Annotated in this window: 43 protein-coding genes, 2 tRNA genes and 1 pseudogene (2 of these 46 only partly in view); 30 read left to right on the forward strand and 16 right to left on the reverse strand. The window is 64.6% G+C overall.

All coding sequences use genetic code 11. The features are described 5' to 3' along the window. From AC3WUM_RS03640 to AC3WUM_RS03715, 16 genes are all read left to right on the forward strand, one after another. On the forward strand, positions 1–161 hold the final stretch of the coding sequence (locus AC3WUM_RS03640) for an oxidoreductase (RefSeq protein WP_492408761.1). Its footprint begins 673 nt before the window's first position; only the last 161 of its 834 coding nucleotides appear in the window; the start codon falls outside the window, past its left edge; it ends in the stop codon at positions 159–161. Positions 162–452: 291 nt separating this feature from the next. Further along, a complete protein-coding gene (locus tag AC3WUM_RS03645; RefSeq protein WP_492408762.1) occupies positions 453–1,616 on the forward strand; it encodes a helix-turn-helix transcriptional regulator in 1,164 nt (387 codons plus the stop codon). 367 nt (positions 1,617–1,983) lie between these two features. Continuing rightward, positions 1,984–4,428: an efflux RND transporter permease subunit gene (locus AC3WUM_RS03650; protein WP_492408763.1), complete on the forward strand. Its 2,445-nt coding sequence runs from the start codon at positions 1,984–1,986 to the stop codon at positions 4,426–4,428. A 55-nt stretch (positions 4,429–4,483) separates the two neighbouring features. After that, positions 4,484–5,866: a DUF1329 domain-containing protein gene (locus tag AC3WUM_RS03655; protein WP_007183963.1), complete on the forward strand. Its 1,383-nt coding sequence runs from the start codon at positions 4,484–4,486 to the stop codon at positions 5,864–5,866. Between the two features lie 159 nt (positions 5,867–6,025). Then, the gene (locus tag AC3WUM_RS03660; RefSeq protein WP_492408764.1) at positions 6,026–7,069 is read left to right on the forward strand and encodes a WD40/YVTN/BNR-like repeat-containing protein; all 1,044 of its coding nucleotides are present in this window, start codon (positions 6,026–6,028) and stop codon (positions 7,067–7,069) included. Between the two features lie 59 nt (positions 7,070–7,128). Beyond that, the gene (locus AC3WUM_RS03665; protein WP_492408765.1) at positions 7,129–9,249 is read left to right on the forward strand and encodes a DUF1302 family protein; all 2,121 of its coding nucleotides are present in this window, start codon (positions 7,129–7,131) and stop codon (positions 9,247–9,249) included. Between the two features lie 117 nt (positions 9,250–9,366). After that, positions 9,367–10,743 carry a DUF1329 domain-containing protein gene (locus tag AC3WUM_RS03670; RefSeq protein ID WP_492408766.1) on the forward strand — a complete coding sequence of 459 codons (1,377 nt, stop codon included), beginning with the start codon at positions 9,367–9,369 and terminating at the stop codon, positions 10,741–10,743. 32 nt (positions 10,744–10,775) lie between these two features. Further along, positions 10,776–11,438: a TonB C-terminal domain-containing protein gene (locus AC3WUM_RS03675; protein ID WP_492408767.1), complete on the forward strand. Its 663-nt coding sequence runs from the start codon at positions 10,776–10,778 to the stop codon at positions 11,436–11,438. Then, positions 11,435–12,319, forward strand: a complete 885-nt coding sequence (locus AC3WUM_RS03680) for a formylglycine-generating enzyme family protein (RefSeq protein ID WP_492408768.1) — start codon at positions 11,435–11,437, stop codon at positions 12,317–12,319. Before AC3WUM_RS03675 ends, AC3WUM_RS03680 begins: the two co-directional genes overlap by 4 nt. Positions 12,320–12,329: 10 nt before the next feature. Continuing rightward, a complete protein-coding gene (locus AC3WUM_RS03685) occupies positions 12,330–13,310 on the forward strand; it encodes a hypothetical protein (RefSeq protein WP_492408769.1) in 981 nt (326 codons plus the stop codon). Positions 13,311–13,547: 237 nt separating this feature from the next. Beyond that, positions 13,548–14,384 (forward strand): hypothetical protein, encoded by an 837-nt coding sequence (locus AC3WUM_RS03690; protein ID WP_492408770.1) that lies wholly within the window; start codon positions 13,548–13,550, stop codon positions 14,382–14,384. Further along, positions 14,381–16,402, forward strand: a complete 2,022-nt coding sequence (locus tag AC3WUM_RS03695; protein WP_492408771.1) for an acetoacetate--CoA ligase — start codon at positions 14,381–14,383, stop codon at positions 16,400–16,402. The genes AC3WUM_RS03690 and AC3WUM_RS03695 overlap by 4 nt, the downstream gene beginning before the upstream one ends. A 680-nt stretch (positions 16,403–17,082) precedes the next feature. Continuing rightward, a complete protein-coding gene (locus AC3WUM_RS03700; RefSeq protein ID WP_492408772.1) occupies positions 17,083–17,898 on the forward strand; it encodes an SDR family NAD(P)-dependent oxidoreductase in 816 nt (271 codons plus the stop codon). A 13-nt stretch (positions 17,899–17,911) separates the two neighbouring features. Then, positions 17,912–18,676, forward strand: a complete 765-nt coding sequence (locus tag AC3WUM_RS03705; protein ID WP_492408773.1) for a glucose 1-dehydrogenase — start codon at positions 17,912–17,914, stop codon at positions 18,674–18,676. Positions 18,677–18,704: 28 nt separating this feature from the next. Then, complete coding sequence (locus tag AC3WUM_RS03710; protein ID WP_492408774.1) at positions 18,705–19,838, forward strand: DUF5938 domain-containing protein; 1,134 nt, start codon at positions 18,705–18,707, stop codon at positions 19,836–19,838. 34 nt (positions 19,839–19,872) lie between these two features. Continuing rightward, positions 19,873–21,864 (forward strand): acetoacetate--CoA ligase, encoded by a 1,992-nt coding sequence (locus AC3WUM_RS03715; protein WP_492408951.1) that lies wholly within the window; start codon positions 19,873–19,875, stop codon positions 21,862–21,864. 31 nt (positions 21,865–21,895) lie between these two features. Here the strand turns inward: AC3WUM_RS03715 and AC3WUM_RS03720 are convergent, their stop codons facing one another. Together AC3WUM_RS03720 and AC3WUM_RS03725 are read right to left on the reverse strand one after the other, a co-directional pair. After that, a complete protein-coding gene (locus tag AC3WUM_RS03720; RefSeq protein WP_492408775.1) occupies positions 21,896–23,065 on the reverse strand; it encodes a serine hydrolase domain-containing protein in 1,170 nt (389 codons plus the stop codon). A 54-nt stretch (positions 23,066–23,119) separates the two neighbouring features. Beyond that, the gene (locus tag AC3WUM_RS03725) at positions 23,120–24,739 is read right to left on the reverse strand and encodes a flavin-containing monooxygenase (protein ID WP_492408776.1); all 1,620 of its coding nucleotides are present in this window, start codon (positions 24,737–24,739) and stop codon (positions 23,120–23,122) included. Positions 24,740–24,859: 120 nt separating this feature from the next. Between AC3WUM_RS03725 and AC3WUM_RS03730 the strand changes: the two genes are divergently transcribed. Then, positions 24,860–25,873, forward strand: coding sequence for an AraC family transcriptional regulator (locus AC3WUM_RS03730; protein ID WP_492408777.1), 1,014 nt, complete (start codon positions 24,860–24,862; stop codon positions 25,871–25,873). 22 nt (positions 25,874–25,895) lie between these two features. Here the strand turns inward: AC3WUM_RS03730 and AC3WUM_RS03735 are convergent, their stop codons facing one another. Further along, complete coding sequence (locus tag AC3WUM_RS03735) at positions 25,896–28,631, reverse strand: winged helix-turn-helix domain-containing protein (RefSeq protein WP_492408778.1); 2,736 nt, start codon at positions 28,629–28,631, stop codon at positions 25,896–25,898. A gap of 317 nt (positions 28,632–28,948) precedes the next feature. Here AC3WUM_RS03735 and AC3WUM_RS03740 point away from each other — a divergent pair, with 317 nt between their 5' ends. The 4 genes and pseudogenes from AC3WUM_RS03740 (at position 28,949) to AC3WUM_RS03755 (ending at position 33,198) form a co-directional block, all read left to right on the forward strand. After that, entirely contained in the window at positions 28,949–30,079 is a 1,131-nt protein-coding gene (locus tag AC3WUM_RS03740) for an alanine racemase (protein ID WP_492408779.1), read from the forward strand. 38 nt (positions 30,080–30,117) lie between these two features. Beyond that, entirely contained in the window at positions 30,118–30,501 is a 384-nt protein-coding gene (locus tag AC3WUM_RS03745; RefSeq protein WP_492408780.1) for a RidA family protein, read from the forward strand. Between the two features lie 59 nt (positions 30,502–30,560). Further along, positions 30,561–30,767: pseudogene (locus tag AC3WUM_RS03750) on the forward strand (DUF1348 family protein); the annotation flags it as partial. 25 nt (positions 30,768–30,792) lie between these two features. After that, on the forward strand, positions 30,793–33,198 hold the full coding sequence (locus tag AC3WUM_RS03755; RefSeq protein WP_492408781.1) for a protein kinase domain-containing protein: 2,406 nt from the start codon (positions 30,793–30,795) through the stop codon (positions 33,196–33,198). Here the strand turns inward: AC3WUM_RS03755 and AC3WUM_RS03760 are convergent. Further along, on the reverse strand, positions 33,195–33,746 hold the full coding sequence (locus tag AC3WUM_RS03760; protein ID WP_492408782.1) for an ECF-type sigma factor: 552 nt from the start codon (positions 33,744–33,746) through the stop codon (positions 33,195–33,197). The two genes, AC3WUM_RS03755 and AC3WUM_RS03760, sit on opposite strands and share 4 nt — an antisense overlap. Before the next feature lie 82 nt (positions 33,747–33,828). On the opposite strand from AC3WUM_RS03760, the gene AC3WUM_RS03765 reads away from it, so the two are divergent. Then, positions 33,829–34,692, forward strand: a complete 864-nt coding sequence (locus AC3WUM_RS03765) for a hypothetical protein (protein WP_492408783.1) — start codon at positions 33,829–33,831, stop codon at positions 34,690–34,692. 15 nt (positions 34,693–34,707) lie between these two features. Beyond that, positions 34,708–38,049 (forward strand): choice-of-anchor U domain-containing protein, encoded by a 3,342-nt coding sequence (locus AC3WUM_RS03770; RefSeq protein WP_492408784.1) that lies wholly within the window; start codon positions 34,708–34,710, stop codon positions 38,047–38,049. Between the two features lie 225 nt (positions 38,050–38,274). Here the strand turns inward: AC3WUM_RS03770 and AC3WUM_RS03775 are convergent, their stop codons facing one another. Beyond that, positions 38,275–39,414 carry a mechanosensitive ion channel family protein gene (locus AC3WUM_RS03775; protein ID WP_492408785.1) on the reverse strand — a complete coding sequence of 380 codons (1,140 nt, stop codon included), beginning with the start codon at positions 39,412–39,414 and terminating at the stop codon, positions 38,275–38,277. Positions 39,415–39,626: 212 nt separating this feature from the next. Between AC3WUM_RS03775 and AC3WUM_RS03780 the strand changes: the two genes are divergently transcribed. The 3 genes from AC3WUM_RS03780 to AC3WUM_RS03790 all read left to right on the forward strand — a co-directional run bounded on the left by AC3WUM_RS03780 (position 39,627) and on the right by AC3WUM_RS03790 (position 42,984). Further along, complete coding sequence (locus AC3WUM_RS03780; protein ID WP_492408787.1) at positions 39,627–40,919, forward strand: chloride channel protein; 1,293 nt, start codon at positions 39,627–39,629, stop codon at positions 40,917–40,919. Positions 40,920–41,020: 101 nt separating this feature from the next. After that, positions 41,021–41,986 (forward strand): potassium channel family protein, encoded by a 966-nt coding sequence (locus tag AC3WUM_RS03785; RefSeq protein WP_492408788.1) that lies wholly within the window; start codon positions 41,021–41,023, stop codon positions 41,984–41,986. Positions 41,987–42,291: 305 nt separating this feature from the next. Next, the gene (locus AC3WUM_RS03790; RefSeq protein WP_492408789.1) at positions 42,292–42,984 is read left to right on the forward strand and encodes a DUF2441 domain-containing protein; all 693 of its coding nucleotides are present in this window, start codon (positions 42,292–42,294) and stop codon (positions 42,982–42,984) included. A gap of 104 nt (positions 42,985–43,088) precedes the next feature. On the opposite strand, the gene AC3WUM_RS03795 is transcribed toward AC3WUM_RS03790, so the two are convergent. The 10 genes from AC3WUM_RS03795 to AC3WUM_RS03840 form a co-directional block, all read right to left on the reverse strand. Then, positions 43,089–43,165 (reverse strand) — tRNA-Arg (locus AC3WUM_RS03795). A 34-nt stretch (positions 43,166–43,199) separates the two neighbouring features. Then, positions 43,200–43,292 (reverse strand) — tRNA-Ser (locus AC3WUM_RS03800). 127 nt (positions 43,293–43,419) lie between these two features. Beyond that, on the reverse strand, positions 43,420–43,614 hold the full coding sequence (gene csrA, locus AC3WUM_RS03805; RefSeq protein WP_492408790.1) for a carbon storage regulator CsrA: 195 nt from the start codon (positions 43,612–43,614) through the stop codon (positions 43,420–43,422). Positions 43,615–43,713: 99 nt separating this feature from the next. Continuing rightward, positions 43,714–44,952, reverse strand: coding sequence for an aspartate kinase (locus tag AC3WUM_RS03810; protein WP_492408791.1), 1,239 nt, complete (start codon positions 44,950–44,952; stop codon positions 43,714–43,716). 97 nt (positions 44,953–45,049) lie between these two features. After that, positions 45,050–47,695 (reverse strand): alanine--tRNA ligase, encoded by a 2,646-nt coding sequence (alaS, locus tag AC3WUM_RS03815; protein WP_492408792.1) that lies wholly within the window; start codon positions 47,693–47,695, stop codon positions 45,050–45,052. Positions 47,696–47,806: 111 nt separating this feature from the next. Next, positions 47,807–49,069, reverse strand: coding sequence for a TCR/Tet family MFS transporter (locus tag AC3WUM_RS03820; RefSeq protein WP_492408793.1), 1,263 nt, complete (start codon positions 49,067–49,069; stop codon positions 47,807–47,809). A 72-nt stretch (positions 49,070–49,141) separates the two neighbouring features. Beyond that, the gene (locus AC3WUM_RS03825) at positions 49,142–49,597 is read right to left on the reverse strand and encodes a regulatory protein RecX (RefSeq protein WP_492408794.1); all 456 of its coding nucleotides are present in this window, start codon (positions 49,595–49,597) and stop codon (positions 49,142–49,144) included. Positions 49,598–49,604: 7 nt separating this feature from the next. After that, positions 49,605–50,621 (reverse strand): recombinase RecA, encoded by a 1,017-nt coding sequence (recA, locus tag AC3WUM_RS03830; RefSeq protein ID WP_492408795.1) that lies wholly within the window; start codon positions 50,619–50,621, stop codon positions 49,605–49,607. A 111-nt stretch (positions 50,622–50,732) separates the two neighbouring features. Next, a complete protein-coding gene (locus AC3WUM_RS03835) occupies positions 50,733–51,323 on the reverse strand; it encodes a 2'-5' RNA ligase family protein (RefSeq protein ID WP_492408796.1) in 591 nt (196 codons plus the stop codon). Beyond that, entirely contained in the window at positions 51,320–51,823 is a 504-nt protein-coding gene (locus tag AC3WUM_RS03840; protein ID WP_492408798.1) for a CinA family protein, read from the reverse strand. Before AC3WUM_RS03840 ends, AC3WUM_RS03835 begins: the two co-directional genes overlap by 4 nt. Before the next feature lie 289 nt (positions 51,824–52,112). On the opposite strand from AC3WUM_RS03840, the gene AC3WUM_RS03845 reads away from it, so the two are divergent. The 4 genes from AC3WUM_RS03845 to AC3WUM_RS03860 are packed head-to-tail and all read left to right on the forward strand — an operon-like array spanning position 52,113 to position 55,608. Next, complete coding sequence (locus AC3WUM_RS03845; RefSeq protein ID WP_492408799.1) at positions 52,113–52,691, forward strand: hypothetical protein; 579 nt, start codon at positions 52,113–52,115, stop codon at positions 52,689–52,691. Between the two features lie 7 nt (positions 52,692–52,698). Next, on the forward strand, positions 52,699–53,547 hold the full coding sequence (locus AC3WUM_RS03850; protein WP_492408801.1) for a sensor histidine kinase: 849 nt from the start codon (positions 52,699–52,701) through the stop codon (positions 53,545–53,547). 6 nt (positions 53,548–53,553) lie between these two features. Beyond that, the gene (locus AC3WUM_RS03855) at positions 53,554–54,195 is read left to right on the forward strand and encodes a response regulator transcription factor (RefSeq protein WP_007183748.1); all 642 of its coding nucleotides are present in this window, start codon (positions 53,554–53,556) and stop codon (positions 54,193–54,195) included. 24 nt (positions 54,196–54,219) lie between these two features. Beyond that, complete coding sequence (locus AC3WUM_RS03860; protein WP_492408803.1) at positions 54,220–55,608, forward strand: high affinity choline transporter 1; 1,389 nt, start codon at positions 54,220–54,222, stop codon at positions 55,606–55,608. Positions 55,609–55,612: 4 nt separating this feature from the next. Here AC3WUM_RS03860 and AC3WUM_RS03865 read toward each other — a convergent pair whose 3' ends face one another. Then, positions 55,613–57,671, reverse strand: the 3' portion of a protein-coding gene (locus tag AC3WUM_RS03865; protein ID WP_492408804.1) for a protein-disulfide reductase DsbD family protein. The gene runs 26 nt beyond the window's last position; 2,059 of the gene's 2,085 nt are visible here — the last part of the coding sequence; the start codon falls outside the window, past its right edge; its stop codon occupies positions 55,613–55,615.

The following is a 57,671-nucleotide window of genomic DNA, read 5'->3' on the forward strand; positions in this document are numbered from 1 at the left end:
CTGCTCAGGCGCTGTTGACTTTGGTCGAGGCAAAAAATCCGCCGACACGGCTATTCCTCGGCGAGGATGCACTTGGGCTGGTGGGCCAGAAGTTGGAGAGCCTGAAGAGTGAGCTGGTGGCTTGGGAATCTGTCTCACGCTCTACGAACTTCGAAGCTTAGTCCGGGCATTGTCCGCGATGGTGGCGGGCATCGCAGCGGCAACTGCACGCATGACATTCACTTGCATGCACTTTCAATGTGAGGAGCGATGGCAACTCCGAGCTATCGCCGCGCCAACGAGCTGCGAACAATGCAACTGCATGTTGAACACAAGAAGGTAAAAGAGCCCTACGAATGATTTTGCGTGGAGGTTGAAGGCGCTTTTCCTATACTGACATCGCGGTTTCGCCCGGGCCTGCAAGCTCTGATGGCGACAGCCGTTATCCAGTGCTCGGGGGAGGACGGTACGGCATGGCGACGGGGGATTTCGAGGCGCGGTTTTCTTCGCTGCTTGATCTGATCGCGGAGGCTCCGCTGGCGCCGGGTGGATGGGAGCCGGTGCTCGAAGGCGTGGCCGATTTCGTCGGCGGGCAGGCGGCCGACCTGACCTTCTTCGATCTGAACCCGGTGCAGATCGCCCGCACCGAAACCTCGCGCGTCGATCAATCGATCTACGGTCGTTACCTGGCCGACTACGCGCACAGCTTTCCGAACGTACATCCGCGCGCCGTGATGCTCGAACGCGGCCGCGAGAGCCAGATCCTGACCGACAGCGACTTCTACGAAGACGCCGAAATGGATCGCATGCCGTTCTATTCGGAGTTGCTGCCGCTGCTGGGTTTCCGTCATGCGATGGTCGCGTTCCCGAAAAAGGATCCGGACGCCAGAAGCTGGTTCTGTGTCGCCGTGCAATACCGCAAGCAGGATGAAGTCCCTGCCGAGCACCAGCGCCGGAACTTCTCGATGCTGTTGCCGCACCTGCGCCGGGCCTGCGTCGTCGAGGAAAAGCTGCGCAAGACACGGCGCGAAAACGCGGCGCTGGTCGACGCGCTCGACCACATGGGCGAATCGGTAGCCCTGCTCGATGCGAGCGGGCGCGTGGTCAAGGCCAATCGTTCGGCCCAGGCCATACTCGAAAAGGGCCAGGGGCTTTCGCTCGGCTACCTGGACCGGCTGATCCTGCCGACCAGCGAAACCCGGTCCGCGCTCGAGCGTGCCCTGCGCGGCTGCGCCTCGGCTTCGCTGCTGCTGGCCGCGGAAGACACCGGGCCGGCACCTCCGATCCTGGTGCCGCGGCGCAGCGGCCATCCGCTCGTGCTGACGATCCAGGCGTTGCCGGCCTCGGCGATGGGCGCTTACGGGGCGGTGGCGCTGCTGTTCATCGGCGACACCGCGCAATCCGCAGCCGCGAGCATGGGCGATCTGCGGGCGGTCTACGGGCTCTCCGCTGCCGAGGCCGGATTGATGCAGGCGCTGGCCGGCGGCGAGCGGCTCAAGGAATACGCGCAGCGCCACGAAGTCACCTACGAAACCGCGCGGTCGCGATTGCGCGAGGTCTTCCGCAAGACCGGAGCCCGGCGCCAGGCCGAGCTCGTTCGCCTGGTCGAAAGATTGCCGCGGGCCAGGCCGGCCTGAGCCTGCCGCAAGGGCGGGCCCACCCGAGGCGGCGCCATAACTACCCGTACGGGTGGCGTCCGGGCACCGGGCGCAAACGTGTAATCCATCCACACAACATGAAGATCGTCTCGTGTCCCGGCCTTCGCGCCTGAACCGGAGTGCGATCCAGGCGCCCTCGGCGGAGGGCAGGTGGAGGAGAGCAGTGAGCAGAATCGATCTCAGGGATTCCTGCGCCCGTCGTTCTCGCGGACGCGCCACCTTGCCAGCCGCGAGCCCACCCGAGGGCCTTTCCGTGAGCGCCGCGGTCGCGCCTTAGCGCGCCTCGAACCGACTCAGAACCCGGACAGCGGCGCAGGCCGCGACCGACTGCAAATAGAGGAGCGCCATGTACTCCCTGCGTCAAAGACTCGCGATGTGGATCATCGGCCACCAGAAGATCAGCTGGGCGGTGTTCATTGTGATCACTGCGTTCTTCGCGGTGGGATTGAGGAATGTCGAGCTCAAGACGATCTTCTCGGACCTGCTGCCGAAGGACGATCCGTTCGTGCAGGTGTTCAAGGATCACCCGAACTTCGGCAATCCGCTGACCGTGACCCTGATGGTCAAGCGCAAGGACGGCGACATCTTCAATGCCGAGACCCTGAACAAGGTCTGGCAGATGACGCGCGACATCGACCTGGCGCCGGGGGTCGACCACGACCAGATCCTGTCGATCGCGACCGAGAAGGCGCGCTACGCCGAAGCCACGCCGTACGGCATCGACATGCGGCCGCTGATGGGTGATTCGGTGCCCAAGACGCAGGACGAGATCGATGCGTTCCGCAACAACCTCGACAAATCGCCGAACGCGCGCACCTTCCTGGTCTCGCAGGATCAGAGCAGCACGCTGATCAACGCCACCTTCATCGAATCGCGGCTCGATTACGGCGAAGCGTTCCAGTACGTGCAGAACCTGGTCAACCAGAACCGCGACGCCGACCACGACATCTACCTGGCCGGACAACCCGCGCTGACGGGCTGGGTGTACGAATACGAAAGCCAGATGATCGGCATCTTCGCGGTGACGCTGACCCTGCTGGTCGTCGCATTGACGCTGTACATGCGCAACGTGGTCGGCGTGGTGACGCCGATCGTGACGAGCCTGGTGGCGGCGGTGTGGGGTTTCGGATTCGTCGGCTGGCTGAAGTCCCCCATCGAACCGCTGCTGATGATCGTGCCGCTGCTGCTGGTGGCACGCAGCTTTTCCCACTGCGTGCAGTTCACCGAGCGCTACTACGAAATCTACGCGCACGTGCGCGACAAGCAGAAGGCGGCCGAGATCACCATGGGCGTGATGATGGCGCCGTCGGTGCTCGGCATCTTCACCGACATCGTCGGCATCTTCCTGATCGCGCTGGCGCCGATTCCGGCGATGGAGCGCTTCGCGCTGTTCTGCGGCTTCTGGGCGATCTGGCTGATCCCGACCGGCGTGGTGCTGATCTCGCTGCTGCTGGCGGCGCTGCCGGCGCCGAAGAACGTCGAGAAGCTGGTGGGTGCCGAAGCGGCACAGACGCCGTTCAACCGCGGCTTCAAGAAGCTGCTCGAATCGATCGCCAGCGTCACCTACGGCAAGCGCGGCAAGGTGACGGCCGTGATCGTGGCGGTCTGCGGGGCGGCGGCGATCATCACGGGCCTGCAGATCAAGATCGGCAACCCGGTGGAGGGCAGCAACCTGCTCTGGGACGATTCGGAATTCAACGAAGCGGTGCGCCAGATCAACGGCAATTTCCCGGGCGTGAACACGCTCGAGATCGTGCTCGAAGCCAAGGACCAGCGAAATCCCGATCGTGTCGGCCGCCAGGCCGAGACGATCATGACGATGCTGCAACTGCAGAACATCATGGAGAACGGCGGCGAGCCGCCGCGCGCGACGCTGTCGTTCGCGGATTACCTGATGGAAGGCAACCGCCTGTTCTCGGGCGGCAATCCGAAGTGGCTGCCGCTCGACCCGACCAACGAAATGGTCGGTGCCGCCTCGATCGCGGTGATGCTCGGCTCGAGCCCGAAGGCGTTCTCGCACGTCATCAACTTCGACATCCAGAACGGCACCGTCTCGCTCTGGTACAAGGACAACAAGCAGGAGACGGTCGACTCGGCGCTCGCCGCCGCCAAGAGCGCGGTCGAGCAGGTCGGCGTCGACCACGATGCGTTCACGGTGCGCCTGGGCACCGGCACGATCGCCTTGCAGCAGGCGATGAACGACGTGGTCGAGCGCTACCACTGGGTCATCATCGGCCTGCTGAACTTCACGATCCTGCTGGGCTGCAGCTACGCCTATAAATCGGTGGTCGCGGGCCTGATCCTGCTGGTGCCGGTGAACCTGTCGAACTTCGTGCTGCTGTCCTCGATGCACCTGATGGGCATCGGTCTGGACATCAACTCGCTGATGGTGGCGTCGATCGGCGTCGGTGTCGGCATCGACTACGGCATTTATCTGCTGAGCCGCATCTGCGAGGAATACCACGCGCAGGGTCGCGACATCGGTCGCGCGAACGCGGCGGCACTGAGCACGACGGGCAAGGCGATCATGTTCACGGCGTCGATCATGCTGCTCGGGATCACGCCCTGGTACTTCCTGTCGGACCTGAAGTTTCTGGCCGACATGGGCCTGCTGCTCGACCTGCTGATGCTGATCAACATGGTGCTGGCGCTGGTGGTGCTGCCGCTGCTGGTCTGGTTGATCAATCCGCGCTTCCTGCGGCGCGAAGACCTGCTGGTCGGCGAAGGCGTCGATCTGTCGCAGTACACCGCGGCGCGTGAGCACGAGGAGCGGCTCGCACACGCGCTGTAGCAGCCCCCCGCAACACACACACGATCGAAAAACGTTGCACTAGAGGAGACGAGAGATGCACATCCGCAAATTCGATTTCAACTACAGCCGCCGCATGTTCCTGGAAAAGACCATGATGGGCGCGGCCACGGCGGGCGTTCTGGCGCCGATGTGGCCGGAGCTCGCGCACTCGGCCGATGTGTCGAAGGCCTATCCGGACGAGCTGCTGTCGATCGAGATGTACACCAAGGGCAAGATCAAGCCCGGTGACGTGCTGACGGCCGACAACGTCGACGCGGTGAAGGATCTGCTCGATCCGGTCACCTACAAGCAGGTCAAGACGATGAGCCGGCGCATCAACATCGTCGAATCGACTCGCGATGTCACCAAGCTCTATCCGGCCTCCTATCTTGAAACCACGCTGAAGAACAAAGGCAAGGCCAAGTTCGGACCGGACGGCAACGTCTACAACGCCGACGGCAAGCCGTGGATCGGCGGCAGCCCGTTCCCGGATGCCAAGGAAGCCAACGAATTCACCGCGAACCTCACGCTGAGCTGGGGCCGCCACGACTATTCGCAGTACGCGGTGCGCGACTGGGACATCGGTCCCGACGGTGAAGTCTCCTACCAGTACGACTTCGTCTGGGCCGAGCTCAATGCGACCGCGCGCGTCGACGGCACGACCTGGAACAACCGTGCCGACCTGCTGCGCCTGCAGTCGGTCTGGTTCACCTCGCCGAACGACGTGAAGGGCAGCTCGTTCCTGAACACCTGGTACTATGACCAGCGCAAGTTCCCGGACCTGATCGGCTATCTGCCTGCGTTCAAGCGCGTGCGCCAGTTCCCGACCAACCAGCGCTTCGAGCCGCTGGTGCCGGGCATCACGCTGTTCCTGTCGGACGCTTGGGCGGCCGGCGACCCGATGCAGACCTGGGGCAACTACAAGATCGTCGGTCGTGGCCCAATGCTCGGTGCCATCGGCAACAAGAACTTCATGGGCGGCTCGCATCCGAACTACGAGCGTCCGGTGCATGGCGGCCCGAAGGGCAAGAGCTTCCACGATACCTACATGGAGCTGATCCCCGAGTGCGTGATCATCGAAGCCGAGCCGACGGGTTATCCGCGTGCGCCGGTGGGCAAGAAGCGCACCTGCATCGACGTGCGCAACGGCATGTACGTGTCTTACGTGACCTATGACCGTCGCGGCGAAATCTGGAAGTCGTTCGAGCCGGCTTACGCGCAGTACAGCAACGACAAGCTGACGATCAAGGATGTGGACGGCAAGCCGGCGTGGTCGTGGGTGGCGGTGATCTGCCACGACGTGCAGTCGAACCGTTTGTCGCGCTTCGTGCAGGCCAAGGAAGTGACCGGCGGCTACAAGTCGACGTACAGCGAAGGCGGCATCGACGTCTACAACAAGTACCTGACGCCGCAGGCCATCGGCCGACTCGGCGCGTAAGCATCGATGTGGCTTGTGCCTTCTCCCTGCGGGAGAAGGTGCCCGAAGGGCGGATGAGGGATTCGCCGGCATAGCGAAGCTTGCTATCGCGGCGAGTCCCTCATCCCGGCCCTCTCCCGGAGGGAGAGGGAGATGAAAGGCAGTGAGGAGAGAGAACCCGTGAGCGTCATCGAACGCGGCGTGCGCGCCGCTCGTCGTGCCCCTATTGTTATCGCGATAGCTGCGGTCGGGCTGATGTCTGCGGTGGCTTATGCGAATACGCCGGCGGCTACGCCGCCGACGGGTGCTGCGCCGGTTGCGAACACACCGGCACCGGCAAGCTCATCGAACAACCCGGTCGTGCTGCAAGGCACGGCGCATCAGGCGCTGTTCAGCGTCGCCTTCGACGGTGATCGTGGCGTCGCGGTCGGCGCGATGGGCGAACTGCTCGAATCGAGCGATGGCGGCAAGAGCTGGAACGCGACGGCCAAGGGCATCACGCCGCTGTCGCTGCTCGGCGTCGGCCTGCAGGGGGCGCATCGCATCGCGGTGGGCCAGCAGGGCCTGATCCTGCGCAGCGAAGGCGATGCGGCCTGGAGCAAAGTTGAAAGCGGCAGCCAGCAGCGCCTGCTCGCGGTCAGCGTCAACCAAGCGGGGCTGGCGGCCAGCGTCGGCTCGTTCGGCGCGATCCTGGTTTCGGAGAACGGCGGTGCGAGCTGGCAGCCGGTCGTAGTCGATTGGACGCGCTATCTCGAAGAGCCGGTCGACCCGCATCTCTACGACGTCGCGGTCAGCGACGGCGGCGTCATCACCATCGCGGGCGAATACGGGCTGATTTTGCGCTCGGCCGATCATGGCAAGACCTGGGTGTCGGTGCATCGCGGCGAAGCCTCGATCTTCGATATCGCGATGCGGCCCGACGGCGTCGGTTACGCGGTCGGACAGAACGGCCTGGTGATGACCTCGTCGGATGGCGGCAACACCTGGCGCGATCTGCCGACGGGCTCCGAAGCCGTGCTGCTGGGTGTGTGGTCCGCGCCGGATGGCCGCGTGATCGTCGCCGGCATGCGCGAAACCCTGGAGAGCAGCGATGGAGGTGCGAGCTGGAAGCGTCGCACCGATGGCGATTTCGCCACCGCCTGGTACTCCGCGATCGCGGCGCCGGCGAGCGGAGGCCTGGTGCTGGTGGGACATACCGGACGCATCGTGAAGCTTGCGGGCTGAAGCAACGAACGATGGAACGAAGCGGCAAAGACGATAAAAACATGAGGAGGGGAGCTGACATGGTTGAACAGAGCAGCGTCAAGAAGAAGCAGACTCAGGGACGTGGTCTTCATCGCTGGATCGCAAGCGCAGCGGGTCTCGTGCTGCTGGCGGCGAGCGTGCCCGCGTGGTCGCAGGCGGTCGAGGAAATGCCGTCGGCGGCGGACAGCGCGGGTGTCGGTGCGGCGGTCGAAGAAATGCCCAGCGCGGCCGACAGCGTCGGCGTGAGCAACAACAACAGCAGCGGCTCGGGCGATGCGCCATCCCCCGAAATCGAAGGCGGCGGCTGGTTCAGCGGCGTCGGCTTCTCGTTCAGCGGCTTCTCGCGCATCGAAACCGCGATCCGCATGACCGGTGAAGAGAACCCGTTCAACCAGCGCGGCAACCTGTTCAACGGTGTGCCGACGGCGCGCTGCGGCGGCGTACCGCCGACACCGGTCTGCATCTCGCCCGACGTGTCGACGCGCAACGGCCAGAAGGCCAACAACCAGTTCAACCTGCAGCAGTTCCGCACGCACCTCGATTTCCAGGCCACCTTCAACGAAAACTGGTCCGCCCGCGCACTCGTGCGCGGCATCTACGAACTCGGTGAGTACGACAACTTCAGCCGCGATGCAGTCGGCAGCAACGCCGACGGCTACCTGTACGGCAAGCCGAACTTCTTCGAGTACGACAACTACCGCAAGGGCGGCTGCCAGAACCGGCTCGAAGTCTGCGGCCGCAACTACATGGTCGACCTGCCGAACTTCACGGTCGACTACCAGAACGGACCGCTGCTGATCCGCGCCGGCAACCAGCAGATCGCCTGGGGCCAGGCGCTGTTCTTCCGCGTGCTCGACGTACCCAACGGCCTCGACCTGCGTCGCCACCTGTTCCTCGACTACACGCCAGAGGAATACGCCGACGAACGCATTTCCTCGCCGGCCATCCGCGCCTCGTACCAGATCAACAACGAGTGGGAAGCGGACAGCTACGTGCAGATGTTCCAGCCGACGATCTACTCGAACCCGAACACGCCATACAACGTGATCACCTCGCAGTTCACGGTCCATGACCGCTTCAACCAGGTCGACGACAAGCTCAACTACGGCCTGCGCCTGCGCGGCAGCGTCGCCAACGTGGGCCTGCAGTTCGTCTACGCCAACCGCCTGAATCCGGACGGCGTGTTCCGCTGGACCGAATCGGGCGTCAATCGCGGCCTGCCGGGCGCGCTGCCGAACGTCGTTCCGGGGCTCACCGACACGGTGTCGCAGCTGCTGGGCCTGGCGCTCGACCCGATCGGTGGCGGCATTCCGCTCACCGGCGCGATCCTGGCGCGCACGCCGTTCGAAGTCGATCCGACCGGCGTGGTGTCGGCGAGCGAATGGTTCACCTACGCCGGCATGGCGCGGCTGTCGGCCGTCGAAGGCCTGAACGCCTCGATCACCGATTTCCCGGCGACGGCCTTGCTGCTGGCCAACCCGGTCGACTCCAACGAAGCGGCGATGCGCGAACTGGACCTGTTCTTCCAGCTCTCGGGCGGCCTGCGCGGCCACATCGAGCGGCAGTACAAGCGCGAGAACAACATCGGCTTCGGCACCAGCTACGTGATCGAAGCCGATCCGGGCACGCTGCTCGACCAGCTGATCATCAACTTCGAAGCGATGTACACGCCGGACCGCACGTTCACGGCCCCGTCGCTGGGCGCCGGCTACGACGAGCGCGAGGAGTGGGTGACGGCCCTGGTGATGGAGAAGTACCACCGCTTCTCGCAGAGCTTCCCGGCGACCTACCTGGTGTTCCAGTGGGAGCACCGGACCGAGAGCGACCTGTACGGCCGCCTGCTCGACGGCATGAACGGCGATTCGCGCAACACGGCGGGTGGCATCAATGGCAAGTGGAATGGCTGGGATGGCCTGGTGTTCGCGTTCCAGCAGCCGTTTCCGAACCTGGTGTACCGCGTCGACGCGGCGGTGCTGTACGACACGCGCGGCGGCCTGCTGGCGCAGCTGGGCCTGCGCTGGAAACCGAGCGGCCCGCTGTCGGCCGAGGTGTACTACACCTACCTCAACGGCGGCCTGTCGGGTAACGACAACGACAACATCATCTCGACGATCGACTACGCCGACGAACTCGGCATCCGCCTGGGCTATCAGTTCTGATGGGGAGCTGATGCACGTTCCAGTAAAGAATCTCTCGTTGTAGCTTGGCTCCTGCCGGCACGGCTCCTCCAGCTTGCCGGCAGCTTTTTTTGAGCCCACTTTTTCAGGAGTCACGAGATGCACCCGATACGCTTCGATCGCGGCTATAGCCGTCGTCATTTCATCGAACAGATGGGACGCGGTGTGCTCGCAACCGGAGTGCTCGCGCCGCTGGGCGACGTGCTCGCGGCGACGGGCTCGATCGAGAAGGCATACCCGGACGAGCTGCTGTCGATCGAGGGCTATACGAAAGGAAAGCTCAAGGCCGGCGACTTCATCACGGCGGACAACGTCGAACTCGTCAAGGAACTGCTGACGCCGATCGTCTATACGCAGGTCGCCAAGATGGGCCGCAAGCTCAAGCTCGCCGCGACCACCACCGACATCATGCGGCTGAGTCCTTGGGAATATCTCGAGGCGACGTTCTCGAACAAGGGCAAGGCGCGCTTCGACGACCGCGGCAACGTCGTCACCGAACAGGGCAAGCCGTGGATCGGCGGCAATCCGTTTCCCGATCCCAAATCGGCGATCGAACTGTTCGCCGGACTCACGCTGAGCTGGGGCCGCCACGACGCCTCGTTCTACACCACGCGCGAATACGACATCTCCGAGCGCGGCGAGCTGCAGTACGAGTACGAATCGGGCTGGGCCGAGATGTCGCCGGTGGCGCGCACGGTGCTCGATCCCAAGCCGTACTGGCCCGAGCAGATCGACAAGCTGCGCTTTCAGTGCGCCTTCTTCACCGCGCCGAACTCGGTGCGCGGCACCTCGTTCCTGAACATCTGGGCCTACGACCAGCATACGTTCCCCGAGCTTTACGGCTACGTGCCGGAGTTCAAGCGCGTGCGCCAGTTTCCGACCGATCAACGCTTCGAGCCGCTGGTGCCGGGCTCGGCGTTCTATCTGTCCGACGCCTGGGCCGCGGGCGATCCGCTCTACACCTGGGGCGATTACCAGATCGTCAGCCGCGGGCCGATGCTCGGCGCGGTGTCGGGCGGCTGGAACGCGGAGCATCCGAACTGGCAGCACACCACGCATGGAGGGCCCAAGGGCCTCACGTTCTGGGACACCACCGTCGAACTCGTGCCCGAGGCGATCGTCGTCGAAGCCAAGCCGGTCAAGTTTCCGCGCGCACCGGTCGGCAAGAAGCGCGTCTGGTTCGATGCGCGCACGCAACTGCCTCTGGCGATGGTCTCGTTCGACCGCCGCGGCGAGGCTTTCCGCTCGTTCGACGGGGCGTTCGCACTCTACGAATCGGGCAATCGGCGCGTGATGGACGGCAAGCATCCGCTCTGGAGCTGGGGACATGTGCACGCCTTCGATCTGCAGAGCGGCCGCATGACGCGGCTCGAACAGGTGCGCGCGATCGCGGGCGGCCATCAATCGAGCGCGAACGATCCGCAGATCTACGATCGCTACCTGACGCGGTCCGCGCTCATGCGACTGGGCAAGTAGTGACGTATGCCGACGCCACGATGGAAGCGCCCATGGACTCGCGCGACTTCGTGCTCGGAACGAAGCCTGCGACCGACAGCGCCTCGCGCTATGGCATCGCGATTTCGATCGCCCTGCATCTGGCGCTGCTGATCGTGTTCGCGTTCCTGCTGAGTTCCAGGCCGATCGAGATTCGCAAGCCGCCGACGCGCATGATTCGCGCCGAACTCATCGCGCCGGTCGCGCGTCAGGCGCAGCAGGCCAGCAGTGCGCCGGCGCCGGCTGCGCCCGCGGCTCCCAAGCTGGCGCAGAAGCCGAGTCCGACCCCCAAGCCGAAACCCAGGCCGGCGCCCCCGAAGGCGCAACCGCCTGCGCCCGCGCAGAAGGCGCAAAGCGATCCGTCGCCCGCGGCGCAGGCGGCGTCGCCGGTTCCGAAGGAGCAGCAGGGTGTCGAACCCGAGAACGCCGAGAACCAGCTGCTCGGGCGCCTGCGCACGAACTGGCTCGCGCCGCCGCGCACGGCCGCCCGTTTCAGCTGCCGGCTGCGCATCGATTACCGGCCCGGCGGCATGATCAGCAAGGTCACGGTGCAACAGGGTTGCGGCGAACCGGGCCTGGGCGATTCGATCGAACGCGCGGTATGGAAATCGCAGCCGCTGCCGCTGGCGTCCGACGCGCCGCCGAGCGGCAGCATCGAACTGGATTTCAGCCCGTGACGGCGCGCGCATGGTTGCGATGGGGGCTGGCGCTTTGCGCGCTGCTGCTCGCCGAAGCCGCATCGGCGCAGCACGAAGCCTGCGTGCCGACGCGAGTCGATCCGATGCCGCCCGGCGCACCCGTGGCGTTCCGCGATTGCCCCGATACGCCGGTGCTCGTGACGATTCCGGCCGGACGTTTTCGCATGGGCGATGTGCTCGGCAACGGATCGTCCTACGAAAAGCCCGTGCACGAAGTGAGCGTGCGGCGCTATGCGCTCGGACGCTACGAAATCACGCGCGCCGAATGGTCCGCATGCGTGCTCGCCAAAGGCTGCGACGAACTTTCCATGGGCCCGGGCGATCCGCAGCTGCCGGTGACCGATGTGAGCTGGGACCAGGCGCAGCGCTACGTCGCCTGGCTCACGCAGCGTACGCGCCAGCCGTATCGCTTGCCGAGCGAAGCCGAGTGGGAATACGCGGTGCGTGCGGGTAGCGAGACGCAATACAACTGGGGCAATGTCGTCGAGTTCGCCTGCCAGAATGCGAACGGCTTCGATCGCGCCGGCCGCAAGGCGCATCCGCAATGGGACTGGCAGATCGAATGCAACGACGGCTATGGCGAAGCCGCGCCGGTCGGTCGCTACGCGCCGAATGGCTGGGGCCTGTACGACATGCTCGGCAACGTCTGGGAATGGGTTGCCGATTGCTGGCACGCCGACTACACGGACGCTCCGTCCGATGGTCGCGCCTGGGTCGAAGACGGCTGCGCCAAGCGCGTCAATCGCGGCGGCGGCTGGGGCAATCATCCGCGTTCGCTGCGCGTTTCGAATCGCGATGGAGATCCGGCTGGCGCGCGCAGCGACGGACTCGGCTTTCGCGTCGCCCGCGATCTACCTTGAGAGCGAAGTCATGCGCAAACTCCTCACCGCCGTGATGCTGCTGCTGCCGATCGAGCTGCAGGCCGCGGAAGCGTTTCAACCAATCGAAAGACAGCTGCGCTACACGCTCGATGTCGATGCCCAGCAGCAATGGCGCAACGACAGGCAGTGGAGCAAATCCACGAGCCTCCAGCGCTACGAGATCGCGACACGACTGCGGTCCGACGGCCGGCTCTACACCGACAACCTGCTCGATCCGGACACCGAGCAGCGCACGCGCATCAAGAGCGAGTACTACATCTACCAGGGCCTGCTGAAGCTCAAGAGCGAATACGGCGGCCGGCTGCCGAGCCTCGCCGAACTCGGAAGCCAGGCGCCGACCAGGCCGCCGCAGGCGGACGGGCGTTGCATGGAAGCCCTGAGCTGCGGCGCCGAAACCGCAGAGCGCTACGCGGCGCTGACGGCGATGCAGCACAACACGGCCGAGGAGCTCGAAGCCTTCATCGCCTCGTACGACGAGCCCGGCGGACGCTACCGCTATTTCAGCGGTTATCCGGGCTGCCCGAACACGCTCAAGCTCACGCACACGGCGCATTTCGAAGGCGAGCAGGCTTTCGACCGCGAAAAGAAGAAGCTGCAGCCGTTCACGCTCGACTGGAAGGCCGACTCGCGCGGCAACGCCGTCGAGCAGCGTGCGCTTTGCGAGCACTACCTCGTGGTGGTCGACGAGCAGACCAAGGCGGTCTACGTCGAGAACCTGTTCATTCCGTCCGCGCACGGAAGCTCGGTGCTGACGGTGTCGGGCAAGTCCGAGCGCCGCGAGGCCGATCTGCCGGTGCCGAGCGAGGTGCTGGCCTGGACGCAGGAGCAGATCGGCCGTAGCCGCGATCGCGTCAGCAAGCAGGCCAGCCTGCGCATCACCCGGCCGCTCGACGGCAACGCGACCGTGCTCGGAGCCTTCGACGGTGTCGCCAAGGTGAAGCTCGATTGGGTGTTCGAGCCTGCGAATTAGCTTCGAAGGCCGGCTTCGAAAACTACCCGACAGGGTAGCGAAGCGCCGGTAAGCCGTCGCTAATCTGATCCCATACCAAGGGCGCGCCGAAGTCGCGTGCCGGTCATCCGTGCAGAGACGACAGAGGAGAGAAGTCATGGCAACAGCCACGGCGGATGCCGGCCTCGTGCCGCGTCCCCACCAGCTTCCGCGATTCGCAGCGGAAGCGGTGGATCTCGAAGCGCCGGAGACTGGTTGATGAACCGACTGCTCGATCGGCTCGATGCGCCGGCGCCGCTGCTGTGGATCGACGCCGACGATTACTGCGAACGCCTGCTCGCGAACGGGCAGGCACCGTGGACCGATGCGATCGCGTGGCTGGCCTGGCAGCGCAAGGGGCAGGGTCTGCTGCGCAGCGATGTCGTGGCCTTGCCGCTAGCCCGCATCGTCGACGGCTGGCTCGAAGCGCAGCCCGATGTGCGCTCGACCATGGGACTCAGGAATCGCCTGCTGCTGCCGTTGCGCACGCTGCTCGCGAACGAGGCCCTGCGTGCGCATCTGGTCGAGTTGATCGTCGGCCTGCGCGCGAGCCAGGGCAGCACGCCGGTGGTGCTCGTGCTGCCGTCTCCGCGCGCCTGGGTCGCGATTGCCTACCGGCAAGCGTTCGCGGACGAGCCCGAGCCCGAAGTCGGCGCCGACGATGCCGACTCCGCGGCCGTCTACGTCGCCGACTTCCTGCGCGCCTTCGGCGAAGCCGGGCTCGATGGCGTGCTGCTCGTCGAGGCGGCCGAGACCGTGCCGGGCAGCGACGATGATCTGTCCTGCTACAGCGCCGTGTTCAATCTGGCGGCGCATTACCGCTGGGCTTGCGGCATCGAGCTGCCGAAGTCCGGCGACTTCGATGCGTCCTCGCTCGACTTCGTCATCAGCAGCGAGGCGCAGAGTGGCGTCCGTCGCCACGGACACCGCATCGCCTGGCATTCGGAAACGGACAAGGTCGCGCATTTCAGCTTCATCACCGTGCCCGCGAATGGCGAGCCCGAGCAGGTGCTCGATCACCTGCGCCGCTTGCGCGAGAGAGGAAAAACAGAATGACCAAAACGATGGAAGCAGGCAGCGTGCGCGAAGGCGAGCTGCTGTGGACGCCGCGCCCCGGGTATGCGGCGGCTTCGAACATCGCGAAGTTCATCGATTGGCTGGGCCGCGAGAAGGGGGTCAAGCTCGCGGACTACAACGAGCTGCATCGCTGGTCGGTCAGCGACATCGAAGGCTTCTGGTCTTCGATCTGGACCTACTTCGACGTGCAATCGGAAACGCCGTACACGAGCGTGATCGATCGCAAGCTCATGCCAGGCGCACGCTGGTTCGACGGCAGCCGCGTGAACTACGCGGAGCATCTGCTTCGGCATGAAGGCGACGGCCGGAAGACGGCGTTCCACCACCTGTCGGAGACGCGCGAGCTCGCGCAGATGAGCTGGGGCGAACTGGGCGACAAGGTGCGCATCCTCGCGACGCAGCTGCGCGCGATGGGCATCCAGCCGGGCGATCGCATCGTCTCATACATGCCGAACGTACCCGAGACGGCGGTCGCCGCGATGGCGACGATCGCGATCGGCGCGGTGTGGTCGTCGGCGGCGCCGGAGTTCGGCGTCAAGACGGTGATCGAGCGGTTTTCGCAGATCGAGCCGAAGCTGTTGTTCGTCGCCGACGGCTATCGCTTCGGCGGCAAGGACTTCTCGCGCGAGCAGGAGACGCGCGAGATCGTGAGCCGTCTGCCGACGCTCGAGCACGTGGTCTGGCTGCCGTACTTGAACCCCGAAGCGAAATCCCCGGTGAAAGCCAAGCTCTGGAACGAGCTGCTCGATCATCCCGCGGTTCCGCGCGAGTCGTTCCGGTTCGAGCGCGTGCCTTGCGATCATCCGATCTGGGTGGTTTTCAGCTCGGGCACGACGGGCCTGCCGAAGGCGATCGTGCACAGCCACGTCGGTGTGCTGCTCGAGCACCTCAAGCTCATGCACTTCCACATCAATCTGAAGCCCGGATCGGTCATGTTCTTCTACACGACCACCGGCTGGATGATGTGGAACCTGCTGCTCGCCGCACTGCTGACGGGCTCGTCCGCGGTGCTCTACGACGGCAGCCCGATGCATCCAGGGCCCGATTTTCTCTGGCAGCTCGCGTCCAGGACGCGATGCACGAGCTTCGGTGCGAGCCCGACCTTCGTGCAGATGATGGAGAAGGCCGGACTACGGCCCGGGGAAAGCTACGATCTGTCCGCGCTCGAAGGCGTGCTCGTGAGCGGATCGCCGTCGACGCCCGAAACCTTCGCCTGGTTCTATCGCCACGTGAAGCCGGATCTGTGGGTGACCTCGCAATCGGGCGGTACCGAAATCTGCAGCGGCTTCGTCGGGGCAGCGCCGACACTGCCGGTGTATGCGGGTGAAATCCAGACGCGCATGCTCGGCATGGACGTGCGCGCGCTGTCCGACGACGGCAAGGAAGTGATCGATGAAGTCGGCGAGCTCTGCGTGAAGAGCCCGTTCCCGTCGATGCCGATCTACTTCCTCAAGGACGAAGGTGGCAAGCGCTATCAGGAGTCCTATTTCGAAGTGTTTCCGGGCATCTGGAGGCACGGTGATTTCATCAAGATCAACTCGCGTGGCGGCTGCTACATCTACGGGCGCTCGGATTCGACCTTGAATCGCTTCGGCGTGCGCATCGGCACCGCGGAAATCTATCGTTGCGTGGAGCAGCTGCCGGAGATCGCGGACAGCCTGGTCGTGTGCGTGGAATTGCCGGGCGGCAAGTTCTTCATGCCGATGTTCGTGAAGCTCAATCCGGGTTCGCAGCTCGACGGCAAGCTCGAATTGGAGATCGCGGGGCGCTTGCGCCGTGATTGCAGTCCGCGGCATGTGCCGGATCGTATCTATGCGGTGGAGGCGATTCCGTACACCCTGACGGGCAAGAAGATGGAGGTGCCGGTTCGCAAGCTGCTGGTCGGCATGCCGCTCGAGAAGGCGGCGAGTCGGGATGCGATGATGAATCCGGCGGCGATCGATTGGTATGTGAAGTTTGCGCAGGAGTCTGCTGATTATTCGTGGCGGGTTGCGTGATGGTTTCTGTTGGTTCAGCTCATCGCTGCGGGAGTTCGACCTCGCCGGTCGGGCCTTACTTTCTTTGCTCGTGCAAAGAAAGTAAGCAAAGAAAGCACGCCCCCAAGTCCGCGTCCGTTCGTCGCGTGGCGACGAACGGATCCCCGCTTGGAGCGCCGTGCTCGGGGTCGCGCCGACGCGACATCCTGTCGCGACGTCGCTCAGCCGGACGTCCTGTCCGGCTGACCCACTGCGCGCGCCGCTCCAACCGGCGCTCCCAGGGGTTTGAACAGCTACTGCGACATCTAACGGCTCACTTCGCCTCGCCGCAAAACAACGCAGAGCGAAGCGAGCGTTGTGCCGTTGCTTTGGCTTGTGACGTCGGGCCCCTTGTGGCGCACCGAGCAGCGCAGCGCGCGCAGGGGACGGCGGGCAGGAGCCCGCCGAGTTTCGTCGCGACAGGGATGTCGCGTCGAAACTCCTGCCCCGAGCACGTGAGCAGCGCAGGGCACCCGCATCGCGGGTGCGCCATCAGGGCGTGCTTTCTTTTGGTGACTTTTCTTTACACGAGTAAAGAAAAGTCACTCGGCCTACAGGCCGAAATAGAACTCGCAGTGACGAACCAAGGTTCATATCAAAGCCTGCCTTCAGCTGCGGCCTAGCGCGCAAAGCAAAACCAAAAACCACCCGAGGAGAACCCCATGCAATCCCCAGAAAAGATTTTCCGCCTCGACGGCAAGGTGGCCTTCATCAGCGGCGCCGCGCGCGGACTCGGTGCGCACGTCGCGCGCACGCTCGCGGCGGCCGGTGCCTCGGTGTTCCTGACCGACGTGCTCTCCGCCGAAGTCGAGCAGACCGCGAAGAGCATTCGCGATGCCGGCGGCAAGGCCGCGGCGGCGGTGCACGACGTGACGCAGGAAGCGCAGTGGGAAGCAGCGATGTCGCAGGTGGTGTCGCAGTTCGGCGGGCTCGATGTGCTCGTCAACAATGCGGGTGTCGAAGACATGGCCTTCTTCGCCGAAGGCAGCCTCGAAAGCTTCAAGCGCATTCAGGACATCAACGTCAACGGTACGTTCCTCGGCCTCAAGCATGCGATACGGGTGATGCGCCCGGGCGGCGCGAGCGGACGCGGCGGGGCCATCGTCAATCTGTCTTCGCTCGCCGCGATGATCGGCGTGACCGGGCTCGGGGCTTATTGCGCTTCGAAGGGCGCGGTGCGTTCGCTGACCAAGTCGGCCGCGATCGAATGCGCGCAGCTCGGTTACGGCATTCGCGTCAATTCGATACACCCGGGCGTGATCAAGACCGCGATGGGCAATCACCTGCTCGAAGGCTTCGTGCGGCTCGGCATGGTGCCCGATGTCGCCACTGCCGAAGGCGCGATGCTGCAGCTGCATCCGCTCGGCCTCGGCACGCCCGACGACGTTGCCAATGCGGTGCTGTATCTGGCCTCGCCGGCATCGCGCTGGACCACCGGCGCGGAGATCGTGCTCGATGGCGGCGCCAATGCGCAGTGACGGAGCGGACTCGATGAAACGCATGGAAGGCAAGGTGTGCGTGGTGACCGGCGGTGCGCGCGGCCTAGGTCTGGCGGCGGCCGAAGCGCTGATCGCCGAAGGCGCTCGCGTGGTGATCACCGATCTCGATCGGGCGGCCGGTGAACAGGCTGCGGCCAGGCTCGGCGACGACGCGGTCTTCATGTCGCAGAACGTCACCGATGCCACGCAATGGGAGCAGGTGCTCGATGCGACGATCGCGCGCTTCGGCTCGCTCGACGTGCTCGTCAACAACGCGGGCATCGCCGACATCGTCGACGTCGAGCAGGTCTCGCTGGCGACCTGGAAACGCACGCTCGACATCAATCTGAGCGGTGTGTTTCTGGGCACGCAGGCTGCGATTGCGCGCATGAAGAAGGAGCGCCGCGGTTCGATCGTCAATATCGCGTCGATCGAGGGCATTCTCGGCGAGGCCGTGCTTCCGGCCTACAACGCGGCCAAGGGCGGCGTGCGCATCTTCACGCGTTCGGCTGCGATCCACTGTGCGCGCAGCGGCACCGGCATTCGCGTCAATGCGGTCTGCCCGGGCTTCGCGGATACGCAGATGGTCAGCGGCGCACTCGCGACCTTGACGCCCGACGAGGCGCAGGCCTTCGCCGAGAAAACACTGGCGCGAATTCCGATGGGACGCTTCGCGCAGCCTGCGGAAATCGCGGCGGCCGTGCTGTTCCTCGCTTCCGATGAATCCAGTTACGTGACGGGTTCCGATCTCGTCGTCGACGGCGGCATGACCGCTTGATGTGCAACCCTTGTAGGAGAGAAAAGAAATGAGCAAGAAGCCCGTCGTCATCTACGGCGTCACCGGTTACACCGGCCGTCTCGTCGCCGAGTACCTGCGTGAATACCGCATGCCCTTCATCGCGGCGGGCCGCGACGCGAAGCGCATCAAGGAAGTGATCGAAAAGGTGCCCGGCATCGAGAATGCGGACTACGAAATCGCCGAAGTGGAACACACCACCGAGGCGCTGACCCAGCTGTTCAAGGGCAGCAAGGTCGTGCTCAACATGGTCGGCCCGTTCATGGAGTTCGGTCCCGAGGCGGTCGAGGCCAGTCTCGCGGCGGGCTGCCATTACACCGATACCAACGGCGAGCAGAACTGGATGATGCACGCCGAGGAAACCTGGGGCGCGAAGTTCGCCGAGAAGAACCTGCTGCTCGCCCCGGGCATCGCGCAGATGTACACGACGGGCGAGATCGCGGCGCAGCTCTGCCTGGAACATCCGGGTCTCGATACGCTCGACATCCTGGTGCTGTGGAAGGGCTTCCCGACCTACGCTTCGACGCAGACGATCTTCAGTATCCTGACCGCGAACTTCTACTACCTCGAAAGCAAGAAGTACGTGCAGTGGGCACCCACCGCGAAGTCCGAAGTGATGGTGCCGGGCCAGCACGAAACCGCGATGGCGCTGCCCTGGGGCGGCACCGCGCATCCGGTCTGGTTCAAGAACGATCCGCGCGTGAACAACTGCAAGGCTCAGGGCGGCGTGTTCGCGCGACCGGTGATGGAAGGCGTGGTGCAGATCACCGGCGTGATCGAAGAGAAGATCAAGAAGATGCCCAAGGCCGAGCAGAAGAAGGCGCTGTCCGACATGGCGGCGAGCCTGCAGGCCGGCATGCCGCCGCGCGAGAACCCGCGCGAGAACACTTCCGTCGATTCGGTGCACGCCAGTGGGCCGCTCGGTCGCGCGCACTGCGTGATCCACGGTACCTGCAACTACAAGCAGACCGGCCTGCTGCAGGCCTATGCGGCCTATCACCTCGTGCAGGCTCCGCCGAAGCGCTATGGCTTCGCCTCGGGCTGCCAGGCCTTCGGCCATCGCGAGCTGCTTGGCGTGCTGCAGAGCTTCGGCCTGGTCAGCGAGCCGGTGATGACCCTGAGCGGCAACCTTGCCAGGCGCTGACGGCGAGCGCTGGCTAGAGCCCACGCGGACGCTCATGGTCCACGAAGGCGAGCTGTTGTGGACGCCGCGTCCCGAGTACGCGGCGGCCTCGAACGTGGCGCAGTACATGGAATGGCTGCGCCGCGAGCGGGGACTGCGCTTCTCGGACTATCACGATCTGCAACGCTGGTCGGTCAGCGACATCGAAGCCTTCTGGTCCTCGATCTGGACCTACTTCGACGTGCAGTCGGACACGCCGTACACGAGCGTGATCGATCGCAAGCTCATGCCGGGCGCTCGCTGGTTCGAGGGCAGCCGCGTGAACTATGCCGAGCATCTGCTTCGGCATGAAGGCGATGGCACGAGGACGGTCTTCCATCATCTGTCGGAAACGCGCGAACTCGCGCAGATGAGCTGGGGTGAACTCGGTAACCAGGTTCGCGTGCTCGCGACGCAGCTGCGCGGCATGGGCATACAGCCGGGCGATCGCGTCGTCTCTTACATGCCCAACATTCCCGAAACCGCGATCGCGATGATGGCGACGGTCGCGATCGGCGCCGTGTGGTCGTCGGCGGCGCCGGAGTTCGGCGTCAAGACGGTGATCGAGCGGTTTTCGCAGATCGAGCCGAAGCTGTTGTTCGTCGCTGATGGTTATCGCTTCGGCGGCAAGGATTTTTCGCGCGAGCAGGAGGCGCAGGAGATCGTCAGCCGCCTGCCCACGCTCAAGCAGGTCGTCTGGCTGCCGTATCTGCACGCCGACGCCAAGCGCCCCGCGAAGGCGCGGCTCTGGAGCGAGCTGCTCGATCAGCCGGCGATTCCGCGCGACGCTTTCCGCTATGAGCGCGTGCCTTGCGATCATCCGATCTGGGTGGTTTTCAGCTCGGGTACCACGGGCCTGCCGAAGGCGATCGTGCATAGCCACGTCGGCGTGCTCGTCGAGCACCTCAAGCTCATGCATTTTCACATCAACCTCAAGCCCGAATCGGTCATGTTCTTCTACACGACCACGGGCTGGATGATGTGGAACCTCGTCATCGCGACCTTGCTGACCGGCAGTGCGAGCGTGCTCTACGACGGCAGCGCCACGCATCCATCGCCCGACCGGCTCTGGAGGCTCGCCGACGTCACGCGCTGCACGAGTTTCGGTGCGAGCCCGACGCTCGTGCAGATCATGGACAAGGAAGGCCTGCGGCCCGGACGCGAGCACGATCTGTCCGCGCTCGAAGGCATTCTCGTCGCCGGCTCGTCGGCGACGCCGGAAGTCTTCGAATGGCTTTATCGCCACGTGAAGCGCGATCTGTGGGTGACCTCGCAATCGGGTGGGACCGAGTTCTGCAGCGGAATCGTCGGCGCGACGCCGACGCTGCCGGTCTACGCGGGCGAAATCCAGGCGCGCATGCTCGGTATGGACGTGCAGGCCTGGAACGAGGAGGGCAGGCGCGTCGTCGACGAAGTCGGCGAACTGATGCTCGGCACGCCGTCGCCTTCGATGCCGCTGTACTTCTGGAACGATCGCAGCGGCGCGCGCTACATCGAAGCCTATTTCGAGGGGCATCGCCACGTCTGGCGGCACGGCGACTACATCAAGTTCAACGAGCGTGGCGGCTGCTACATCTACGGGCGCTCGGATTCCTCGCTCAATCGCTACGGCGTGCGCATCGGAACCGCGGAGATCTATCGCTGCGTCGAACAGCTGCCCGAGATCGTCGATAGCCTCATCGTCTGCCTCGAGCTCGCGGGTGGGCGCTTCTTCATGCCGATGTTCGTCGAACTGCGCACGGGCTGCGAACTCGACGAGCCCTTGCGCGAACGCATCGGCGAACTGCTGCGTCGCCAGTGCAGCCCGCGCCACGTACCCGACCAGATCTATCAGGTCGGCGGCGTGCCGTACACGCTGACCGGCAAGAAGATGGAGCTGCCGGTGCGCAAGATCCTCATGGGCACGCCGATCGACAAAGCCATGAGCCGCGACGCGATGATGAATCCGTCCACGCTCGACTGGTATCTCGATTTCACGCGCGAGAACCGCGAGATGCTGACGGGCTGAGCGTCAGCTCCCGCGGCTGCACGATCGGCGCTCAGAGGTGCCGGTAGACCTGCCGCTCGAATTCGTCGCACATGGCGCGGACCTTGGCATCCCAGAACGGCATGATCTGCGTCGCGATCACCACGGTGACGCCGGTCGTGCGATCGATCCAGTAGTAGACGTTCGGCAGACCGGCCCAGGCCAGGGTGCCCGGAGCGCGGCCTTCGGGCGTCGCCTGTACGTTGAGAACGAAGCCCAGGCCCCACTTGAGATCGACGCCGGGATGCAGATCGCAGTCGTTCGACAGCATCGGCATGGAGGTCTTGATCTGGTTGGGCACCGAAATGTCACCGATGTGGTTCATGCCCATCAGTTCGACCGTGGTCGCCGCGAGGATGCGGTTGCCGTCGAGCACGCCGCCGTTGAGGATCGCCCGGCAGAATCGCAGGTAATCCGGCACGCGTCCGGACAGCGCGTGGCCGCCCATGTCGACTTCCGCATCGGGCGGGATGCCGAACGGGATCGCGGTCAGCGAGCCATCCGGCAGGCGCGCATGCATGGCGGCCGCGCGCGAGAGCTGCTCCTCGTTGGCCTGGAACGTCACGTCACCCATGCCGAGCGGGTCGAAGATGTGTTTCGCGAAGTAGTCGCGCAGGCGCAGTCCGCTGGCCGCCTCGACCAGGCGGCCGGCCCAATCGACGCCGATCGAGTATTCCCAGGCGGTGCCCGGATCGCGGACCAGCGCGCGGTTCATCGTCGCGTGGGTGCCGCTGACGACATTCGGAGTGCCCGTGCTTTCCTGTTCGCGGATGACGCCGTCATTGAAGAATTCGTAGGCGAAGCCGCTCGTATGCGTGAGCAGATTGCGCAGCGTCACCGGCGATTTCGGTGCACGCAGGATCGGCGATCCATCGGCGTTCCAGCCCGTGCGCACCTGGATCTTGCCGATCTCGGGCAGCAATCTGGCGGCCGGTGCGTCGAGCTCGAGCTTGCCCTGCTCGACGAGTTGCATCGCCGCCGTCGTGGTGACCGCTTTGCTCAGCGAAGCGAACCAGATGAAAGTGTCCATGCTCATCGGCGTGCTGCCGCCGACCGCGCGCATGCCGCAGGCGCGCTCGTAGATCACTCCATTGCGATCGGCCACCGTGGCGATCACGCCAGGCAGGTCTGCGTTTTCGACGGTCGATTCCAGCAGCGCGTCGAGGGCATTGTTCAAGCTCATCGGTTCTCCTCTTTATTTTCGTGATGACAGCGGACTCTGAGCGCGGGTCTGCGCTCAGCTCACTTCGAAGCCTTCGTAATCCTTCTGCTTCACCTTGTCGCAGGCTTCGATGTAGGCAGGAAGGCCGCCGATATACGAGAGCAGGCGGAAGTGCTTGCCCTCGATGTTGCTGCCCGTGTACCAGGACCTGGTCTTCGCGACGAGCGTCTGGTTGGCGAGTTCGTCATGGTGGGCCAGCCAGCGTTGTTCGGCCTCGGCAGTCGGCTCGATCACCGCGCGATCGTTCCTGTGCAGGTAGTCGATGCACTCGGTGATCCACTGCACTTGATGCTGCAGGCAGGTCGGCGCGTTGCAGAATGCGGCGATCGGCGCATACGGTGCGCTGGTGGTGAACAGGTTCGGGAAGCCGTGGATCTGCAGGCCCATGGTGGTGCGCACTTCCTTCTTCCATTCGTCGCGCAGCGACACGCCATTGCGGCCGCGAAAATCGATCGCGAGAAATCCGCCGGTGCCGGCGTCGAAGCCCGTCGCCAGGATGATGATGTCGAGCTCGATTTCGCCAGCCGAGGTGCGGATGCCTTTCTCGGTGAAGCACTCGATGGGAGTTTCGCGCAGATCGACCAGATCGACGTTGGGGCGATTGAAGGTGGTGAAGTAGCCGTTCTCGAGCGGCACGCGGCGCGTGCCGAAGCCGTGGTCCTTCGGAACGAGCTTCTCGGCGACCTTGGGATCCTTGACGCGCTCGCGAATCTTCTCGCGTACGAATTCCGACACCTCGTGGCTCGCGGCCGGATCGAAAAAGATCTCCGCGAAGCCGGCCACCCACAGCCTCAACGTACCGTCGGCCCACAGGGTTTCGAGGATCTCGCGGCGCTCGTCGGGCGGGATCGAGAAGAACGGGCGCGTCTGGCCCGGAATGTCGAAGCCGATGAAGGTGGTCCAGACGGCTTTGCGCGTTTCCGGATACTTGGCGCGGATCGCGGCGCGATCGGCGTCGTCGTAGCGCGGGTTGATCATCGGCACGGCGTAGTTGGCGGTGCGCTGGAACACCGTGAGCTGCTTCACTTCGGGCGCGATGGTCTGCACGACCTGGATGCCGGTGGCGCCGGTGCCGATCACGCCGACACGCTTGCCCTTGAGGTCCACGCCTTCGCGTGGCCAGCGCGCGGTATGCACGAGCCGGCCCTTGAAGTTTTCCTGGCCCTTGAACATCGGCACCAGCGGTGCGCTCAAGGGACCCATCGCGGTGATGACGAACTGCGTGTTCAGCGTCTGGCCAGTGTCGGTCTTCACGTTCCAGCGACGAGTGCCGTCATCCCAGGCTGCGGAGACGACACGCGTGTTGAACGTGATGTCCTTGCGCAGATCGAAACGGTCGGCCACGTAGTTGAAGTAGCGCTCCGATTCCTGCTGGTCGGGGTAGCGCTGCTGCCAGTTCCATTCTTCGAGCAGCTCGTCGGAGAACCAGTACTGATAGACGTTCGATGGCGAATCCGTGCGCGCACCTGGATAGCTGTTCCAGTACCAGGTGCCGCCGACACCGGCGGCCGCATCGATGATGCGTGCGCGAAGGCCGAGCTTGCGCAGCGACCACAGTTGGTAGAGTCCAGCGAAACCGGCACCGATGATCACGGCATCGAGCGGCTGCTGATCGAGCGTGGAAACGTTGCTCATGAAGCTCTCCTCGCTATATTTCTAATGTTGCGAGAGTAATCACTTGCGCCGCATCGGACTTGCCATCGCGCGCAAGAGAGATAGCATGACGCGCAAGCCGTTTTTCATCTCCAGGTGGTCATGGCCGGTTCTCTGATCCCAAGCGTGATACTCGCCGGTGCCGCGGAACTGATTCGCGAACATCGCGGGCGTCCAGTGCAGATCGCGCGGCGCGTGGGCTTGCCCGCAGCGGCCTTGAGCGATCCCGACCTGCTGGTGCCGGGCACCGCCGTACTGCACTTCTTCGAAGCTGCGGCCGAAGCCTGCAGGCTTCGAACCTGGGGACTGTCGATGGCGCAGGGCGCGCGGCTGGCCACGGTGATCGGCCCGCTGTGGATCCTGCTGCGCAATGCCAGGACGGTCGGGCAGCTCTGCAGCGAACTCGCCGACAACTTCGATCTGTACACCAACGTCGCGATGGTCAGCGTCGAGCGAGTCAGCCAGGGCGCCCTGGTGAGTTGGACGACCACCACCGCCCAGCACGAAAGCGAGCTGCAGATGGCCGAGTTCGCGCTGAGCGTCATCGTCAGCGAAGTGCGCGGCCACATGCCCCGCGGCTGGATGCCCGCCGCGGCTTTGTTCCGGCATGCCAGGCCGGCGGGCTCGCTCGCCTTGCACAAGGCGGTGTTCGGCAACGATCTTCGATTCAACCAGGACCGCAACGCGCTGCTGCTCGACGAAGCGACGCTCGATACGCCGATCAAGTCGCGCAGCTCATCCGGCCGGGCTCTCGTCAGCCGCGTGATCCGCCTGGAGGAGGGCCTACGCGAAAAGCATGTCGCACGTGATGTGGAAGCCGTCGTGCGCGCGCTGATTCCGTATACGTCCTGCACGATCGGAGAAGTCAGCCGGGCGCTCGATCTGGCGTCGCGCACGCTGCAGCTGCGATTGAAGCAGGAGGGCACCAGCTTCACGCAGATCCACGATGCGGTGCGCGCCGATCTGGCGTCCAAGTACCTGCGCTACTCGGATCTCAACGCTGCGCAGATCGCCGAAATCCTCGGCTATGCCACTCCGACCTCGTTCAGCCGATCGTTCCGGCGCTGGAACGGCCAGAGCCTGCGCGAGCAGCGCCGCCAGGCTTCGGGGGCTTGATCGGCGCCGCTCTACGGCCCCCTCAGACCAGGCCCATCTTTCTCGCCGTGTTGATCGCCTGCAGGCGACTGCCCGCATCGAGCTTGGAGTAGATGTTCTTCAAGTGGAACTTCACCGTGTTCTCGGACACGAACAGGCGGTTCGCCATCTCCTTGTTCGAAGCTCCGCGCGCGAGGAACGAGAGGATGTTGCGTTCGCTGTCGGTCAGCGAGTCGGCGGCGACGAGCCTGCCGGGGAGCGGCGCGGGCGCGGCAAGTCCGCCGACGCGTCCGAGCAGCCGCGAGGCGAAGCGATGCAATGCGGCATCGGCCGCTGCGCTGTGGTTGGCCTGGTCTTGCAGCGAAGGATAGATCTCGCCGAGCAGCTCCTTGAGCCGGTCGCCTTCCTCGAGGAAGCAGCGAATGAAGCCGAGCGGCTCCGCGAGCTGCAGGGCACGGCGCAGCGAGCGCGACGCCGGCTTGCTGTTGCCGCGGCGCTGATAGGCCAGCGCTTCGAGCACCAGCAGCTTGATCAGACGGCGCATGCGCCGCTGGCGCTGCGCGGACGCGAGTTCATCCGCGAGCAGGCTCAGCGCCGCGTCGGCTTCGCCGCGATGGATCGACAGGCGAATGCGGCTGATGGTTTCATCCTCGCTGTCCTGCGAGAACAGGATAGTGCCTTCGGGCAGGCGGAAGCCCGGACTCTTGGCGATGCGGCTCGCGATGAGCTGCGCGCGATCGACTTCGCCGCGCAGCAGATAGCGGCGCACGCGCTCCCACTCGACGGCGTAGAGCAGGCGCGGCCAGCCGGCGAGATGCGCGATGCTCTCGGCTTCGTCGAGCAGCTCGCTGGCCTTGCTCGGGTTGCCGAGCGCCTCCTGCGCCCGCGCGATCGAACGATACGCGGTGATGACGAAATCGGGCAGCACGCCATCGCGAATGATGTCGTGATACTGCGTGAACAGCGCCACCACGGCCGCGAGATCGTCGGCGTCGTAGAGCGCCATCAGGTAGCAGGAAACCAGCGCGGCCGACGATACCGACTGGTCCGAGCTCTCGTGCTCGGCCAGGCCCGCGCGGAAGCGTTCCATCGCCTCGAGCAGCTCGCCCTGCACGAGCAGGTTCACGCCGATCACGCCTTGCGTGTAGCCACCGCTGAAGCGGGCCTGGCCTTTCTCGTTGTAGGCACGCGCGAGCACCAGCACTTCGCGCGCGGCTTCGTAATCGCCGGCCGCCGACGAGCAGAACGCGAGTACGTTGCAGGCGGCGCCGAGCTCGAAGGCATGGAAGGCATCCGGATCCTGCGCGCGCACCGGAATCTTGTGCACGCGGTCGAAGGCGCCCGGCACGTCGTCGACGACCAGAGCGAGCATGCTGCGCACGACCGCGCTGCGCGATTTGGTTTGCTCGTCGCTCGATTGCGCCTCGGCCGCATCGAGCAGATCGACGAGCGCTTGCAGCTTGCGACGCCGGCGCAGAAAGCCGAGCGCCCAGGCCACCTTGATGACGAGATCGGGATGCCGGCCGACTTCATCGAGCGGCAGGCGGTCGTACCAGCGCTCGACCGTGAACAGATGGCCTTCGGCGACCAGGCGCACGCTCCAGAGATTCATCACCGCGGTGGCGAACGCGAATTCGCCGGCTTCGACCGCGTGATGCATCGCCTCTTCGTGCAGGCCGTGCGCGTGATACCAGTGCGCCGCGCGCACGTGCAGCTCGCGCAGCTGCTGCGGATCGCTCTGGCGCAGCTGCTCCTGCAAAAAACCCGAGAACAGCGTGTGATAGCGGAACCAGCGCAGATCGGAATCGAGGTTGCGCAGGAACAGGCCGCTGCGCTCGAGGAACAGCAGGATCGATTGCGAATCCTGCCAGCCGAGCATGGCGTCGCAGAGCGGGGCCGAAAGCCGCGTCAGCAGCGAAGTGCGCAGCAAGAAGCTGCGCACGCGCGGGGTCTGCAGATCGAGCACGTTGTCGGCGAGGTATTCGGCGAGTTCGCGCGGACGAAAGGCGGACAGATCGCCGAGCGATTGGCGCAGCGCCGGATTCGCCAGGCTCAGGCGATACAGCTGCAAGGCCGCGGGCCAGCCCTCGGTCTGGCGATGGATGGCTTCGATCTCGTCGTCGCGTATCGCCAGATCGCGCGCATCGGCGAAGAACTGCGCCGCCTCCTGTTGCGTGAACTGCAGTTGCTCGGCGTGCAGCAGGCGCGCATGGCCGCGGACGAGCAGGCGCGAAAGCCCGAGTTCGGGCATCGCCCGCGAGCCGATGAATACCGTGATCGGCTCGGGCAGGCGCTCGATCAATTCACGGAAGAAGCCGAGGATCACCGGATTCGAGAGCGACTGGAATTCGTCGAAGAACAGCGCCACCGGCGCATCGAGCCGCAACAGCCGGGCGATGACCATTTCGGCGAGCCGGCGCCGCGCCTGATGGGCCGAACCCTGGGCATCGGTATAGGCCTCGACGGTGTTGCAGACCTGGCGCAGCAGCGCATCGAGATGATGCGTGAAGCGGCGCATGTCGTTGTCGGCTTCGTCGAAGCTGAGCCAGCCGGTGATGCGGCCCTGCGATTCGCAGCTCGACTTGGCCTGCTGCAGCAGCGTCGACTTGCCGTGTCCGGCCGGCGCGTGAAACACCACGGCCCGCAAGGCGGGCTCGACCAGAATCGGGGCGAGCACCTGCTGCCGTTGCACTGCTCCGCGATAGCTCGGCGGTGCAAACAGCTTGTGCGAATCGATCTGCGCCCAGGGTCTGCCCCCGTCGGGTCTGCTCGTCGTCATTCACTCCTCCTTCGCCGCACCCACTGCTCGATCGGCAATGGCTTTTTTGCTTGAGGCGTCGGCTTCGCACCAGCGGCGAAGCATCCATGCTCGGGCTCAAGCTTTTTGTATTCGGCCCGTTGAACGAGACCGGTTATCAAAGATACTTCAAAAAATGCGCAATGGCTCACGGATGCGGCGATTTCCTACACGCGCTTTTTGCATTGCAGCAAAACGAGTTCGCCGCTGCCCGGAATACCGGGCGGCGAATAGGTGATTTCCACGAAGCCCGGCGGCTCCGCGCACCGTAACGTAGCGGCATCCACGCGAGAGAAATGATGACTACGATTTTGCATCGCCTCGATGCGCTCGATACCCCGGCCCTGATCCTCGATCGCCAGCGGCTCGATGCCAATCTGCTGCGCATGCGCGAGCACGTCGCCAGGCTCGGTGTCTCGCTGCGGCCGCACATGAAGACGGCCAAGAGCGCCGAGGTGGCCCGGCGCGCGATTCCGCAGGGCGGTGGAATCACCGTGTCGACCTTGCGCGAGGCCGAGTATTTCTTCGGGCACGGCTACCGCGACCTGTTCTACGCGGTCGGTGCGAGTCCGCAGAAGCTCGAGCGCGCCGCCGCGCTGATGCGCCGTGGCGCGCGCCTGCTGCTTGCGGCCGATCAGCCCGAGGCAGCGCGCGCGATCGCCGAGCGCGGGGCGGCACTCGGGGTGGTCTTCGAGGTCATGATCGAGATCGATTGCGGCGATGGACGCTGCGGCATCGACGCGCAATCGGGTGCGCTGATCGAGGTCGCCGCCGAACTGCAGGGCGGCGCGACGCTGGCCGGCGTGTTCACGCATGGCGGCCATTCGTACACGGGCCGCTCGCCCGACGAACTCGCCGCGGTCGCCGAGCAGGAGCGCCACGCGGTGACGGTGGCGGCCTCGCGCCTGCGCGCGGCGGGCCATGGCTGCGCCATCGTCAGCATGGGCTCGACGCCTTCTGTCACCCACGCGCGCGATCTCTCCGGCGTCACCGAAGTGCGCGCCGGCATCTACATGTTCGGCGATGCCTTCCAGGCCGGCGTAGGCTCATGCTCGGTCGGCGACATCGCCGTGAGCGTGCTTGCGACGGTGATCGGGCAGTATCCGCAGCGTGGCGAACTGATCGTCGATGCCGGCGCGCTCGCGCTGAGCAAGGACATCAGCACGAGTCGCTTCGACGACGAGCGCAACGTCGGCTACGGGCTCGTGAGCGGCGATGAGGGGCTTTACGTGGCGCGTGTCTCGCAGGAGCACGGCGTGATCCGGCGGCGCGGCGGCGAGCTCGATTTTTCGCGGCATCCGATCGGCAGCCGGCTGCGCATCCAGCCGAATCACGCCTGCATCACCGCCGCGGCCTACGATCGCTATCACGTGGTCGATGGAGACTCGCCGATCGTCGAAGCCGAGTGGCCTCGCGTCAACGGCTGGTGAGTCTTCGGCAGTTCCAGACAAAGCAAAGCGAGGATCCCATGTCACGCACCATCTTCACGGCCGATGCGCCGAAGCCTGCCGGTCACTACAGCCAGGGCGTCGTCGAGAGCGGCTGGCTGTTCGTCTCGGGCCAGCTGCCGATTGATCCGGCGACCGGCCAGTTCGTTCCGGGAACGATCGAGGAGCAGACGCGCCGTGTGCTCGACAACCTGGCGGCCGTCGTCGTCGCCGCCGGCGGCAGCCTGCGCGACGTCGCCAAGGTGACGCTTTATTTCTCCGACATCGCCCATTGGCCGGCGATCAACGCGGTCTATGCCGAATTCTTCGGCGACCACAGACCCGCGCGTTCGGCCGTGCCGACGCAGAAGCTGCACTACGGTGCCGACATCGAAGCCGAGGCGATCGCGTTCGTGAAAGGCTGAGCCCTGAGCCTGGACGGCGTACCCTGCAGCGGACTTCGCATCGTCTTCGGGAGCACCGCATGAGCCGTCCGCCTTTTCCTCCATACGATCTTCACTCGGCCCGCATCAAGGCGCGCAAGGCCGAGGACGCCTGGAATACGCGCGATCCCGACGTGGTGGTCGGCGCGTACACCGTCGATTCGCGCTGGCGCAACCGCAGCGAGTTTCCACGCGGTCATGAGCAGATTCGGGCGTTTCTCGTGCGCAAGTGGCAGCGCGAGCTCGACACAGGGGCTGCAAGGCGGGGTGAACATGGCGTCTAGTTCCGATCCCGACATCGAGCTTGCTCCCGAGCAATGGGCGGCGCTGGATAGCCTGATGAGCCGCATCCTCGAAATGCCCGAGTCCGAGCGAGCGGCCTTCATTTCGTCGCAGGCACTGTCTGCCGCTGAACTGGCCGCTCTGAGCCAGTGGCTGTCGGCGCTCACCGACAGCCAAGATTTCCTCTCTGCTCGCAATGTCCCCACCTTGTCGGCAGGCGAGATCATCGGAGCCTGGAGGGTGATCGGACTCATCGGTCAAGGCGGTTCCGGCGAGGTCTATCGAGTCGAGAGGGCTGATGGTGCTTTCGAGTTGCAGGCGGCGCTCAAGTTGTTGGCCCGATCCGACGACAGCGAGGATGTGCGCCGGTTTTCCATCGAACGTCAACTACTCGCCAGACTCGAACACCCCGATATCGCACGACTGCTCGACGGCGGCACACATGTCGGCAGACCCTATGCGGTGTTGGAACTCGTCAATGGAGAACGATTCGACAAGGTCGCGATGCAATTGCCGCTGGCGAAGCGGCTAGCGCTTTTCCGGCGCGTCGTTTCTGCGGTGGCATATGCTCATCGACACCTCATCGTGCATCGCGATCTCAAGCCGGCCAATGTCCTGGTAACACGAGATGGCTCCCCGAAATTGCTGGACTTCGGTATTGCCAAGCCGATCGACAATGCCCGTTCCGAGGTGACGCTCGCGCTGCGATTCACCCCGGATTACTGCGCGCCCGAACAGCTCAAGGGCGAGCCGATCACCCCGGCGACCGACGTCTTTGCGCTGGGGGTCATGCTGTACGAATTACTTACTGGCGTTCGCTGCTGGCCGCTCGGCGGCAACAGCATTCAGCGAGCGCTCGATCGCCTGAACAGTGACGTTCCGCCACCGCCCTCCGGACGGCTGCCTAAAGCCGACCGCCGCATGGTCAGCGGTGCTTTGGATGCGATTGTCATGAAGGCCTTGCAGCCACAGCCATCGGATCGCTACGGCAATGCCGAGGCCTTGCTCGATGATCTGGAGCGCGCCGCTGATGGACGTCCGATCGCGGCACGAGGGGAAACCTCTCGACAGCTCGTCGGACGCCTGTTCCGGCGGCATCGTATTGCGGTGACTGCGGCCGGCACATTTGTCATAGCGCTGCTGATCGGGGCGGCAGCGCTGGCCTGGCAAATCCGGCAGACGTCCATCGAGCGGGATCTGGCGCGCCAGGAGGCGCTGCGCAGCGCAGCAGTCAAAGACTACCTCCTGACGCTTTTCCGCATCGCGGGAGAGTCGCAAGGCCAAGACACGCTGACGCCCCGGCTGCTGCTAAGCAAGGGCGCCGAGCGCCTGGAGAAATCTCTGGGCCAAAACGCGGAAGCGTCGGCCGATTCGCTGCTTGCCTTGGCCGAGCTGTACTTCAGGCTCAACGACTACACCGGAGCCGCACCGCTGTTCGAGCGTATTCTTGGACGTGCTCCCCACCTTGACGAGGCGGTTGCGACGCAGGCCCGCTTTAACTTGGCCCAGTGCTATCTGCGCATGAGTCGCTACGCCGAAGCGCGAACGATGCTTGACGATGCCCAGCAATATTGGGGGCGCGACACCACTCGATGGCGCAATCTGCTTCTGGAATCGCGTAGCACGCAAGCGCAACTGGAGCGCGCGGAAGGCGACATCGAGCGAAGTATTTCGACGCTCGAACGAGCGCTTGAGATGCGGCTTCAGATTTCGGGAGAAGTGCATACTGAATCGGCGACGCTGATGAATGATCTGGCTGTGGCGTACTTCCAGAGCAATCGGTTTGCGCAGGCGCGTTCTCTGTTCGAGCGGGCGATGTCCGCTTGGCGCGTGTTGCAGGCCGAAGAAAGTGTCGATGCACTCAACACGCTCAATAACTGGGCCGCATTGGAGACGCGCGAGAATAATCTGGATCAGGCCGAGCGCCTGTTTTCACAGGCGCTGGCGACGCGCCGGGCGCTGTTCGGACCGTCAGCGGCGCTGGCGGCCCTGCTGAACAATGTTGGCAAATTGCAGTTGCGACTCGATAGACCTGAGAAGGCCATCGCCCCGCTTCAAGAGGCGGCGCAACTGGCGGTTCAGTACGCGGGTGAAAACAGTCTGCTCTCGCTCTCCGCTCTGTGCGGCCTGGGCGAGGCCCAGGCCGCAGCCGGCGCCATGGCAGACGCGAGGTCGACGCTGGATGTGGCCGAGCAACGTATCGCCACGCATTTTTCACCGCCGCACCCTTTATCTGGCATCGTCCAGGTCGCACAGGCGCGACGGTTTCTCAAGGCGGGTGACCGACCCGCCGCCGTTACCCGGCTTCGACGTGCACAGGCCTTGCTTGAACAGGCAGGCCCGGCGGGCGCTGCGCATTTGGCGCAAGCCAATGCACTGTTGGAGTCTCTGCACTAGCCTCGATCACGCAGTTGTAGATAAAGCCAGCTGCGAGCTTTGGCCCAATCGCGCTGCACGGTCGCCACCCCGACGCCCAGCGCCTCGGCGGTCTCGGCTTCGGTATAGCCCGCAAAGTAGCGGCACTCCACCGTGCGTGCGAGTCGAGGATTAAAGCTCGATAGGCGGGCCAGCGCCTCGTCGATGGCGAGCAGGCGCTCGTCTGGCGCTTCGCTCGCGACATCAACGGCCAGTTCGAGTGGCAGCGGACGCTCGCCGTGATTCCGGCGCTCCGCCAATCGCGAGCGTGCGTCATCGACGATGACCTGCCGCATGGCAAGAGCCGCTGCGCGAAGAAAATGATGCCGATCGTTCCAGGATGCCGTGGCATGCAGCTTGAGGTAAGCCTCGTGGATCAGGGCAGTCGTTCGCAAGGTCTCGGCTTGCGAAGCGCCTCCCCGAACCCGGCGTGCCAGGTGCCGTAGTTCCCCATAGAAGAGCGGCACCAGCTGCGCAGCGGCAGCTCGCAGCTCCGAATCTGATGCGTCGGTGTTCTGTTCGGCTCCCATGATGGGATTTTGCCGTGAATTCCGTTTTGAGTCTGGTGTAGGGAGCGCAAAGCGGACGGCACGTCAAGAAAGGGAGTGGTCGATGTTCAAGAAGAAGCGGTGGCAGATGCTGGCGGCGGGGTTGATTGGGGCGGGAGCCGCGCAGGCTGGGGGGGTCGCAGAGCTGGCCTCAGGTGCGGCGGGGGAGCGCCAGCGCGTGACGGTCGAGTTCGACGGTGGGCGCCTGCGCATGGAGGCACTTGCTTCCGAGCAAGGGGCGGACGGCTATCTGATCTGGCGAGACGGCAAGGCTTATTCGGTTGCCCTTGTCGACGGGCAGCACGTGGTCATGGACATGAGCGGCTTGCTGCGCACCGCTGGCGCGATGGCGGCTCAGCCTGCGCCGGGCACCGATTTTTCGGAGCTGCACGAGTTCCTCGGCCTGGAAGCAGCGGGCGGGAGCGAGACGGTCGCCGGAGTGCGAGGCGGCCGTTATCGCCTGAGCTACCGCACCGCCAGTGGCAGTCGCCATTCCCAGGAGTTAGTGCTATCGGCATCCCCGACGGTGATCGAGTTGACCGACGGCCTGCTGGCCTTCGGAAACGCGATGCGAGCTGCCAGTGGGCAGCCAGATTCCGCAGGTAGCCGCTCGCTGGAAGCCGAGCTGCGACGCCGCGGGTTGGGTTTGCTGCGGTACGGAAGCGAATTCGCGCTGCTGAAGTTGTCCGAGCGCGTGCCGACGTCGGCGCGATTCGAGCTGCCGACGACGCCAATGCAGATGCTGGATTTCATGTCCGATGAAGACCATGGACAGGCATCGCCATTGTCGAGCGTGCTCGGAGGAAAGCTCGATCGTCAAAAAGGGCGCATCGAGGGGCGCGCCGAAGCCGAGGCCGACACGGCCACCGATCGAGCCGTAGACAAAGTGCTCGACAAGGCGCTCGGCAAGCTATTTGGCGGACGCTGACACAGGGAGATCACCATGATGCTGTCTTGCTTGGCCAAGTCTGTCTGGGCCCTGACATTGATAGGGCTGACCATGTCGAGCGGCGTGGCGCTCGCCGTGCCAGGCCCCGAACTGGCCGATTCACCTGAGCCCATTCTGCTCCCCTCTGAAAAACGCGCCGATCAAGTTGCGGCCGGCCAAGCGGCTGATGGCCGCGTGGTGATCGCGTTCACGATTGCAGAGCAGCTCTATCTCCAGCGCTTCGAGCGGGACGGAAGCCCGTCTGGTGAACTGGCGACCTTGTTGCCTGGCAACAACCAGCTGCTCTACAACCTGTCGCTGAGTGTCGGTGCAAACGGGCATTACGCGATCGCGGCTCAGGCCGGCCTGCAGCAATCAGCGAAAATCTTCGTGCTGCGATACAACGCTGATGGCACGCGTCTGCGCTCTGAGGGAGAGCCCGACGACGGGGCGATTCCCGGACAGGTGCGCGGAGGGGCTCCGGTGTGCGCACAGTCGGATTTCCGTGCCACCCACAGCCCCGCTGTCGCAGTGGACGGTCAGGGCAACCTGGCCTACAGCTACAGCCAGGCGACGTACTGCACTACCGGCCCAGGCAATTCGCTGCAACCGCATCGTACCGAGTTGTTCTACCGCTATGCGCCGGCTGGCGGTGTCGTCAGTGATGCGAGGCTGGCGTTCAATCAATCCCCCGTCGACAGCCGCGGCTTTCGCATCCTCGATCAGGTGTCGAGCGCCGTCGCACTGCACGAGAACGGTCATGTGCTGCTGAGCTGGAACGGGCACGCTCAGGCTAATGAGCTGCCACAGACGTATATACGGCCCGCGCGTCTGGCCGACTTTACGGCGGCCAGTACGCTCGTGCCAGCTCAGAACAGCTTCGACCGGGCTGCACCGCAATTAGGCCTTCGAGCCGAAGGCTACGTGTTGAGCTGGCGCGGACAGTACAACGATCCTGAAACGCTTCAGGTCGTCGACCGCTGCTACGCGCAGGTACGCGCACTCGACGGCTCCGCCAGATTCCAAGTCAAGACGCTCGTCGGCTGCGACTCCACACGCAGCCTGATCATCACGGACGATGTGACATTCGACGTCGTCAATCAATCGAGTTCTCAATGGACCGGCCGACGCTACGACGGCGATGGCGCCGAAGTCGGCAGCTATTCTGGTGGACTGCGCCCGAGCCGCTTCCTGGATCAGTTGCCACTCGCCTGGGCCCCGACGTTGGCGGCAGGAGACTACTTGGCGGTATACGAGGTCTACACAACCAGTGGCGATCGCGCCCTGCAGGCGCAACGCTATGGCGGCCCGCGAGGCAGCCTGGCACTCAATCTCGAACTGACTCCGGCCGAAACGCTCACCATCGACGATGGTCGCCTGATCACACTGTTCTGGAACTCGAACGCGGCCGCAGGGAGTTGCTTCGGTTTCGGTGAACTGGCCGGTGGCCTGCCCTCCACCGGGAATCGGCTGCTCGGTCGCTTCACGACTGCAGGGGAGCGTCTCTACGGGATCGCCTGTGGCCCCGAAACTCCCAAAGAGTCCGTCACGTTGCGCATCATCGATGATTCCCCACCGACCGTAGAGGCCAGTTGGTCGCCAACGACGATTGTGCTTGGAGAGCCGGCAACGCTGAGTTATCGCGCCAGTAATGCGGAACATTGCGAGTACACGCTCAGCGGCGAGTTCACCGAGAGTGGCAGCGCCAAGCTGCAGGACACTCGTCGCTTCACTTTCTCTACCGCTGGCGAGCAGACCTTTCAGTATGTGTGCACCGGCCCCGGCGGTGAAGCCACTGCCGTGGCGAAGCTGTCGGTCACGGCCCCTAAGCCGATCGTGCGAGCGCAATGGTCTGCGGAGCAGGTCGGCATTGGGGAGTTGGTGACGCTGAGCTACGTCTCAGAACATGCCGATCGCTGCCAATACAATCTGACCGGAGAGTACGCCAGCCAGGGCAGCGCCGAACTCCAGGCCGTCAATCCGTTTACGTTTTCTCGGCCGGGGGAGCAACGCTTCACCCTGACCTGTAGCGGGCCGGGCGGCGAAGCCAGCGCGACCGCCGCACTTAGGGTGACCGCGCCGGCGCCAACGGTACAGCTGCAATGGTCCCAATCTCAGGCAATGGTCGGTGAGGAGGTTCTCGTCTCTTACCAGGCAAGCGATGCGGAATATTGCATCACCTCGCTGTCGGGCGAATTCAATCTGAGTTCGCGTGGTGATCCACAGGGCGTCGCTGCCTTCACCTTTACTCGTCCAGGCACGCAGATCGCGACTGTGACCTGTCATGGCATCGGTGGCAGTGTTTCGGCCGAGGCTTCGCTTACCGTCGTGGCGCCAGTGCCCACCGTCAATGCGAGCTGGTCGAAATACACGGTCCTCGTGGGCGAGCCAGTGTTGTTTTCCCATCAGTCAACACATGCCGACCGTTGCCAGTACACGGCGACGGGGGAATTTGCTGGCAGCGGCGGGCTCGAAAAGCAAGGCTCGCAATCTTTCACTTTTAGTCGAGTCGGGAGCCAGGTGATCACGGTGGTGTGCACTGGTCCAGGAGGAGCCGCCACCGCTTCGGCGGCCCTGGCGGTGACTGCCATGGAGCCCACGGTGCAGGCCCAATGGACGCCGAGTCGAATTCTCGCTGGGGAATCGTCGCAGATCGAGTTCAGCAGCGAATATGCCGATACTTGTGAGTACACGCTCACGGGCGAGCACGCGAACAATGGCCCGCTCGACGCTTCGGCAGGCTCGGGCCGCTTCGTCTTTCGTCTACCCGGCACCGTGGCGTTTACCTACACGTGCAATGGCGCCGGGGGCAGCGCAACCACCGTGGCTCAGTTGATCGTCGAGCCAGGCATCGAGCCCCCGACTGATCCAGTGACCCGCGATGCGAGAATCACACTCACGGATGGGCGCTTTGCTGATTTACGGAGTTCCGCAGGACGCTTGCAGAACCCCCGAACAGTTAGCAAACCCACCGGTCTCCCCAGTGGTTTTGCGTTCCCGACCGATTTCATCGCCTTCGAGATTGCCGAGATCAGCCCGGGTTCGACGGTCACTATGACGATGACACTACCGGCCGGCGTCGTGCCGACGGCCTATATCAAATGCGCCGAGAGTTGCGCAGTCTTCAGCGGGGCGCAGATCGTCGGAAACGTGGTTCGACTGACGCTCACCGATGGTGGAGCAGGCGACGCAGATGGGGTTGCCAACGGGGTGATTGTCGATCCTGGTGCGCCGGCTATCGCAGACACCGGTCCTGCAAAGCCAGAGCGCTCCGGCGGTGGCAGCATTGACGGGTTGTTGCTCATGGGGCTCGTCGCGCCTTACTGGCTAAGACGCCTGAAGCGTCGACTGCATTGAGCCCGGAGTGATCGGTCGGGCGCCATGCTGCCTACGAACCCCAGCAGCGACCGGGGGCGCCGGTAGCATCGCCCCGGCAGATGGCAGGTACGTAAAGCTGCTACACCCAGCTTATCTCGATCGACTTCAATCCCGCCAAACCCATCTGCACCGAGCTGATGCGTCGGTGCAGATGGCCTGTTGTCTGATCTCTCAAGTACTGCTTGCACGTCCCTCTATAGAAGTTCAGGTCGCCACTTGATTGGCAACCTCGGACGACTCGGAGGGCATAGTCACGCGCTCGACCTTCACTGGAGTTCCCAGCATGACCGTTCGAGTCGGGAACGCAAAATCAACTCCCATTTTTTCGAGTTCGCGCATCAGGCCGAGATTGATGCGCTGCTGAATGTCCATGTAGAGGTTGTAGTCCCCGCCGAGCACGATATAAACGGCTTCGAAGTCCAGAGATGATTCACCGAACTTGAAGAAATGCGCCCGATCGAAGCGCGCTTGCGATTCGGATTCGATCAAACGCTTGACGATGCGTCCAATTTCTTCGAGCTGTTCTGGGCGGGTGCCGTAAACGACTCCGAATCCAAACACAATGCGGCGCTCGACCATCTGCTTATAGTTGCGCAGCCTGGACTTGAGCAGATCGCTGTTGGAGAAAACGAGCTGCTCGCCGCTGAGACTGCGCACGCGTGTCGTCTTCAGTCCAACGTGCTGCACGGTACCCAGGAAATCATCGACGATGATGAAATCGCCGATGACGAATGGTTTGTCGATGACGATTGAAAGTGAGGCGAACAGGTCGCCGAGAATGTTTTGCACAGCCAGTGCAACCGCAACGCCACCGACACCCAGGCCAGCGACCAAGGCCGTGATGTTGACGCCCATGTTGTCGAGTGCGAGCAGTACGATGATGCTCCACAACGCGATTTTGGCGACGAATCCCATGGCCGCGAGACTGGTGGCAGCTCCTGGGTTCGCTTGCCGTGCACGGTCCTCGGAGCGCTGCAACCAGAATCGGAGCAGGGAGGACAGCCAAAAGCCCGCTTGCAGGAAAAACGCAAGGGCGGTGACGGTGGACAGTACTTTCTGGTGTGCTTCAGGAAGCTCCAAATAGTGGCTGCCGATTGAAGCCGCGAAGACGCTCACCAGCCACAACCGTGTCGCGGTTAATGCAGCGATCACTGCTGTTTGAATCGATCGAGTCGACTCCGATGTGTTGCGCCTGAGGCGCGCAATCAACGCGGGGCGCAGCAGATAGACGACGACACCAAGTCCTATGGAAATGGCGAGTGCGATGAGCCAATCTCGAGGTGTTCCCCCATAGATCGGCAAGTCGAATAGGGACTGTGGCCAAGTGGTCTCCGTGGGATCCACGAGTTGGTCTCCGTTGCAGTGGTGAGCGCGTCAGCACCAATCGCAGAGTTCGACGAGTGCCGAATGAGGCTTGATAATCGGCGCGACGCAAGGGAGACATCATTGTATCAGCCATGACTGAACCTGAATCGAACCCGCTGGCTTGACGGTTGAGGCCTGTCTCGGTGCGCGTATCGGGCGATAGATGTTGGCATCGCTGCTACTATGCGCCGATGAATCATCCGCTGAAGGTCCATCTTCGCAGTCGACGTCGATTGTTGCGTGCCTGGCGCATGCGTGCGGTGTTTTGGTTCGGTGCGGTGTTGGTGGGGTTGGCTGCGGTGTGGTTCGCACGTGCCTGCGAATGGGCGATCGAAATACATACCAGCATTGCGCAGCGCTGGCCTTACTTTGTTCCGCTGCTGACGCCGTTGGGCTTGGTACTCGTGGTGTGGTTGACTAGGCGTCTAGCACCTGCAGCGCGCGGCAGCGGGATTCCACAGGCGATCGCTGCGCTGGAAGTCACTGAGTTGTCGCATCGCAGCGCTCTGCTATCGCTGCGCATTGCCGCGACCAAAATGGCGTTGACCGTGTTGGGACTGCTCTCCGGAGCGTCGGTCGGGCGTGAGGGGCCGACCGTGCATATCGGGGCTTCGATCATGCACGCGCTGGGGCGGTTCCTGGCGCTGCCACATGAGTATCTGCGCCGTGGTCTCGTGATCGCCGGTAGCGCGGCCGGCTTGGCAGCCGCGTTCAACACGCCGATCGCGGGCATTGTCTTCGCCATCGAAGAAATGGCGCGCTCATTCGAGGAGCGCAGTACCGGTACCCTGATCACCGCCGTGATTCTCGCGGGTGTCGTCGCGATCGGCCTGCAGGGTGACCACGCCTACTTCGGCATCGCCGACGCGCATCTGCCGAACAGGAGTGCATGGCTCGCTGTGCTGGTCTGCGGTCTCGTAGCGGGCCTGGCAGGCGGGCTGTTCGCGACGCTACTGATCGCTGCGGGACGTAGGCTGGCGGCTTTCTCCGCCGAGCAGCCACTCAAGCTGACGTTCGCGCTTGGCGTCTGCGTGGCAATCATCGGATTGATCTCGGGCGGGTCCAGCTACGGCACCGGCTATGAACAGGTACAAGCCCTGTTTTCCGAGCCTGCGCGGATACAGCCGCTTTTTCCGCTGTTCAAGGCGCTGGCGACGTTGGGTTCTTATCTGACAGGCATGCCGGGTGGCATCTTCTCGCCTTCGTTGGCGACAGGTGCTGGGATCGGAGCCGGTCTGGCCCCGCTGCTACCGCAAACGCCGCCCGCAGCCATGATCGTGCTAGGCATGGTGGCCTACTTCACCGGCGTAACGCAGTCGCCACTGACCGGCGCGGTGATCGTGATGGAAATGGTCGATGATCACTCGCTGATCTTGGCAATGCTCGCGACGGCTTTCATAGCCGCTGGGACCTCGCGCCTCGTCTGTCGCCAGCCCATCTATCGGGCCATGGCGATCAACTTCCGGCAGTCGGCAGTCTCATGAGAGACGCCAGCGGGTCGCGACGCCCGCGGACGATACCGGACTGGCATGCGGGGCGCACTTCGCGAATATTCGCACGCAGGAGTGTTTCGCCCGAGCGGATCATGTTGCATCGCCTCGCGCTGTTGTTGGCGCTGATTTCGATCGTGATCGCGGCGCTGTGGCTCGACCGTCGTGGTCTGCGCGACGCAGTCGACGGCGAGGTGAGCTTCGGCGACGTTGTGTACTTCACGGCGGTGACGGTCACTACCGTCGGCTATGGCGACATCGTGCCGGTAACGGATCGCGCCCGTGCCATCGATGCCATCTTGGTAACGCCGGCGAGACTCGTCATCTGGTTCATCTTTCTCGGCACCGCCTACGAACTGGTGCTGCAGCGCTGGCTGGAGAACAGGCGTATGCGAAGAATGCAGCAATCGATGCGGGATCACCTGGTCGTCTGCGGTTACGGCCACAGTGGCCAGAGCGCTGCCAAAGAAGCGGTGGCCCGCGGGACACCCGGTTCGCAAATACTGGTGATCGATCTCGACGATGCGCGCCTGCAATGCGCGGCGGATGATGGCTTCATCGGCTTTCGTGGTGATGCAACACGTGAACATGATTTACGTGACGCCGGCATCGAAAACGGCCGGGCCATCTTGGTCTGCTTGGGCGATGACGCCACCGCGGTGCTGGCCGTACTGACGGTACGGCAGCTGCACCCCAGAATTCGCGTTATTTGCAACGTCGCCGAAGCTGAGAACGTCAAGCTGATTCGGCAAGCGGGTGCCGATGCCATCGTCACGCCATCAATCGTGGGTGGCCATTTGATGGCCGATTCGCTGCAGTCTTCCAATGTCGTCGACTACCTTTCGGACCTCATGCGCGCTGATGGTCGGGTTTGCCTGAGCGAGCGAGCAGCTTACCCGAACGAAGTCGGTCTGGATCTGCGTGAGATCAAGCCTGGCTTGGGGCTGCGTCTCTATCGAGACGGCCGGCCGATCGGTCCCTGGAAAGGTGAAGATTCACGCATTCGTCAGGGAGACATTCTGCTGGTGGTCGAGCCCAATCCTGAGCAGCGTTCAAGCTGATCCAGGATGTTGTCGTTCGCGCGACTGCGAAATTGACGCACCTTGGCGCCTTTTTTTGCGCATAGGTGGTCGTTTTTTCTTCCCTGGGTTCGCGCTAAGCGGCAGCGATCGCTGCCGCTGTGGCCTTCGAAGGCCTGAACTTTCGAGAGAAATTTCGACGCCTAAAACGGGTTGGGGGGTAGGTAGTACTCCCCAACTGTCCGGATTTCCGGACTGGAGCCTCCAACATACGCGGGCGTACGTTTGCCCGGACGAGTTTAGAATTGGCTCCGGGGGGAGCGTAGCTCCGTCAAGAGGGGATGAGGATGGAAGATATTGTCGAGAGACGATTCATCCACGGCGTGGACCTTGACCAGCGCCAACTCGGCTGGAACTTGTCTATTCAGCCTTGGATTGCGTCGCCAAACTGCATGGCACTTTTGGACCCGGGAATTGGCACACTCCATCGAACGGTGGATTCCTATCCGATCGATTATTTTCGTGCTGGAGCAGCGCCGGAAACAGCCCTCACCCCGCGCGCTGCTGCGATTTTCTTTAAAGCTGAGGTCGCTCGTCGTGGACGGTTCTACATCGAAGGTGAAGACCGCCAGACATTTATTTCTGAGGGCGAGCGAGCAAGGCTCATTAAGCAGGCTGAGATAGAGGTATCGCTTGAAGAGGTGAGGCGACGTGTTGCCCCTGGTCAGGTGAGCCGCTTGTCCTGCATCTGGATGGCAGAGCGCACTGAAGCAGGCGTTCAAATGATCAATGAAATGATGGGAGCGCCTTACATCGTCAATGTGGTGCCCATGAGGATTCTCGGCCTCTTCAGGGCTGATTATCGCTGGTATGACGCTTACGCCGAAGGTGGAGCGATGGAGTGCGCTGAAAGATACTGGCGTGGTGAAGCTTTCAACGACGAGCCCCGTTGGGAATATTTGCTCGACGGACTGATGCGGCTGGAACGAGAGGACCAGTGGGAGCACATCAAAGCCAACCGCAATCCCGGCCTGTACTAGCTCAATCTCTAGTCCGGGGACGATCTTCGCAAACAAGAAAGCCCGCTTGCGCGGGCTCCTTGCGATTTTCGCCCGCATCCAAAGGATGAGACGAAGAATCGAATTGGCGGGCTCGGAGAGATTCGAACTCCCGACCACCTGGTTCGTAGCCAGGTACTCTATCCAGCTGAGCTACGAGCCCGCACGTGAAACTTGAAACATTGCCACCTTGAATCTGGCGGAGAGTGAGGGATTCGAACCCTCGATAAGGCTATAAACCCTATACGCCCTTAGCAGGGGCGCGCCTTCGTCCACTCGGCCAACTCTCCGAATGCCGAGGCACTTTCAGTGTCCGCCGCCGGCGTGGGGCGCGCATTGTATCGAGCACGCCGATGAGTCACAAGCATTTTTCATCGCGTCGGGGCGAAAAATTACACCCCGAACCGCGATTCACCATCAGCCGTTGACAACGGCTGGGAGCGCCTCGTTCTCGCGGCGAATGCGTTCGAAAATCTCCTCGCGATGCACTGGCGTGTCTTTCGGCGCCTTGATGCCGATGCGAACCTGATTTCCCTTCACGCCCAATACGGTGACTGCGATGTCCTCGCCAATCATCACCGTCTCACCGACCCGCCTTGTCAAGATCAACATGCCTGTTCTCCAGTGTCGGGGATAGCTTTTGTCAGAATACGCTTACCCGACAGTGGTAAGGAAATACTACGGTCGGCCCTTACTGGATGCAGGAAATGCTTATTTTTTTTCGAGGCCGAAGGCGCTGTGCAGGGTGCGTACGGCCAGTTCCAGGTACTTGTCCTCGATCACGACCGAGATCTTGATTTCGGAGGTCGAGATCATGCGGATGTTGATGCTCTCCGCGGCCAGCGCCTTGAACATCTGGCTTGCGATGCCCGCGTGGCTGCGCATGCCGACGCCGACCAGCGAGACCTTGACGATGTCGAGCGCGCTGCGCACGCCCTTGGCGCCGAGCTCTTCGGCGAGCTTCTTGACGACGTCGTGAGCGCGGTCGTAGTCGGTCTTGTTGACAGTGAAGGTGAAGTCGGTCGAACCGTCGGCGCCGACGTTCTGCACGATCATGTCGACTTCGATGTTGGCGTCGCCGACCGGGCCGAGAATGGCGGCGGCGATGCCGGGACGGTCGGGCACGCCGGCGATGGTGAGCTGGGCTTCGTCGCGGTTGAATGCGATGCCGGAGATGAGTGCGTCTTCCACGGATGCTCCTGTTGAACCGTCTTCTGAATCTTCAAGCGTGATGAGGGTGCCGGGGCCGTCGACGAAGGTCGACACCACGCGCAGTGGAACCTTGTACTTGCCGGCGAATTCCACCGAGCGGATCTGCAGCACCTTCGAGCCGAGGCTCGCCATTTCGAGCATTTCCTCGAAGGTGATCCTGTCGAGGCGGCGGGCCTTGGGCTCGACGCGCGGATCGGTGGTGTAGACGCCGTCGACGTCGGTGTAGATCTGGCATTCGTCGGCCTTCAGCGCGGCCGCGAGCGCCACGCCGGTGGTGTCCGAGCCGCCGCGGCCGAGCGTGGTGATCGAGTTGGTCTCGTCGATGCCCTGGAAGCCCGCGACCACCGGCACGATGCCGGCCTCGCAGTCGGCGAGCAGGCGCGTGCCGTCGATGTCCTGGATGCGCGCCTTCATGTACGCGCTGTCGGTGCGCAGCGGAATCTGCCAGCCCGTGTACGAGCGGCTCGGCACGCCGGCTTTCTCTAAAGCAAGCGCGAGCAGTCCGATGGTGACCTGTTCGCCGGTCGAGGCGATCTGGTCGTATTCGCGCTGGTTGCCGCGCGGGTTGATCGATTTGGCGAGCTTGAGCAGGCGATCGGTTTCGCCGGACATGGCCGAGACCACGACCACGACCTGATGCCCTTTCGCGCGCCAGCTCGCAACCTTGTTGGCAACGTGTTCGATGCGCTCGACCGAGCCCATCGAGGTGCCGCCGTACTTCTGGACGATGAGTGCCATTGTTTTCTTGAGGGTCCTGCAAGGGTTGACGCTTGTAGCGGCGTCGGATGAAAGCTTGTTTTGGCGGTTTTGCGGCTCGACAGCCGAGCGCTTGGGCTCAGCTGCCGAGCTTGCTAATGAGCGCCGGCTCGATGGCGGCGAGCGCGGCGTCGAGATTCTCGGGCTGCGTACCGCCGGCCTGCGCCATGTCGGGACGTCCGCCGCCCTTGCCGCCGACCAGCTGGGCCGCGACGTTGACGAGTTCGCCGGCCTTCACCTTGCCGGTCAGATCGGCCGTCACGCCGGCGATCAGGCTGACCTTGCCGCCGGAGGCGGTGCCGAGCACGACGATGCCCGAGCCGAGCTTGTTCTTGAGCTGATCGAGCAGCGTGCGCAGATCGCCGGCTTCGACGCCTTCGAGCTTGGACACGAGCACTTTCACGCCCGCGATGTTCTTCGCCTGCGATACCAGATCCGAGCCGGCCGCCGAGGCGAGCTTGCCCTTGAGCGCGGCGAGTTCCTTTTCGAGCTGGCGGCTGCGATCGAGCAGTTGCTCGATCTTGTCGGCCAGGTCGTCGCGGCCGGCGCGCACGAGATCGGCGGCTTGCTTGAACTTGCTTTCGAGATTGCCGACGTAGGCGATGGCGTTCTCGCCCGTGATCGCCTCGATTCGGCGCACGCCGGCGGCGACGCCGCCTTCGCTGACGATCTTGAACAGGCCGATGTCGCCGGTGCGCGTCACGTGCGTGCCGCCGCAGAGTTCGGTGCTGTAGTCCCCCATCGCGAGCACGCGCACTTCGTCGCCGTACTTCTCGCCGAACAGCGCCATCGCGCCGGACTCGATCGCCTGGTCGTACTTCATGAGCGTGGCGGCGACCGGCACGTTGGCGAGCACGGCCTTGTTGACGCGCTGCTCGATCTGCTTGATCTCGTCGGCCGTCAGCGCGGCGCCGTGGCTGAAGTCGAAGCGCGTGCGCTGCTCGTCGACGAGCGAGCCCTTCTGTGCCACATGCGTGCCGAGCACTTCGCGCAGCGCGCGGTGCAGCAGGTGGGTTGCCGAGTGATTGCGCTGGGTCGCCGCGCGCAAGGCTTCGTCGACGTTGGCGCTGACGCGGTCACCGAGCCTGAGCGAGCCCGACTCGAGCTTGCCGCGATGGCCGAAACCGCCGTTGCCGACCTTGATCGTGTCGCTGACGACGAACTTCGCGTCGCCCGAGATCAGCGTGCCGCGATCGCCGACCTGGCCGCCGCCTTCGGCGTAGAACGGCGTGTGATCGAGCACGATCACCGCCTCGTCGCCCGCGCTCAGCGCATCGGCCTTCTTGCCTTCGCGATAGATCGCGCTGATGTTCGCGGCTTCGTGCGTGAGCGCGTCGTAGCCGTGGAAGCTGCTCGCTTCGCCCTCGTGCTTGAGTTCCTCGGCGCTGCCGAACTTGCTCGCCGCGCGCGCACGCTCACGCTGCGCCTGCATTTCGCGCTCGTAGCCGGCTTCGTCGATCGCGAGCTCGCGTTCACGCGCGATGTCGGCGGTCAGGTCGAGTGGAAAGCCGTAGGTGTCGTAGAGCTTGAACACCACGTCGCCCGGAATGGTCTTCTCGCCGCCGAGCCTGGCGATCGCCTCGTCGAGCAGCTTCATGCCCTTGTCGAGCGTGATCGCGAAGCTGTCTTCCTCGGCCTTGATGGTCTTTTCGAGGAAGGCCTGCTTCTCGCGCAGCTCCGGGTAGGCTTCGCCCATGACGTCGGCGAGCGGGGCGACGAGCTTGTAGAAGAAGGCATCCTCGAGCCCGAGCTTGTATCCGTGGCGGATCGCGCGGCGCATGATGCGGCGCAGGACGTAGCCGCGACCTTCGTTCGACGGCATCACGCCATCGCAGATCAAAAACGAGGTTGCGCGAATGTGATCGGCGATGACCTTGAGCGAGGCCGACGACTTCGGGTCGACGTTCGCGAGCTTCGCCACTGCGGCGATCAGCTTGACGAAGATGTCGATGTCGTAATTGTTGTGCACGCCCTGCAGCACGGCGCTGATGCGCTCCAGGCCCATGCCGGTGTCGACGCTGGGCTTGGGCAGCGGGGTCATCGTGCCGTCCTTGGAGCGCTCGAACTGCATGAAGACGACGTTCCAGATTTCGATCCAGCGGTCGCCGTCTTCCTCGGGCGAGCCCGGCATGCCGCCCCAGATGCCCTTGGAGCCGTCCGGATCGTGGTCGTAGAAGATTTCGGTGCACGGGCCGCAGGGTCCGGTGTCGCCCATCGCCCAGAAGTTATCGGAGGCGTAGCGCGCGCCCTTGTTGTCGCCGATGCGGATGATGCGCTCGGCCGGCACGCCGATTTCGTCGCGCCAGATGGCTTCGGCTTCGGTGTCCTCGGCGTAGACCGTCACGCAGAGGCGCTTCGGGTCCAGGCCGAGCCAGTCCTTGCTGGTGATGAATTCCCAGGCGTAGTGGATCGCGTCCTTCTTGAAGTAGTCGCCGAAGCTGAAGTTGCCCAGCATTTCGAAGAAGGTGTGGTGACGCGCGGTGTAGCCGACGTTTTCGAGGTCGTTGTGCTTGCCGCCGGCGCGCACGCAGCGCTGCGAGCTCGTGGCGCGCGTGTACGGGCGCTTCTCGCGGCCCGTGAACACGTCCTTGAACTGCACCATGCCCGCGTTGGTGAACAGCAGGGTCGGGTCATTGCCCGGCACCAGCGGCGACGAAGGCACCACGGTGTGGTCCTTCTGCGCGAAGAACGCCAGATATTTCGCGCGGAGTTCGTTGCTATTCACGATGCGGACCAGCCCGAAGAAAAGGGCGGCATGATAGGCCAAACCACCTGAAAGCGGCTAGGGAAGCCCGTAAGCTGCTGCGCTCGGCCGACCTGCCTTCGCTCGCGACGCTTAATTGGGAGTTCCTGCGGTTTTGCTCTTCTCGGCTGCCTCGCGCTGCTCGGCCCGGCGGGCGACGTGCCAGCCCATGCCGGCGGCGGCCAGCAGCACGCCGGCCGCGATCAGCAGGGCCGTGCCGATGAACGGGAACAGCGGATCGGCGCCGACCGAGGCCGAGTACACGGCGCCGAAGAACAGCGGAGACAGCACGCCGGCGATCGCCCCGACGCTGTTGTTGGCGCCCTGCAGCTGGCCCTGCTCGGATTCGGAGACGCGCTGGGTCATCAGCGACTGGATCGTCGGCATCGCGATGCCCCAGAGCGCGTTCGGCAGCATCGCGAGCACGAAGCTCAGGCTGGTCGGGGCCAGGCCCATGCAGGCCAGGCCGATCGCACCGAACACCAGCCCGACGATCATGGTGTTGCGATCGCCCAGGCGCCGGACCACCGGGCCGGTCAGCAAGCCCTGCACGAGCATGTCGAGCGCCCCGACGAAGGCCAGCAGGGCGCCGACTTCCCAGGCGCTCCAGTCGTAGCGATGGCTCGCGTAGAGCACGAACACGGCCGAGAACACGTGGTGCGAGAAGAACAGCAGGAAGTTGACGACCGACAGGCCGGTCAGCTCCGGGTGCGAGCGCAGCAGCGTCAACGCGCCGAACGGGTTCGCGCGCTGCCAGGAGAAGCGCATGCGCTTTTCGGGTGCGAGCGACTCGGGCAGCACGAACAATCCGTACAGGAACGCCAGGCCGCTGAGCGCCGCGGCGGCCCAGAACGGGGCACGCGGCGACAGTTCGCCGAGCACGCCGCCGAGCAGCGGCCCGAGCACGAAGCCGCCGCTGAACGCGGCGCCGATCAGGCCGTAGCCGCGGGCGCGCTGCTCGGGCGCGGTGATGTCGGCCATGTAGGCGAACACGGTCGTGAAGCTCGACGAGGTGATGCCGGTGACGATGCGGCCGACGGCCAGCCACCAGAGGTTCGGGGCCAGCGCCATCAGCACGTAGTCGGCCGCCAGGCCGACGGTCGACAGCAGGATCACGGGCCGCCGGCCGTAGCGGTCCGACAGCGAGCCGATCACCGGCGAGGCGATGAACTGCATGCCCGCCCACAAGGCCACGAACACGCCGTTGAGCCAGCCCGCGCGCTCGGTGGAGCCGCTGAAATCCTCGATCAGCGCGGGCAGCACCGGAATGATGATGCCCATCGCGATGATGTCGAGCGCGGCGGTGACCAGGATGAATGCGATGGCCGCCTTGCGGCCGTGGAAGCTGCCGGACACGGAACTCTCCGTTCGTGGCGGGCTTTTTGCGGCCCGCGATGACAAGCGTCTTGCGGCTAGGCGCGTCGGCGATCAGTCGTCGAAGGCGTCTTCGGCGCCCTGGATGGCGGCGCGGATGTGCTCGCTGCCGAAGCCGCGCTGGGCCAGCGTGCGCCACTGCTTCTGCTTCTCGTCCATCGTCGCGGGCGGCGAGCCGAAACGCCGGGCCTGGGTTTCGATCGCGAGCTGGGTCCAGTCGCAATCGGCGGCATCGAGCGCCTCGCGGATCAAATGCTCCGGCAGGCCGGCCATCGCGAGTTCGGCGCGGATGCGCAGCGGGCCGTAGCCCTGGCCGATGCGGCTGCGCACGAGGGTCTCGGCGTAGCGCGGGTCGCTCTGCCAGCCCGACTCGGCCAGCGAGGCGATCACGCTGTCGGCGGTTTCCGGCTCCGCGCCGCCGGCCTTGAGCTTGTGCGACAGCTGGCGCGCCGAATGCTCGCGCCGCCCGAGCAGCCGCAGCGCCTTGGCGCGTGCGGCCTCCGGGCTCAAGGGCTCGTCAGGCTTCCGCCTTCTCACGACGGGCCGGCAGCAGCTTGGCGCGCAGCGTGGCCTCGATCTCGGACGCCACCTCGGGGTGCTCGCGCAGATAGCCCTTGGCGTTGTCCTTGCCCTGGCCGATCTTCTCGCCCTTGTAGGCGTACCAGGCGCCGGACTTCTCGACCAGCTTGTGCTCGACGCCGAGGTCGATCAGCTCGCCTTCGCGCGAGATGCCTTCGCCGTACATGATCTCGAACACCACCTGCTTGAACGGCGGCGCGAGCTTGTTCTTGACGACCTTGACGCGAGTTTCGTTGCCGACCACCTCGTCGCCCTTCTTGATCGCGCCGATGCGGCGGATGTCGAGGCGCATCGAGGCGTAGAACTTCAGCGCGTTGCCGCCGGTGGTGGTTTCGGGCGACTGGCCCGGCATCATCACACCGATCTTCATGCGCAGCTGGTTGATGAAGATGATCAGCGTCTTGCTGCGGTTGATGCTGCCGGTGAGCTTGCGCAGCGCCTGGCTCATGAGGCGGGCCTGCACGCCGACCGCCGCATCGCCCATCTCGCCTTCGATTTCGCTCTTCGGCACGAGGGCAGCGACCGAGTCGATCACGATGACGTCGACCGCGTTGCTGCGCACGAGCATGTCGGCGATCTCGAGCGCCTGTTCGCCGGTGTCGGGCTGGGAGATCAGCAGATCGCCCACCTGCACGCCGAGGCGTTCGGCGTAGGTGACGTCGAGCGCGTGCTCGGCATCGATGTAGGCGCAGGTGCCGCCGATCTTCTGGGCCTGCGCGGTGACATGCAGCGCGAAGGTGGTCTTGCCCGACGATTCCGGGCCATAAATCTCGACCACGCGGCCGCGCGGAACGCCGCCGATGCCGAGTGCGGCGTCGAGCGTGATCGAGCCCGTGGAGATCACTTCGATCTCGGGGCGCTCGTTGGCGCCCATGCGCATGATGGTGCCCTTGCCGAACTGCTTGTCGATCTGGCCCAGCGCGGCTTCGAGGGCTTTTCTGCGATTTTCGTCCATAAACTCCAGTCCCAAGGCGCCCGCGATGCGGGGCCGTAATTCACGATTGCACGGTGTCGGGGAGAGGCCAGGCGCCGCACATGAAGGCTGCTAGGGCACGCTGGCTGAGCCTCAATTGTCCCACAGATCGCGCTGCGGAGCGTGACCGGGGCCACGGTTCAAGGGCCAGCGACCGAGCTCTTCATAGGCAATTGAGGAGCCTCTCACATTCGGATCGCCCTGCCGGCTGCGCAGCAGCACGAAGTCCCGCACCGCCCAGTTCAGCGGTGGCACCGGCTGCTCGGCCAGGTCGCGCTCGGCGCTGTAGCTCACGGTCACGTGCGGCGTCAGCGGACTCGTGAACAGCGGGACGCCACGGTGCCTGAGCGCATCGCGCAGCTCGCGCCAGAGCAGCGTGAGACCTTCGGGCGTCTGCGCGCAGCCGAGCCACCACGGCGTCCTGTCCGGGTTCGGAAAGCTGCCGGCCCTGTCGATGCATAGCTCGAACGCGGCGGCGCGCACCTGCGCCGCGGCTGTCCTGGCTTTGTCTATCCAGGCGATTTCGTGCTCCGGTTTGGCTCTCACCGCGTGCAAGCTCAGGTGATAGCGGGCGGGTTCGAACCAGTTGAGGATTGTCGGATGCTGCTGCTTGATCGATTCGGCGCGTTCGACGAGCCCGGCGCGCGTCTGCTCGTCGGGCCATAAAGAAAAGAACAAGGTCATCCGCTGCGCTCCGCCCGCAGGCGCTCGAGCAGGCCGCTGAGCGCCTGATGGGCGGCCGCCTCGCGTATCGCCTCGCGATCGCCCGGAAAAACCCGGCACAGCGTGGTGGTCGGCCGGTCGCGCCCGGCCCAGCCGAACCAGACGGTGCCGACCGGCTTTTCCGGGCTGCCGCCGCCCGGGCCGGCGATGCCGCTCACGGACAGGGTCCAGTCCACCGGGGCGCGCCGCAGCAGGCCTTCGGCCATCGCGCGCACGCAGGCTTCGCTGACCGCCCCATGACGTTCGAATACATCGCCGGTAACGCCGAGTAACTCCGATTTTGCCTCGTTGGTGTAGGTCACCAGCCCACGCTCGAACCAGGCCGAACTGCCGGCACGATCGGTCAGCAGCTTGGCGACAAGCCCGCCGGTGCACGATTCGGCCGTCGCCATTTTCGTACTGAACAGTATTAGCTGCTGTGCAAGTTGTTCGACGAGCTGATAGTTTTCCACCTGCGTCATCCCAATCTGGTTGAGGTTCCGGTTTGCGGTCCCGGTGTGGTACGAATTGCCCAATGGAGGAGAGGCGGTCGGTACGGACGAGGTCGATGGCTTACGTTTTGCTACGGAAGCCGGCCTATCACGTTGCGTCATGTATCAGGGCATCTTAGGGAGTGGTAAAAAAGATGATGCCCTGGTCAAGCGTAATCCCTAATTGATCGATTGGAGAGGTCGAGGCATGGCGAATCGCCTATCGCTTCACGACCATCATAGGCCCCCGTTTCAGCCGCAGGTGCGGGCTCGCTCCGCAATGCGTCGGCGAAACAACTGGCGTCAGGCGCGAGTGTGGGTCGATGGTTCAGAACCTGAGTTAGAAGTAGAAGTTCACAGCAGTGATGCGGTTTCCCAGGCGCTGCACGGCATCCTGCACAGTGCCACCGACCTGCTCGGTGCGAGCCGTGGTTTCCTGCTGACCTGCAACGACGCCGGCGTGCTCGAAGTGGCCTGTGCTCGCGAAATCCGTCCGGTCGAAGTCATGGATCTCGTGCTCGCCCAGGCGGCGCTGGTGGTTCGCACGGTGTTGCGCGAGCGCCAGCCGATGGCCGCCGATACGCTCGGCCGTGCGTTCCTCGTCGAAGGTGATGCGGCCGATTCGCGGCGCGCGGCGATCTTCTGCATGCCGCTCGATCTCGGCCAGCACCGTTCGGGCCTGTTCTGCGCCTTGCGCGACGATGCGCGCCCGGCCGTGATCGGACAGCTCGATCTCGAGATTCTCGATGGTCTGTGCGATCAGGCCTCGCTCGTGATCGGCGCATCCTCGGCTTGCACCGCGCTGGCTCAGCTCGAAGCCTGCCTGCAGGACGAACCGCGTCGACCGGCGCCCTACTGAGCGGCGGATGGAGCGACCCGTTCCGCCGCTGGCGTCCGCTCTCGGTGCGATCTCGGAAGCGAACCCCGAGGATTACCGCGAGGCGGTGCTGCGTCAGGTGCGGGCGCTCACCGAGGACAACCAGCGGCTGTTCCAGTCGGCCCTGCGCAGCGAAAAGCGCTTTCGCATGCTCGCCAAGGCGGTCTGGAAAGTGCAGGAGGACGAACGTCGCCGGCTTGCCCGCGAGCTGCACGACGACATCGGCCAGACGCTCACCGCGCTCGCCAACCAGCTCCAGCGCATCTCCGACGATGCGCAGGCGCAGGACAACGTCGGCCTCAAGAATCGCCTCGCCGATGCGCTCGACATCACGCGCGGGGCGCTGCGCGATACGCGCGAGCTTTCGCGTCTGCTGCGCCCGACGCTGCTCGACGATCTGGGCCTCGAAGTGGCGCTGCAATGGCTCGTGCGCACGCTGTCGGAGCGTAGCGGGCTGCCGATGGAATGCAGCTCCGCGCTCGGCGAACCGCGCTTGACGGCCGATCTCGAAACGCTGGTCTTCCGCGTCACCCAGGAAGCGCTGACCAATGTGATCCGCCACAGCGCCGCATCCGAGGTTCAGGTACGACTCATGCGTGTCGGTAACCTGCTGAGGCTGCAGGTCAGCGACGATGGCCGGGGCTTCGATCCGGCCGATCTCAACAATCCGGACAAGTCTGGCGACAGCATCGGCGTGCGCGGCATGCGCGATCGCGCCGAATTGTTCGGCGGTAAACTCGAACTCAAATCGGCACCGGGGCAGGGCACGCGCGTGACGTTGATCGTGCCATTGGAACCCGGGGACGAACTCATCGCCGCCCCCAAGGCGCAAGGTTAGGAATTAATGGCGATTCGCCTGTTGGTCGCGGACGATCACACCATCGTGCGCCAGGGCCTGGTGTCGATGCTCGAAGAAACCGGCGAATGCGAAGTGGTGGCGCAGGCCGCCGACGGCGCAGAAGCCGTCGAACTCGCGATGAAGACGCATCCGGACGTGGTCGTGACCGATCTGTCGATGCCGCGCCTGTCGGGCCTCGAAGTGGTCAAGCGCGTGCGCGAGAAGCTCGTCAACACCAAGGCGCTCGTGCTGACCGTGCACGAGGAAGAGGAGTACATCCTGCCGATCATCCGCGCGGGCGCCTCGGGCTTCCTGAACAAGGACACCTCGGTCGCCGATCTCATGACGGCGATCAAGACGATTCACTCGGGCCAGGCCTATTTCGGCCCGCGCGCGGCCAAGGCGCTCGCCGACCAGCATCAGCGGCCGCGCGAAGTGGGCCTCGATCCGTACGACACGCTGACGGCTCGCGAGCGCGAGACGTTCCATCTGGTCGTCGAAGGCAAGACCACCAAGGAAATCGCGCAGATTCTCGACATCGGCGTGAAGACCGCCGAGAACCATCGCGCGCGCATGATGGAGAAGCTTGGGCTGCGCAACACCGCCGAGGTGGTGCGCTACGCGGCCCGCAAGGGCCTGCTGTCCTGACAGCGGCGACGGGCATACGCCGCAGTGAATTGGGTACTCGGCTGTCTGCTCGTCTACATCGCCTCGCAGCTGGTCTTCGCGTTCTGGTTCTCGAAGCGCGTCAGCACCGAATCCGATTACCTGCTCGCCGGGCGCAGCCTCGGCCCCTGGCTCGGCACCTTCAGCGTGTTCGCGACCTGGTACGGCGCGGAAACCTGCATCGGCGCGGCCGGCGAGGCCTATTCGCACGGCATTTCGGGCGTGCTTGCCGACCCGTTCGGCTACGCCTTCGGCATCGTCGTGTTCGGCCTGTTCTTCGCCGCCAGCTTGTGGAGACGCGGCCTGGTGACGATGGCGGACCTGTTTCGCCAGCGCTACGGCATCGGGGTCGAGCGGCTTGCCGCGCTCGTGATGATTCCGTCGTCGGTGATGTGGGCCGCGGCGCAGGTGCGCGCGCTCGGGCAGGTGCTCGCTTCGACGAGCGACATCGGCCTGCTCGCCGCGATCACGATGGCCGCTGCCGTGGTCGTCGTCTACACCGCGGTCGGCGGCATGTGGGCCGATGCGATCACCGATCTGGTGCAGGGCATCGTGCTGATCGCGGGCATCGTTGCCTTGTTTGCAGTGTTCGTTGCGGTTGGAGGTTTCGACAGCCTCGCGACGCAGCCGATCGAGCGCTTCGATCCGCTGCACGATCGCAGCCCGCTCGATGCGCTCGAAACGCTGGCGATTCCGATCTTCTCGACGATCGCCGCGCAGGAGCTGCTCTCGCGCGTGCTGTCCGTGCGCAGCGACCAGCTGTCGGCGCGTGTGACCGTCGGTGCGGGCTTCCTGTACTTGCTGCTCGGCTGCCTGCCGATGGCGATCGGGCTCGGTGCCGCGACTTTCATCGGCGAGGGCCGCGATCCCGAGCAGACGCTGTCCTTGTTCGCGCAGCAGCAACTACCGCTGCCGCTCTACATCCTGTTTCTCGGCGCGCTGGTGTCGGCGATCCTGTCGACGCTGTCGGGCGCCTTGCTCGTCGCGGGTTCGCTGCTCGCGCACAACGTGATTTCGCCGCTGTTTCCGCAGTGGAGCGATCGCAATCGCCTGCGCTACGACCGCGCGGCCGTGGTGCTGTTCGGCATCGTCGCCTATGCGATCGCGCTCGGCAGCGACAGCATCTACGGGCTCGTGCAGGAATCGGCGGCGACCGGAACCGCGGGCATTCTCGTGCTGCTGCTGTTCGCGATGTGGAGTTCGCGTTTCGGCGCTGCGGCGAGCGCTTACGCGGCGCTCGTCGTCGGCACTGGCATGTATCAGATCGGCTCGCGCATGGCCGACGTGGAATCGCCGTATCTGCTGTCGCTCGCTTCTGCTCTGATGGCCTACGTGATCGCGGCGCTGATCTGGAAGCCGCGCGACGAAGCTTGCCCCAGAACCTCGGCGACCTGATCCATTACTTCGATACGGCTTCCACGACGAGATCCGGCGTGAGCACCTGCGGAAGCACCTTGGGCTCCGCTCCTTTCACCGACACCAGATACAGCGGAACGCCGCTGCGTTCATAGCGCGCGAGCGCGGCGGTGATTTCGGGATCGGCGCGTGTCCAGTCGGCGACCAGCGCGACGACCTCGTTCTTTTCGAAGGCTGCGACGGCCTTGGCCGAACGCAGCGCGATGCGCTCGTTGACCTTGCAGGTCAGGCACCAGTCGGCCGTGAAGTCGACGAACACCGTTTTGCCCTCGGCGCGCAGCTCGGCCAGGCGCGCGTCGGAGTAGGGTTCCCAGCCGATCGCGGTTTCGGATTTCGTCGAGGTGCCCGGTGTGCGCACCATCGGATGGAGCAGCACGGCGACCGCGCCGATCACCGCGACGAGGCCGACCAGATGCGCGAAGCGCTTCCGCGATTGCCCGATCAGCCAGAGCCCGAACGCGAGCGTCACGAGTCCGACGAGCGCGAGCGCCATGCCGCTGCGATCGGTCAATCCGCCGAGCACCCAGAGCAGCCAGACCGCGGTCAGGTACAGCGGAAACGCGAGCAGCTGCTTGAGCGTTTCCATCCAGGCGCCCGGACGCGGCAAAAAGGACGCGAGCGCCGGCACGAAGCCGAGCAGCAAAAACGGAAACGCGAGGCCGAGCGCGAGTGCGAGGAACACCGCGAGCGAGGCGATCGCCGGCTGCGTGAGTGCGAAGCCGAGCGCGCTGCCCATGAACGGCGCGGTGCACGGACTCGCGACGACCACCGCGAGCACGCCGGTGAAGAACGAGCCCGACAGGCCCGGCTTGGTCGCGAGGCTTTGGCCGGCGCCCATCCAGCGCGTGCCGAATTGCACGAGCCCCGACAGCGACAGCCCGAGTGCGACCATCACGTAGACGAGCAGGCCGACGAACAGCGGCGACTGCAGCTGAAAGCCCCAGCCGAGCGCGGCGCCGCCGGCGCGCAGGCCGATCAGCACGCCGGCGACGAGCAAAAAGCTCGCGACGACGCCGGCCGTGTAGGCCAGCGCATGGCGACGATGCTCGGCCGCGGCTTCGCCCTGCACCTTCATGACCGACAGCGCCTTGAGCGACAGCACCGGGAACACGCAGGGCATCAGGTTCAGGATCAGTCCGCCGATGAACGCGAAGCCGAGCGCGAACCAGAAGCCCGGCGCCGCTGCGCTGCCGTCGCTGTGGGCCGGCGCTTCGGCGGCGGACGCCGCGACCGGCGCCACCGTGCCGGGCTCGGCGGTGAACTCATAGGCGCTCGCGGCCTCACCGTCGCCGAGCACGAGGATGCCCTGCACCGATTCGGGCGCCTGCACGAAGTACGAGGACAGCGGCCGCGCGAGGCTCAGGCCGCGGCCGTTCCAGGCATTGCGAACCTTGGCCGTGTGCGCGACGAGATCGGTCGCGTACGGATAGAAGCGTGCTTGTTCGCTGCTGCCGGGCAAGGCATCGAAGGCGAGGCGGAACTCTTCGCCGTCGATCTGGAACCGCGCCTTGAACTCCGCGGGCTTCGGCAGATGAGCGCTCGCGCGCTCGAACGCGGCCTGCCATTTCGGATCGGGCTGCGCTTGCCCGGCAAGCGGCAGGGACAGCGTCAGGTCGGCCTTGCCCGGAATGCAGACGTCCGCGCAGACCAGCCATTCGGCGCGCGCCTGCAGCGCGACCGGCGAGGCCGCGCCGGCGGCGACGCTCAGCGAAAACGGCAGCAGCGTGTCTTCGCCGTAACCGTAGTTGGTCAGGTCGCCGAGCGTGTGCTCTTCCGGAAACGGCCACTGGATGTCGCCGGCGCTGAGGCCCTCGGGCAACTGCGGCCACACCAGCTTGGTCGGCAGTCCCGAGTCGCCCGGGTTGCGCCAGTACACGTGCCAGCCTTTCTCGGGCTGGATGCGCAGGGCCAGGCGATTGTCGCCCGCGACCAGCGCCTGGTTCTGCGCGACGAGCTCGACCTCGACATGTTCGGCCGCGACCGGCGCCGCGGTCGCGGCGGCAAAAGGCAGTTCGGACAGCAGGAGCCCGGACAGCAGGCCG

This window comes from Hydrocarboniphaga sp. FW305-C-57 (genome assembly GCF_058783045.1).

Bases quoted from the DNA above. Each gene is read 5' to 3' on its own strand.
- AC3WUM_RS03715 (WP_492408951.1), top strand. From the start codon at position 19,873: ATGGTCCACGAAGGCGAGCTGTTGTGGACGCCGCGTCCCGAGTACGCG.
- AC3WUM_RS03695 (WP_492408771.1), top strand. From the start codon at position 14,381: ATGACCAAAACGATGGAAGCAGGCAGCGTGCGCGAAGGCGAGCTGCTG.
- AC3WUM_RS03710 (WP_492408774.1), top strand. From the start codon at position 18,705: ATGAGCAAGAAGCCCGTCGTCATCTACGGCGTCACCGGTTACACCGGC.
- AC3WUM_RS03790 (WP_492408789.1), top strand. From the start codon at position 42,292: ATGGAAGATATTGTCGAGAGACGATTCATCCACGGCGTGGACCTTGAC.
- AC3WUM_RS03855 (WP_007183748.1), top strand. From the start codon at position 53,554: ATGGCGATTCGCCTGTTGGTCGCGGACGATCACACCATCGTGCGCCAG.
- AC3WUM_RS03760 (WP_492408782.1), bottom strand. From the start codon at position 33,746: ATGGGAGCCGAACAGAACACCGACGCATCAGATTCGGAGCTGCGAGCT.
- AC3WUM_RS03755 (WP_492408781.1), top strand. From the start codon at position 30,793: ATGGCGTCTAGTTCCGATCCCGACATCGAGCTTGCTCCCGAGCAATGG.
- AC3WUM_RS03845 (WP_492408799.1), top strand. From the start codon at position 52,113: ATGCGTCGGCGAAACAACTGGCGTCAGGCGCGAGTGTGGGTCGATGGT.
- AC3WUM_RS03840 (WP_492408798.1), bottom strand. From the start codon at position 51,823: ATGACGCAGGTGGAAAACTATCAGCTCGTCGAACAACTTGCACAGCAG.
- AC3WUM_RS03685 (WP_492408769.1), top strand. From the start codon at position 12,330: ATGCGCAAACTCCTCACCGCCGTGATGCTGCTGCTGCCGATCGAGCTG.
- AC3WUM_RS03740 (WP_492408779.1), top strand. From the start codon at position 28,949: ATGACTACGATTTTGCATCGCCTCGATGCGCTCGATACCCCGGCCCTG.
- AC3WUM_RS03810 (WP_492408791.1), bottom strand. From the start codon at position 44,952: ATGGCACTCATCGTCCAGAAGTACGGCGGCACCTCGATGGGCTCGGTC.
- AC3WUM_RS03700 (WP_492408772.1), top strand. From the start codon at position 17,083: ATGCAATCCCCAGAAAAGATTTTCCGCCTCGACGGCAAGGTGGCCTTC.
- AC3WUM_RS03770 (WP_492408784.1), top strand. From the start codon at position 34,708: ATGATGCTGTCTTGCTTGGCCAAGTCTGTCTGGGCCCTGACATTGATA.
- AC3WUM_RS03780 (WP_492408787.1), top strand. From the start codon at position 39,627: ATGAATCATCCGCTGAAGGTCCATCTTCGCAGTCGACGTCGATTGTTG.
- csrA (WP_492408790.1), bottom strand. From the start codon at position 43,614: ATGTTGATCTTGACAAGGCGGGTCGGTGAGACGGTGATGATTGGCGAG.
- AC3WUM_RS03690 (WP_492408770.1), top strand. From the start codon at position 13,548: ATGAACCGACTGCTCGATCGGCTCGATGCGCCGGCGCCGCTGCTGTGG.
- AC3WUM_RS03655 (WP_007183963.1), top strand. From the start codon at position 4,484: ATGCACATCCGCAAATTCGATTTCAACTACAGCCGCCGCATGTTCCTG.
- AC3WUM_RS03735 (WP_492408778.1), bottom strand. From the start codon at position 28,631: ATGACGACGAGCAGACCCGACGGGGGCAGACCCTGGGCGCAGATCGAT.
- AC3WUM_RS03835 (WP_492408796.1), bottom strand. From the start codon at position 51,323: ATGACCTTGTTCTTTTCTTTATGGCCCGACGAGCAGACGCGCGCCGGG.
- recA (WP_492408795.1), bottom strand. From the start codon at position 50,621: ATGGACGAAAATCGCAGAAAAGCCCTCGAAGCCGCGCTGGGCCAGATC.
- AC3WUM_RS03645 (WP_492408762.1), top strand. From the start codon at position 453: ATGGCGACGGGGGATTTCGAGGCGCGGTTTTCTTCGCTGCTTGATCTG.
- AC3WUM_RS03675 (WP_492408767.1), top strand. From the start codon at position 10,776: ATGGACTCGCGCGACTTCGTGCTCGGAACGAAGCCTGCGACCGACAGC.
- AC3WUM_RS03705 (WP_492408773.1), top strand. From the start codon at position 17,912: ATGAAACGCATGGAAGGCAAGGTGTGCGTGGTGACCGGCGGTGCGCGC.
- AC3WUM_RS03765 (WP_492408783.1), top strand. From the start codon at position 33,829: ATGTTCAAGAAGAAGCGGTGGCAGATGCTGGCGGCGGGGTTGATTGGG.
- AC3WUM_RS03670 (WP_492408766.1), top strand. From the start codon at position 9,367: ATGCACCCGATACGCTTCGATCGCGGCTATAGCCGTCGTCATTTCATC.
- AC3WUM_RS03730 (WP_492408777.1), top strand. From the start codon at position 24,860: ATGGCCGGTTCTCTGATCCCAAGCGTGATACTCGCCGGTGCCGCGGAA.
- AC3WUM_RS03850 (WP_492408801.1), top strand. From the start codon at position 52,699: ATGGAGCGACCCGTTCCGCCGCTGGCGTCCGCTCTCGGTGCGATCTCG.
- AC3WUM_RS03725 (WP_492408776.1), bottom strand. From the start codon at position 24,739: ATGAGCAACGTTTCCACGCTCGATCAGCAGCCGCTCGATGCCGTGATC.
- AC3WUM_RS03665 (WP_492408765.1), top strand. From the start codon at position 7,129: ATGGTTGAACAGAGCAGCGTCAAGAAGAAGCAGACTCAGGGACGTGGT.
- AC3WUM_RS03785 (WP_492408788.1), top strand. From the start codon at position 41,021: ATGTTGCATCGCCTCGCGCTGTTGTTGGCGCTGATTTCGATCGTGATC.
- AC3WUM_RS03650 (WP_492408763.1), top strand. From the start codon at position 1,984: ATGTACTCCCTGCGTCAAAGACTCGCGATGTGGATCATCGGCCACCAG.
- AC3WUM_RS03720 (WP_492408775.1), bottom strand. From the start codon at position 23,065: ATGAGCTTGAACAATGCCCTCGACGCGCTGCTGGAATCGACCGTCGAA.
- AC3WUM_RS03745 (WP_492408780.1), top strand. From the start codon at position 30,118: ATGTCACGCACCATCTTCACGGCCGATGCGCCGAAGCCTGCCGGTCAC.